Origin of the sequence: Rhodococcus baikonurensis (genome assembly GCF_040489275.1) — a bacterium.
Lineage (GTDB): Bacteria > Actinomycetota > Actinomycetes > Mycobacteriales > Mycobacteriaceae > Rhodococcus_F > Rhodococcus_F baikonurensis.
Map to the genome: position 1 here is coordinate 151,280 of NZ_JBEUOQ010000006.1, position 56,124 is coordinate 207,403.

General features: G+C 62.1%; 55 protein-coding genes (2 of these 55 only partly in view). 26 read left to right on the top strand and 29 right to left on the bottom strand.

Annotated elements, in window-relative coordinates; genetic code table 11:
• A protein-coding gene (locus ABWI03_RS16225) for a hypothetical protein (protein ID WP_095969306.1) crosses the window boundary here: on the bottom strand, positions 1 to 458 show its 5' portion. The gene continues 277 nt to the left of window position 1, outside the view; only the first 458 of its 735 coding nucleotides appear in the window; it begins with the start codon at positions 456 to 458; the stop codon falls past the left edge of the window.
• Between the two features lie 262 nt (positions 459 to 720).
• On the opposite strand from ABWI03_RS16225, the gene ABWI03_RS16230 reads away from it, so the two are divergent.
• The 5 genes from ABWI03_RS16230 to ABWI03_RS16250 all read left to right on the top strand — a co-directional run bounded on the left by ABWI03_RS16230 (position 721) and on the right by ABWI03_RS16250 (position 5,593).
• Positions 721 to 1,077 (top strand): YraN family protein, encoded by a 357-nt coding sequence (locus ABWI03_RS16230; protein WP_200317623.1) that lies wholly within the window; start codon positions 721 to 723, stop codon positions 1,075 to 1,077.
• Entirely contained in the window at positions 1,077 to 2,585 is a 1,509-nt protein-coding gene (locus tag ABWI03_RS16235; RefSeq protein WP_298780278.1) for a YifB family Mg chelatase-like AAA ATPase, read from the top strand. Before ABWI03_RS16230 ends, ABWI03_RS16235 begins: the two co-directional genes overlap by 1 nt.
• A complete protein-coding gene (dprA, locus tag ABWI03_RS16240; RefSeq protein ID WP_095970730.1) occupies positions 2,582 to 3,709 on the top strand; it encodes a DNA-processing protein DprA in 1,128 nt (375 codons plus the stop codon). Before ABWI03_RS16235 ends, dprA begins: the two co-directional genes overlap by 4 nt.
• A gap of 459 nt (positions 3,710 to 4,168) precedes the next feature.
• Entirely contained in the window at positions 4,169 to 4,528 is a 360-nt protein-coding gene (locus ABWI03_RS16245; protein WP_003942721.1) for a histone-like nucleoid-structuring protein Lsr2, read from the top strand.
• A 294-nt stretch (positions 4,529 to 4,822) separates the two neighbouring features.
• Positions 4,823 to 5,593 (top strand): siderophore-interacting protein, encoded by a 771-nt coding sequence (locus ABWI03_RS16250; RefSeq protein WP_235172001.1) that lies wholly within the window; start codon positions 4,823 to 4,825, stop codon positions 5,591 to 5,593.
• Here the strand turns inward: ABWI03_RS16250 and ABWI03_RS16255 are convergent.
• On the bottom strand, positions 5,590 to 6,762 hold the full coding sequence (locus tag ABWI03_RS16255) for a multidrug effflux MFS transporter (RefSeq protein ID WP_298780558.1): 1,173 nt from the start codon (positions 6,760 to 6,762) through the stop codon (positions 5,590 to 5,592). The two genes, ABWI03_RS16250 and ABWI03_RS16255, sit on opposite strands and share 4 nt — an antisense overlap.
• Positions 6,763 to 6,846: 84 nt before the next feature.
• On the opposite strand from ABWI03_RS16255, the gene ABWI03_RS16260 reads away from it, so the two are divergent.
• Positions 6,847 to 7,773: a tyrosine recombinase XerC gene (locus tag ABWI03_RS16260; RefSeq protein WP_298780262.1), complete on the top strand. Its 927-nt coding sequence runs from the start codon at positions 6,847 to 6,849 to the stop codon at positions 7,771 to 7,773.
• A gap of 123 nt (positions 7,774 to 7,896) precedes the next feature.
• On the top strand, positions 7,897 to 9,006 hold the full coding sequence (locus ABWI03_RS16265; RefSeq protein WP_124566298.1) for a MinD/ParA family ATP-binding protein: 1,110 nt from the start codon (positions 7,897 to 7,899) through the stop codon (positions 9,004 to 9,006).
• A gap of 12 nt (positions 9,007 to 9,018) precedes the next feature.
• On the opposite strand, the gene ABWI03_RS16270 is transcribed toward ABWI03_RS16265, so the two are convergent.
• Positions 9,019 to 9,519, bottom strand: a complete 501-nt coding sequence (locus ABWI03_RS16270) for a M23 family metallopeptidase (RefSeq protein ID WP_298780255.1) — start codon at positions 9,517 to 9,519, stop codon at positions 9,019 to 9,021.
• A gap of 307 nt (positions 9,520 to 9,826) precedes the next feature.
• Between ABWI03_RS16270 and rpsB the strand changes: the two genes are divergently transcribed.
• The 6 genes from rpsB (at position 9,827) to ABWI03_RS16300 (ending at position 14,855) form a co-directional block, all read left to right on the top strand.
• Positions 9,827 to 10,684 (top strand): 30S ribosomal protein S2, encoded by an 858-nt coding sequence (rpsB, locus tag ABWI03_RS16275; protein ID WP_003942709.1) that lies wholly within the window; start codon positions 9,827 to 9,829, stop codon positions 10,682 to 10,684.
• A 134-nt stretch (positions 10,685 to 10,818) separates the two neighbouring features.
• A complete protein-coding gene (gene tsf, locus ABWI03_RS16280; RefSeq protein WP_007734877.1) occupies positions 10,819 to 11,646 on the top strand; it encodes a translation elongation factor Ts in 828 nt (275 codons plus the stop codon).
• Between the two features lie 199 nt (positions 11,647 to 11,845).
• A complete protein-coding gene (pyrH, locus tag ABWI03_RS16285; protein WP_019747988.1) occupies positions 11,846 to 12,574 on the top strand; it encodes a UMP kinase in 729 nt (242 codons plus the stop codon).
• Between the two features lie 43 nt (positions 12,575 to 12,617).
• Positions 12,618 to 13,175 (top strand): ribosome recycling factor, encoded by a 558-nt coding sequence (gene frr / locus ABWI03_RS16290; RefSeq protein ID WP_003942777.1) that lies wholly within the window; start codon positions 12,618 to 12,620, stop codon positions 13,173 to 13,175.
• Positions 13,176 to 13,223: 48 nt separating this feature from the next.
• Positions 13,224 to 14,120 (top strand): phosphatidate cytidylyltransferase, encoded by an 897-nt coding sequence (locus tag ABWI03_RS16295; RefSeq protein WP_095970724.1) that lies wholly within the window; start codon positions 13,224 to 13,226, stop codon positions 14,118 to 14,120.
• A gap of 6 nt (positions 14,121 to 14,126) precedes the next feature.
• Positions 14,127 to 14,855, top strand: coding sequence for a class I SAM-dependent methyltransferase (locus ABWI03_RS16300; RefSeq protein WP_298780240.1), 729 nt, complete (start codon positions 14,127 to 14,129; stop codon positions 14,853 to 14,855).
• A gap of 80 nt (positions 14,856 to 14,935) precedes the next feature.
• Here ABWI03_RS16300 and ABWI03_RS16305 read toward each other — a convergent pair whose 3' ends face one another.
• Complete coding sequence (locus ABWI03_RS16305) at positions 14,936 to 15,778, bottom strand: HpcH/HpaI aldolase/citrate lyase family protein (protein ID WP_235172005.1); 843 nt, start codon at positions 15,776 to 15,778, stop codon at positions 14,936 to 14,938.
• Between the two features lie 95 nt (positions 15,779 to 15,873).
• Complete coding sequence (locus ABWI03_RS16310) at positions 15,874 to 16,284, bottom strand: LapA family protein (RefSeq protein WP_172436569.1); 411 nt, start codon at positions 16,282 to 16,284, stop codon at positions 15,874 to 15,876.
• 102 nt (positions 16,285 to 16,386) lie between these two features.
• Between ABWI03_RS16310 and rlmN the strand changes: the two genes are divergently transcribed.
• A complete protein-coding gene (gene rlmN, locus ABWI03_RS16315) occupies positions 16,387 to 17,496 on the top strand; it encodes a dual-specificity RNA methyltransferase RlmN (protein ID WP_298780235.1) in 1,110 nt (369 codons plus the stop codon).
• A 78-nt stretch (positions 17,497 to 17,574) separates the two neighbouring features.
• Here the strand turns inward: rlmN and ABWI03_RS16320 are convergent, their stop codons facing one another.
• Positions 17,575 to 17,844 (bottom strand): DUF2631 domain-containing protein, encoded by a 270-nt coding sequence (locus ABWI03_RS16320; protein WP_003942762.1) that lies wholly within the window; start codon positions 17,842 to 17,844, stop codon positions 17,575 to 17,577.
• 120 nt (positions 17,845 to 17,964) lie between these two features.
• Here ABWI03_RS16320 and dxr point away from each other — a divergent pair, with 120 nt between their 5' ends.
• From dxr to ABWI03_RS16345, 5 genes are all read left to right on the top strand, one after another.
• The gene (gene dxr, locus ABWI03_RS16325) at positions 17,965 to 19,122 is read left to right on the top strand and encodes a 1-deoxy-D-xylulose-5-phosphate reductoisomerase (RefSeq protein ID WP_124566295.1); all 1,158 of its coding nucleotides are present in this window, start codon (positions 17,965 to 17,967) and stop codon (positions 19,120 to 19,122) included.
• Positions 19,123 to 19,129: 7 nt separating this feature from the next.
• Positions 19,130 to 20,341 carry a M50 family metallopeptidase gene (locus ABWI03_RS16330; RefSeq protein WP_200315288.1) on the top strand — a complete coding sequence of 404 codons (1,212 nt, stop codon included), beginning with the start codon at positions 19,130 to 19,132 and terminating at the stop codon, positions 20,339 to 20,341.
• Between the two features lie 87 nt (positions 20,342 to 20,428).
• Positions 20,429 to 21,586, top strand: a complete 1,158-nt coding sequence (gene ispG, locus ABWI03_RS16335; protein ID WP_095970762.1) for a flavodoxin-dependent (E)-4-hydroxy-3-methylbut-2-enyl-diphosphate synthase — start codon at positions 20,429 to 20,431, stop codon at positions 21,584 to 21,586.
• Between the two features lie 111 nt (positions 21,587 to 21,697).
• Positions 21,698 to 22,534 (top strand): GNAT family N-acetyltransferase, encoded by an 837-nt coding sequence (locus ABWI03_RS16340; protein WP_095970716.1) that lies wholly within the window; start codon positions 21,698 to 21,700, stop codon positions 22,532 to 22,534.
• A 69-nt stretch (positions 22,535 to 22,603) separates the two neighbouring features.
• The gene (locus tag ABWI03_RS16345; protein WP_200315286.1) at positions 22,604 to 24,418 is read left to right on the top strand and encodes a penicillin-binding transpeptidase domain-containing protein; all 1,815 of its coding nucleotides are present in this window, start codon (positions 22,604 to 22,606) and stop codon (positions 24,416 to 24,418) included.
• A 4-nt stretch (positions 24,419 to 24,422) separates the two neighbouring features.
• Here ABWI03_RS16345 and ABWI03_RS16350 read toward each other — a convergent pair whose 3' ends face one another.
• Positions 24,423 to 25,232, bottom strand: coding sequence for a LuxR C-terminal-related transcriptional regulator (locus tag ABWI03_RS16350; protein WP_298780551.1), 810 nt, complete (start codon positions 25,230 to 25,232; stop codon positions 24,423 to 24,425).
• A gap of 178 nt (positions 25,233 to 25,410) precedes the next feature.
• Here ABWI03_RS16350 and ABWI03_RS16355 point away from each other — a divergent pair, with 178 nt between their 5' ends.
• Positions 25,411 to 27,033, top strand: coding sequence for an AMP-binding protein (locus ABWI03_RS16355; RefSeq protein WP_298780229.1), 1,623 nt, complete (start codon positions 25,411 to 25,413; stop codon positions 27,031 to 27,033).
• Positions 27,034 to 27,090: 57 nt separating this feature from the next.
• Here the strand turns inward: ABWI03_RS16355 and ABWI03_RS16360 are convergent, their stop codons facing one another.
• From ABWI03_RS16360 to ABWI03_RS16385, 6 genes are read right to left on the bottom strand one after another with little or no spacing between them, the layout of a single operon-like run.
• On the bottom strand, positions 27,091 to 27,876 hold the full coding sequence (locus ABWI03_RS16360; RefSeq protein WP_298780226.1) for an ABC transporter permease: 786 nt from the start codon (positions 27,874 to 27,876) through the stop codon (positions 27,091 to 27,093).
• Positions 27,851 to 28,753, bottom strand: a complete 903-nt coding sequence (locus ABWI03_RS16365; RefSeq protein WP_298780223.1) for a 2-aminoethylphosphonate ABC transporter permease subunit — start codon at positions 28,751 to 28,753, stop codon at positions 27,851 to 27,853. Before ABWI03_RS16365 ends, ABWI03_RS16360 begins: the two co-directional genes overlap by 26 nt.
• Complete coding sequence (locus tag ABWI03_RS16370; RefSeq protein ID WP_298780220.1) at positions 28,750 to 29,925, bottom strand: ABC transporter ATP-binding protein; 1,176 nt, start codon at positions 29,923 to 29,925, stop codon at positions 28,750 to 28,752. Before ABWI03_RS16370 ends, ABWI03_RS16365 begins: the two co-directional genes overlap by 4 nt.
• 2 nt (positions 29,926 to 29,927) lie before the next feature.
• A complete protein-coding gene (locus ABWI03_RS16375; RefSeq protein ID WP_298780217.1) occupies positions 29,928 to 30,977 on the bottom strand; it encodes a 2-aminoethylphosphonate ABC transporter substrate-binding protein in 1,050 nt (349 codons plus the stop codon).
• 25 nt (positions 30,978 to 31,002) lie between these two features.
• A complete protein-coding gene (locus ABWI03_RS16380; RefSeq protein ID WP_298780214.1) occupies positions 31,003 to 31,680 on the bottom strand; it encodes a phosphonatase-like hydrolase in 678 nt (225 codons plus the stop codon).
• A gap of 25 nt (positions 31,681 to 31,705) precedes the next feature.
• On the bottom strand, positions 31,706 to 32,833 hold the full coding sequence (locus ABWI03_RS16385) for a TIGR03364 family FAD-dependent oxidoreductase (RefSeq protein WP_298780211.1): 1,128 nt from the start codon (positions 32,831 to 32,833) through the stop codon (positions 31,706 to 31,708).
• 96 nt (positions 32,834 to 32,929) lie between these two features.
• Between ABWI03_RS16385 and ABWI03_RS16390 the strand changes: the two genes are divergently transcribed.
• Positions 32,930 to 33,673 (top strand): GntR family transcriptional regulator, encoded by a 744-nt coding sequence (locus ABWI03_RS16390; RefSeq protein ID WP_298780206.1) that lies wholly within the window; start codon positions 32,930 to 32,932, stop codon positions 33,671 to 33,673.
• Between the two features lie 5 nt (positions 33,674 to 33,678).
• Positions 33,679 to 34,275 carry a class I SAM-dependent methyltransferase gene (locus tag ABWI03_RS16395; RefSeq protein WP_134771729.1) on the top strand — a complete coding sequence of 199 codons (597 nt, stop codon included), beginning with the start codon at positions 33,679 to 33,681 and terminating at the stop codon, positions 34,273 to 34,275.
• A gap of 20 nt (positions 34,276 to 34,295) precedes the next feature.
• Here the strand turns inward: ABWI03_RS16395 and ABWI03_RS16400 are convergent, their stop codons facing one another.
• The 7 genes from ABWI03_RS16400 to ABWI03_RS16430 all read right to left on the bottom strand — a co-directional run bounded on the left by ABWI03_RS16400 (position 34,296) and on the right by ABWI03_RS16430 (position 42,695).
• Positions 34,296 to 35,423 carry an FAD-dependent oxidoreductase gene (locus ABWI03_RS16400; protein ID WP_298780194.1) on the bottom strand — a complete coding sequence of 376 codons (1,128 nt, stop codon included), beginning with the start codon at positions 35,421 to 35,423 and terminating at the stop codon, positions 34,296 to 34,298.
• 9 nt (positions 35,424 to 35,432) lie between these two features.
• Positions 35,433 to 36,119, bottom strand: coding sequence for a TetR/AcrR family transcriptional regulator C-terminal domain-containing protein (locus tag ABWI03_RS16405; protein ID WP_298780191.1), 687 nt, complete (start codon positions 36,117 to 36,119; stop codon positions 35,433 to 35,435).
• Positions 36,120 to 36,424: 305 nt separating this feature from the next.
• The gene (locus ABWI03_RS16410; protein ID WP_298780188.1) at positions 36,425 to 37,585 is read right to left on the bottom strand and encodes a serine hydrolase domain-containing protein; all 1,161 of its coding nucleotides are present in this window, start codon (positions 37,583 to 37,585) and stop codon (positions 36,425 to 36,427) included.
• A 127-nt stretch (positions 37,586 to 37,712) separates the two neighbouring features.
• Entirely contained in the window at positions 37,713 to 38,603 is an 891-nt protein-coding gene (locus ABWI03_RS16415) for a hypothetical protein (RefSeq protein ID WP_298780185.1), read from the bottom strand.
• Between the two features lie 126 nt (positions 38,604 to 38,729).
• The gene (locus ABWI03_RS16420; protein WP_283376251.1) at positions 38,730 to 40,088 is read right to left on the bottom strand and encodes an L-serine ammonia-lyase; all 1,359 of its coding nucleotides are present in this window, start codon (positions 40,086 to 40,088) and stop codon (positions 38,730 to 38,732) included.
• Positions 40,085 to 41,299, bottom strand: coding sequence for an amidohydrolase (locus tag ABWI03_RS16425; RefSeq protein ID WP_235172020.1), 1,215 nt, complete (start codon positions 41,297 to 41,299; stop codon positions 40,085 to 40,087). The genes ABWI03_RS16420 and ABWI03_RS16425 overlap by 4 nt, the downstream gene beginning before the upstream one ends.
• A gap of 52 nt (positions 41,300 to 41,351) precedes the next feature.
• Positions 41,352 to 42,695 carry a DUF3100 domain-containing protein gene (locus ABWI03_RS16430; protein WP_095970700.1) on the bottom strand — a complete coding sequence of 448 codons (1,344 nt, stop codon included), beginning with the start codon at positions 42,693 to 42,695 and terminating at the stop codon, positions 41,352 to 41,354.
• A 135-nt stretch (positions 42,696 to 42,830) separates the two neighbouring features.
• Between ABWI03_RS16430 and ABWI03_RS16435 the strand changes: the two genes are divergently transcribed.
• Entirely contained in the window at positions 42,831 to 43,829 is a 999-nt protein-coding gene (locus ABWI03_RS16435) for an Lrp/AsnC family transcriptional regulator (protein WP_234036773.1), read from the top strand.
• A gap of 36 nt (positions 43,830 to 43,865) precedes the next feature.
• Here ABWI03_RS16435 and ABWI03_RS16440 read toward each other — a convergent pair whose 3' ends face one another.
• Genes ABWI03_RS16440 through ppk2 form a run of 4 tightly spaced genes read right to left on the bottom strand, consistent with a single transcriptional unit; the run spans position 43,866 to position 50,127 of the window.
• On the bottom strand, positions 43,866 to 44,831 hold the full coding sequence (locus tag ABWI03_RS16440) for an endonuclease/exonuclease/phosphatase family protein (protein ID WP_298780176.1): 966 nt from the start codon (positions 44,829 to 44,831) through the stop codon (positions 43,866 to 43,868).
• Between the two features lie 47 nt (positions 44,832 to 44,878).
• On the bottom strand, positions 44,879 to 46,573 hold the full coding sequence (locus ABWI03_RS16445) for a SulP family inorganic anion transporter (RefSeq protein ID WP_298780173.1): 1,695 nt from the start codon (positions 46,571 to 46,573) through the stop codon (positions 44,879 to 44,881).
• On the bottom strand, positions 46,570 to 49,332 hold the full coding sequence (locus ABWI03_RS16450) for a cation-translocating P-type ATPase (RefSeq protein ID WP_298780170.1): 2,763 nt from the start codon (positions 49,330 to 49,332) through the stop codon (positions 46,570 to 46,572). Before ABWI03_RS16450 ends, ABWI03_RS16445 begins: the two co-directional genes overlap by 4 nt.
• 27 nt (positions 49,333 to 49,359) lie before the next feature.
• Positions 49,360 to 50,127, bottom strand: a complete 768-nt coding sequence (gene ppk2 / locus ABWI03_RS16455; RefSeq protein WP_378374194.1) for a polyphosphate kinase 2 — start codon at positions 50,125 to 50,127, stop codon at positions 49,360 to 49,362.
• Between the two features lie 218 nt (positions 50,128 to 50,345).
• Here ppk2 and ABWI03_RS16460 point away from each other — a divergent pair, with 218 nt between their 5' ends.
• The gene (locus tag ABWI03_RS16460) at positions 50,346 to 50,597 is read left to right on the top strand and encodes a three-helix bundle dimerization domain-containing protein (protein ID WP_124566276.1); all 252 of its coding nucleotides are present in this window, start codon (positions 50,346 to 50,348) and stop codon (positions 50,595 to 50,597) included.
• Positions 50,598 to 50,729: 132 nt separating this feature from the next.
• Positions 50,730 to 51,107, top strand: a complete 378-nt coding sequence (locus ABWI03_RS16465) for an SHOCT domain-containing protein (protein ID WP_095970695.1) — start codon at positions 50,730 to 50,732, stop codon at positions 51,105 to 51,107.
• On the opposite strand, the gene ABWI03_RS16470 is transcribed toward ABWI03_RS16465, so the two are convergent.
• Positions 51,085 to 52,530, bottom strand: coding sequence for a hypothetical protein (locus tag ABWI03_RS16470; RefSeq protein WP_298780162.1), 1,446 nt, complete (start codon positions 52,528 to 52,530; stop codon positions 51,085 to 51,087). The genes ABWI03_RS16465 and ABWI03_RS16470 overlap by 23 nt on opposite strands.
• Before the next feature lie 78 nt (positions 52,531 to 52,608).
• Positions 52,609 to 53,007 carry a DUF7144 family membrane protein gene (locus tag ABWI03_RS16475; protein ID WP_124566273.1) on the bottom strand — a complete coding sequence of 133 codons (399 nt, stop codon included), beginning with the start codon at positions 53,005 to 53,007 and terminating at the stop codon, positions 52,609 to 52,611.
• Positions 53,008 to 53,169: 162 nt separating this feature from the next.
• Between ABWI03_RS16475 and ABWI03_RS16480 the strand changes: the two genes are divergently transcribed.
• Entirely contained in the window at positions 53,170 to 53,745 is a 576-nt protein-coding gene (locus ABWI03_RS16480; protein ID WP_298780158.1) for a GNAT family N-acetyltransferase, read from the top strand.
• A gap of 17 nt (positions 53,746 to 53,762) precedes the next feature.
• Here ABWI03_RS16480 and ABWI03_RS16485 read toward each other — a convergent pair whose 3' ends face one another.
• From ABWI03_RS16485 to ABWI03_RS16495, 3 genes are all read right to left on the bottom strand, one after another.
• Positions 53,763 to 54,839: an ABC transporter substrate-binding protein gene (locus ABWI03_RS16485; RefSeq protein WP_235172027.1), complete on the bottom strand. Its 1,077-nt coding sequence runs from the start codon at positions 54,837 to 54,839 to the stop codon at positions 53,763 to 53,765.
• 142 nt (positions 54,840 to 54,981) lie between these two features.
• Positions 54,982 to 55,818, bottom strand: coding sequence for a helix-turn-helix transcriptional regulator (locus tag ABWI03_RS16490; RefSeq protein ID WP_095970691.1), 837 nt, complete (start codon positions 55,816 to 55,818; stop codon positions 54,982 to 54,984).
• A gap of 54 nt (positions 55,819 to 55,872) precedes the next feature.
• A protein-coding gene (locus ABWI03_RS16495; protein ID WP_095970690.1) for a DMT family transporter crosses the window boundary here: on the bottom strand, positions 55,873 to 56,124 show its 3' portion. 75 nt of this gene lie beyond the right edge of the window; 252 of the gene's 327 nt are visible here — the last part of the coding sequence; its start codon lies off the right edge, out of view; it ends in the stop codon at positions 55,873 to 55,875.

Sequence of the window (56,124 nt, forward strand, 5' to 3'; positions counted from 1 at the left end):
ACTCTGTAGGTAGTCTCCAGAGCGATGACGCCGCCGCCCGCCGTGGTCCATCCGCCGCCCTTGGCGATTACGGAGTCATTGCCGACGACGACGGTCTTGGTGACGTCGTCCCACTTCTGGTCGCCGATAAGCCATTTGACGTTCAGGCGAGCCTTCACCAGCTGGAATCCTGCCGGGTGGAAATCGCGGATCTCGTTGACGAGTGCTCCCGAACCGGAAACCTTGGTGATGTAGGTGACTGTCTGACCCGCTGCGACCTTGCCGTCGCCGACAACCTGCTTGCTGACGGTGTAGGGCGTCCAGACGGAGCCGGGCCAATCGTCGGTCACCGACTGGTTGAGCGCGCAGGCCGGTGCTGCTTGCGCCACCGAGGCTCCAAGTCCAACGGTGACGCCGGCGGCGAGGAGAACGAGGGAAGTGGTGGTGGCTACTGCGTGGCGAAGTGAGCGGCGGGCCATGTAGAACTCCATTCAGCGGGGTGCGTGACGGTTTGAGCAAAACTGTAACTAGTTCTACTGGACTTTCGTCCAATTTGTGGGGAATTTCAGAAAATTGTCGGATTGTGCGCCGTCGTTGATGTATCACGCTGCCGAATTGCACAGGTTCTGAGTTGTCCACAGGTCGGTTGTGGGTGGCTTGGTTTTGTGGTGGTGGGTCGAGGGTGGTGGGTGGGACGCGTTTCGTATGGGCGGGCGCGGGGTGTGAGTGGTGGGGGCTGTGATGGCGAGGAATATGGCGTTGGGTGCTCGGGGCGAGGATGTGGCTGTCGAGTTCCTGATCGATGCGGGTTTGGAGATTGTCGAGCGTAATTGGCGTTGTCGGTACGGCGAGTTGGATGTGATTGCGACATCCGGTGATCGAATTGTGTTCGTGGAGGTAAAGACTCGCTCTGGTGTCGGGTACGGGAGTCCGGCGGAGTCGGTGACGTTCGCGAAGCAGCGTCGGATTCGGGTGTTGGCGATGCAGTGGCTCACGGATTCGGGTCGGTCGTGGTCGAGGGTGCGTTTCGATGTGGTGGCGGTGCTGATCGGCCGCGGCGGCGAGTTTTCGGTCGAGCATTTTGTGGATGCGTTCTGATGGCGTTGGGGCGGGCGCATTCTGTTGCGGTCAGTGGCGTGGACGGCCAGATCGTGGAGATCGAGGCGGATATCGGGCGCGGGTTGCCAGCGGTGCATTTGGTGGGGCTGCCTGATACGGCGTTGCACGAGTCGCGTGATCGGATTCGGGCGGCGGTGACCAATTCCGGTGAGGAGTGGCCGGACAGCAAGGTGATTTTGGCGTTGTCGCCGGCGACGTTGCCGAAGGTGGGCAGTGTTTACGATTTGGCTTTGTCGTTGTCGGTTCTCGATGCGGCGAAGAAGTTGCCGCGGAAGTTGTTGCGGGAGACTGTGTTTTTGGGGGAGTTGGCGCTCGACGGTCGTTTGCGGACGGTGCGTGGTGTGTTGCCTGCGGTGCTTGCGGCGAAGCGGGCGGGGTGGGGGACTGTGGTGGTTCCGCATCGGGCGTTGGCTGAGGCGGGCCTGGTCAAGGGGATCGAGGTGCTGGGTGCCGACGATTTGTCTGCGGTGATCGGGTGGTTGCGTGGGGAGTTGGCGTTGGCTGTTCCTGATGTTTTCGAGCGTGCGGATTCGGTGGTGGTGCGGGATTTGAGTGAGGTTGTCGGGCAGACGGATGCGCGGTGGGCGATCGAGGTTGCGGCGGCGGGTGCGCATCATCTGATGTTGACGGGTCCGCCGGGGATCGGGAAAACGATGTTGGCGCAGCGGCTTCCGGGGATTCTTCCGCCGTTGACGGAGGGGGAGTCGTTGGAGGTGACGGCGATTCATTCGGTGGCGGGGGTGTTGCCGGAGGATCGGCCGTTGATCGACATGCCGCCTTTCATTGCGCCGCATCACAGTTCGTCGGTCAGCTCACTGGTGGGTGGTGGTAGTGGGATGGCTCGTCCTGGTGCGGTCAGCCGGGCCCATCGTGGCGTGCTGTTCCTCGACGAATGTGCCGAGATCGGGGTGAAAGTGCTCGAAGCGCTACGTACGCCGCTCGAAGACGGGGAGGTGCGAATCGCCCGGCGGGACGGAGTTGCGCGGTACCCGGCGCGGTTCCAGCTGATCCTGGCCGCCAATCCCTGCCCGTGCGCGCCGCCGAGAGACGCGGATTGTGTTTGTGCACCCGCGGCGCGTCGCCGGTACCTGGGGAAATTGTCCGGCCCGCTCTTGGACCGAGTCGACATCAGGGTCCGGATGCAAGCCGTTGCGACCGGAGCGCTGATCGACGAAGTGGGGGAAAGCACCGGCGATGTTCGTGCGCGCGTGGCGGCAGCTCGAGACACTGCAGCCCAGCGGTGGAGCGAGTACGGGTGGCGGACCAACGCGGAAGTGCCAGGGCCTGCGTTGAGGCAGAAGTTCAGACTCTCGCGTGCGGCGTTGGCGCCGGTGGAACGGGCGCTGCGTAAAGGGGTGATAACCGCTCGTGGGGCTGACCGAGCGTTGCGGGTTGCCTGGAGTGTCGCCGATCTGGCAGGTGAGGCGATGCCAGGGCCCGACCAAGTTGTCACCGCACTCGACTTCCGAGACAAGGGATTCCAATGACTGCACACGATCCACGACTACTCGCTTGGGCATATCTGTCCCGCGTCGTGCAGGGGCCCAGCGCGTATATGTCCATGTTGATCGACGAGCTCGGGGTCGAAGAAACTGCGAGGGCGGTTCGCAAGGGCGATCTGCCGCCCTCGATCGAGGAGAAGACGCGAGCCCGCGCTCACATCGACACCGCCCAGCGAGATCTCGACCTGATGGAGGCAATGGGTGGCAGGCTCGTAACTCCGAACTGCACCGATTGGCCTGCGTGGCGGATGCTTTCCTTCGACGGACTCGATGCCTCCGGGGGCGAGACGGCACCATTTGTGTTGTGGATGTTGGGGTCTGGGGATTTGGTTGATCTCACCGAGAGATCGGTTGGGATTGTCGGCACGCGGGCATCGACTGCATACGGCGAACATGTGACGGCAGAGATTGCCGGTGACCTCGCCGTCGACGGATGGACCGTGATTTCCGGGGCGGCCTTCGGTATCGACGGGGCCGCGCACCGCGCTGCATTGGGCGTAGGCGGAACCACTCTGGCCGTCTTGGCCTGTGGGGTGGATCGAGCGTATCCGTCCGGGCATGCGCGACTACTCAAACAGATAGCGAATTCGGGTGCGGTGATAAGTGAATATCCACCCGGCACGACACCTGCAAAGTTCCGATTTCTGGCACGGAATCGACTGGTAGCTGCGTTGTCGGACGGAGTCGTGGTTGTCGAGGCGGGTTGGCGCAGTGGGGCACGCAATACCGCCAATTGGGCTCGGAAATTGGGGCGCCCGGTAATGGCGGTGCCGGGACCGGTGACATCGGCATCGTCGACCGGATGTCACCGGATGATTCGCGAAGGTGAAGCGCAACTCGTTTCCAATGCCGTGGATGTAGTCGAAGCGTCAGGTCCATTTGGTGTCGGGGATTCCGCGGAGGATGCTGCGGCGACGCGTGACATCGACTCATTGCGCGGCAATTCTCGGTTGGTATACGAAGCTCTGCCGGGAACAGGGTCTCGTAGTACCCGTGAGTTGTCCGAGGAATCGGGCTTGCTCATAGCTCAGGTTCGTGCAACTCTTCCTCTGCTCGAACTCGAGGGATTTGCAAGTTCTGATTCGAGTGGTTGGTTTCGGACGCGGTAGTTCGTGAACCTCTCTGCGCTGTCCGACCATGCGTGGCGATGCTCACTAATCGTTTCCGAAGGCAGCGAATCTTCAATACCGTCAGTGCATCGGTAATTGCACGTCAGGGCTATATTTCGTGAATTTGCTCGACTGTGTGCAATGTAATTCTCGACCCCGCTTTGCCGACCCGACCTGCAGGTTCGACAAGTCTCAGGAAAGCCTCAGGTCTATGTGCATAGAAGTCCGATTAGTCTGGATCACGATGACGGCGGGTATTGATCGACACCCGGTACCCGAAGTGTGAATGTACAAAATTTCGGGACCATGTTCGTTCGAGGCAATGCCGCTAACCTGCTGCTAATTCGGACCATTGAGTCTGTTCGGAAATCACGGAGACTTACGAACTTCTTTTGTTCATCAACGCTCTATCTGTGTATTGTGAAGGAGAATTGAATCGATCATTGAAAGAGGAGTGCAATGGCTGAGAAGCTGATTCGGCAACTCATCGACGACCTTGACGGTAAGCCGATTGACGATGGATTCGGTGATCGAATTGAGTTCTCTTACCAGGGAACGGATTACGTGATCGATCTGCGCGCCACCAATGCGGAGAAGTTCGACGCTGCGGTGAAGCCGTTCGTCGAGGCGGCCGCGAAGGTGAGCGGGAAGCGCGGTAAGAAGGCTCAGGCTGCATCTCCGCAGGCCACATCGGGTTCAGGCCGCTCCAAGGAGACGCTCCAGGCCATCCGTGACTGGGCGGGTAAGAACGGTTACGAAGTTGCTCCGCGTGGACGTATCAAAGCGGAAATCATCGACGCTTTCGACGCTGCACACTAGATTGAATTAAATACACCTCTGGCTCCCGGCGAACTTCGCCGGGAGCCAGAGGTGTATTTTACTGTTGCTTTGCCGAGTTCTCGGACAGCTTTGTCCGACAGGTCGTCTATGTGAAGCTGATCAGAGAATTCGCGTATGTGGCACCGTATTTACCCAGCAGATTGGTCGGTTTCTTTCGTTGCGTACAAGGGCCGACAGAGCGCTGCGTGGAGTCGTCGGCGAGGTATTTCGCCCTCGTGCTGCAATTGTCGTGTACATTAGTTAGGTAACACTAACTTTCGGAAGGATCTTTCTGTGGCCAAGCCGACAACTGCATTGACGGTTCTGCGGACCGAACAATTGACCCCCCATATGGTACGAGTGTTTCTCGGGGGACCAGGCTTCGAGTCGTTCACTCCCAGCGAATACAGCGATTCCTATGTAAAGATCGAATTCGGCACTCCTGATCAGCCCGTCCTGCGTACCTACACGATCCGTTCCTACGATCTTGCTACCAAAGAGATAGCGATCGATTTCGTCGTCCATGGTGACGTCGGAGTTGCAGGTCCTTGGGCGGCTTCAGTTCAGCCGGGCACTGAGATTACCCTGCGTGGACCGGGCGGCGCATTTTCACCGTCACCGTCCGCTGATTGGTATCTGTTCGTCGGTGACGAGACCGCAATACCTGCCATTTCTGCGTCGATAGCAAGTTTGGCGCCGGATGCGGTCGGCTACGCCGTCGTCGAAGTCGGTGGACCGGAAGACGAGATTGCACTCGATGCTCCAGAGGGCATTGCCGTGACCTGGCTGCATCGCGGAGCGTCGTCCGACGCGGTGGGTGAAGAGTCGGCAGGTGACAACGCGCCAGTTGTTGCCGCGGTCAAGGCGCTCGAGTGGCTGCCAGGCGAACCTCACGTATTCATTCACGGCGAGGCGCAAGCCGTCATGCATAACCTTCGGCCATACATTCGCAAGGAACGAAATGTCCCGGCGTCGGCCGCTTCTATCTCCGGATACTGGCGTCGTGGTCGCACCGAAGAAGGCTTCCGAGTGTGGAAGTCCGAATTCGCCGCGGCCGAAAGCTAAGCTGCTGCGGCCTTGCCGCGAGTAAGCAACATGAGCGCAACGGCCGCGAGAACTCCGAAGGTGGGAATTGCGATTGCCATCGGAACTGCCGTGTCTTCTCCCGCAATTCCCACCAACGGCGAAACCAGCGCGGCCAAGCCGAACTGGCCCGCTCCCATCAGTGCTGAGCCGGTTCCGGCCGCGTTGGTGACCTCTCCTTGGGCGAGAGCGGTCGCATTGCCCATGATGAACCCGATGCTCGAAATGGCGACGAACAGCGGGCCCAAGATCAACCAGGGATTCATGGAGCTGAAAACCACACTGGTGCAGAACAATACGGCACCGCCGGCGAGGAGTAGGCACACCCCGAATCGCAGTAATGTGCGAGCGCCGACTCGGCCGAGAAGGCGAGTGGTGATCATCGCTGCCGTGACCATTCCGGTGGCGTTCACTGCGAACACTATCGAGAACTGTGACGGAGTGAGCCCCAGGACGTTCTGAACGACGAACGGTGATGCGGAGATATACGCGAACAGGGCGCCGAATCCGAAGACGAATGCGAGTGCATAACCGAGGTAGTGCCGATTTCGGACGACATATCGCAGATTCGAGATCAGTGCCTTCAACCCACCGCCGTGGCGTCGCTCGGGTGGAAGTGTCTCGGGAACAAGCAACACGACGCCAGCCACCATCACAGCACCTGCGACGGCCAGCACCCAGAAGATTCCGCGCCATCCGACGGGGCCGAGAATTGCACCGCCGATCAGTGGGGCGACCACGGGAGCGATACCGCCGATGATCATCATGATGCTGAAAAGCTTCGCCGCGTCATCGCCACGTGCTCGATCGGCAATACAAGCGCGGGCAAGGACTATGGCAGCGCCTCCACTCAATCCCCGGACGAGTCGCGCACCGATGAGAAACTCGATGTTCGGTGCCATTGCGCATGCCGCGCCGCTCAGTGCCGTGATGATCGTCGCGGCCAGTAGTATCCGTCGCCTGCCCAGTCCGTCGGAGATCGGCCCGATGATCAGCTGCCCGATTCCGAGGCCCGCCATGAAGGTGGTAAGTGTCAGCTGAACGCTGGCCGCAGTAGTGTCGAGTGCATCCGCCATCAAGGGTAGGCCGGGCAGGTACATGTCGATGGACAGTGGAGCGATTGCGGAAATCAGTGCCAGTACACACAACATCTTCAGAGGAATTGCTCGATTCACCGATCAACCCTATCGGCGAGGCAGCTTGCAGTTTCAATCGCGGCGGGCGAGCGTGTGTTCATGACTGACGCATTGCCGGCGAGCTTGAGTGTTCACCTCGATGCCTATGCCGAGCACCTCCGACTGAGTCGGGGTCGGTCGGAACACACGATCCGCGCCTACGTCGGCGACGCACGGGCATTGCTGACCCATTTCGCCGCGGGTTCGGAGAAGGTAGATCTCGACGGCCTCGACCTTGGGGTCATGCGCTCGTGGTTGGCCGCCCAGAATGCCGTCGGAACGGCCCGCACGACGGTCGCTCGTCGGGCGTCGTCGGCGCGCGGTTTCACAGCGTGGCTCGCGCAGACCGGACGCATTCCCGTCGATCCGGGTACACGTCTGGCGGCTCCACCTGCTCGTCGTACACTGCCGACGGTGCTGCGTCAGAGTCAAGCCCTCGACGCCATGGATGCGGCGGAAAGCGGTGCGCAGCAACAAGAGCCGCTCGCCTTGCGGGATAGGCTCATCGTGGAATTGTTGTACTCCGCCGGAATTCGTGTCGGTGAGTTGTGTGGACTGGACTTAGAGTCGGTCGACGCCGATCGACGATTGCTTCGTGTTCTCGGCAAGGGCAACAAGGAGCGATCGGTGCCCTACGGACTGCCCGCAGAATCGGCTCTGAACGGGTGGCTGGAGCACGGGCGACCCGCACTGAGTTCGGATCGGTCCGGGCGAGCATTGCTCCTCGGAGTTCGAGGCGGGAGGCTCGATCAGCGTCAGGCGCGTTCGGTCGTCCACGAAACGATGGCTGCAATTCCAGGAGCTCCCGACATGGGTCCGCACGGGCTTCGGCACTCGGCTGCGACACATTTGCTGGAGGGTGGTGCTGATCTTCGTGTGGTCCAAGAACTCCTCGGGCATGCGAGTCTGGCGACCACTCAGCTGTACACGCATGTGTCGGTCGAACGGCTTCGATCCGTCCACGATCAGGCCCATCCACGCGCCTAGATCGTCAAGCGACGCGAGTTCTCGGCCGGTATTTGGTAGCGTCGCAGGTCGGAAGAGTGAACAATCGGCAAAGTTCGATCGTCGTGTCGAGACACTCGATTACATGCGATATCCGGGGGATTCGTGAACCGCCAAGATGTGAAGCACCCGCCGAACAGTGGCCAACCGGCCTGGCTGTCCGAAGCGCCGCAACCGGCTCCACTGCCGGTGCCGACGCCGGAGCCTGCGGTGCGACCGCAAGAGGCCTGGACGGCGCCACCGCCGCCGTCCAGTCAGCAGCAGGTGACAAACCAGGATCTGGTTGCCGAGGCTTTACTGAAACGCCCCAAACGGACACCCCGGGGTGGCTGGCGGCGAGGATTGCATCGTGCGACCGGTGGTGTGGTCAATCTGGGGGAATCGACCAACGAACAGCGCAACCGCGCCCTGGCCGCCCGCATCGAACAGCCGATACGCAACGACTACCGAATTGCTTTGCTCTCGCTCAAGGGGGGCGTGGGCAAGACAACGGTCACGGTGGGGCTCGGTGCAACGTTTGCGTCGCTTCGCGGCGACTGTGTCGTGGCGGTCGACGCCAATCCCGATTTCGGAACTTTGGCGCAACGTGTTCCGCTGCAGACCAATTCGACAGTGCGCGATCTGATTGCCGCGCGGCCGGACATCAAGAGTTATTCGGACGTGCGAGTGCACACATCACAGTCGCCGAGTCGTCTCGAGGTCCTGGCGAGTGAGCAGGATCCGGCGATTTCGGAAGCATTCAGCGAGGCGGACTATCGCCAGGTCATCGACATCTTGCAGGTCTACTACAACATCATTCTCACCGATTGCGGTACCGGGATCATGCACTCGGCGATGAACGGCGTTCTCGATCTTGCCAATTCGTTGGTGCTCGTCAGTTCGCCGGCAATCGACGGGGCCCGAAGTGCGGCGGCGACGCTCGATTGGCTTCAGTTGCATGGTTACGGTCACCTGGTCGAACGGACCGTCGTCGTCATCAGTGCCGCCCGTCCAGGGTCGAGCGTGATCGACATGGACGCGTTGGTGGACTATTTCATGCGTCGATGCCGCGCCGTCGAGGTCATTCCATTCGACGAGCATCTCGCGGAGGGGTCGGTGATGGACCTCGAGTTGATGCGACCGGCCACCAGGCGAGCATTCATGGAATTGGCAGCGATGGTGGCCGACGACTTCGCGGACGCTGTGGGTCGGCACGCCGTTTCCGAATGGCACTGATTCTGCGACTGATCAGCCATCTCTCAGTGGCTTGAGCCTGAGCGGTTGCCTCCGAACAAGACCGAGGGGATCGAGGTACTCGCGGCCTCGTCGCACGCCCCAATGCAAACATGCTGCGACGACACACCCTTCGTGGCCGGATTCCAGGGTGCCGATCACGGCCCCGGCCGCGACACGTTCACCGGCGTGAACGTCGGTCACCACGGGTTCGTAGGTCGTGCGTAGGCCGCCGGAATGATCTATCGAGACCGTGGGCTTGCCCGCGACGACTCCGGCGAACGCCACGATGCCCTCGCCGGCAGCGAGGACGGGTTGGCCGGCACTGCCGCCGAGATCGACGCCGCGATGACCCGGCAGCCAGTTCTCGGCCGGTTTGTCGAATACGCGTTCCACGTGCGGCCGGGGAGCGAGCGGCCAGTCGAAACGCGCGTCTGCCGACGCCGTGCCGGCGGCGGCACAGCAGGAGATCATGGCAACGACCACGCCGCGCCAGGCTCCGCTCAACATCGTCATTCCTTGATCTTCCGTGGAGTCGTTCGCGCTTCAACGCAGATCAGGCGGGTAATCCACAAGAGAACCGCCGATCCACAACCGCCGGTTCGGTCTGTTGCTTCCGGGGTGGTTATGGCATCGGGGGACGAGGACGTACACTTGTCGAGCGGTCTGTGCTCGCACAGTCCGACTTCGCGCGCCCGCGCACGTTTTCCGGCCTCGGCTGGTCCTGATTCTCACGAAACAGGTCCGACGGCCGTGCGGGTGCCAGGGCAGGGATCACCCGATCGCCTGCATCAACCGGATTGAAAGTTTGAGGTACACAGCCATGGCTGTCGTAACCATGAAGCAGATGCTCGATAGTGGAACCCACTTCGGACATCAGACCCGTCGCTGGAACCCGAAGATGAAGCGATTCATCTTGACCGACCGCAACGGCATCTACATCATCGACCTCCAGCAGACGCTGACGTACATCGACAAGGCGTACGAGTTCGTCAAGGAGACCGTTGCCCACGGCGGCACCGTTCTCTTCGTCGGCACCAAGAAGCAGGCGCAGGAGTCCATCGCTTCCGAAGCGACTCGCGTCGGAATGCCCTACGTCAACCAGCGTTGGCTCGGCGGCATGCTCACCAACTTCACCACCGTTCACAAGCGTCTGCTTCGCCTCAAGGAGCTCGAGGCAATGGAGCAGACCGGTGGATTCGAAGGTCGCACCAAGAAGGAAATCCTCATGCTCACGCGTGAGATGACCAAGCTGGATCGCACCCTCGGTGGTATCCGCGACATGGCCAAGGTTCCTTCCGCGGTGTGGATCGTCGACACCAACAAGGAGCACCTGGCAGTTGCCGAGGCTCGCAAGCTGAACATCCCGGTCATCGCGATCCTGGACACCAACTGCGATCCCGACCTCGTCGACTACCCGATCCCGGGCAACGACGACGCCATCCGTTCCGCAGCACTGCTGACCAAGGTTGTCGCTTCCGCGGTTGCCGAGGGCGTGCAGGCACGTGCAGGACTGAGCGCCGACAAGGACGCGAAGCCCGAAGCCGGCGCAGGCGAGCCCCTCGCCGAGTGGGAGCAGGAACTGCTCTCGCAGGCAGCTCCCGCCGCAGAGGCTGAGGCAGCTCCGGCTGCAGAGGCTGAAGCAGCCCCCGCCGCAGAGGCACCGGCCACCGAGGCCTGATTCGTTGAAACCGGCCCTGACCAAGAGTTCATTTGGTCAGGGCCGTTTCACCGTTAGGCCCGAGCACCACCGTCAGGCCGTGCTTCACCGTTAGTCCTAGGTCCGAAACAGACACATGAGGAGGCTCGCTAATCATGGCGAACTACACCGCCGCTGACGTCAAGCGGCTCCGTGAGCTCACCGGCTCCGGAATGATGGCATGTAAGAACGCACTCGCAGATGCAGACGGCGATTTCGACAAGGCCGTCGAGCAGCTGCGCATCAAGGGCGCGAAGGATGTCGGAAAGCGCGCAGAGCGCACCACCGCTGAGGGTCTCGTCGTCGCCAAGGACGGCGTCATGATCGAGATCAACTGCGAGACCGACTTCGTCGCCAAGAACGACGAGTTCATCAAGCTGGCCGACGAGATCGTGACCGTCGCTGCTGCTGGTAAGCCTGCTGACCTCGACGCTCTCAAGGCGCTCGAGCTCGACGGCAAGACCATCGACACCGTCATTGCGGAGCAGTCCGCGAAGATCGGTGAGAAGCTCGAACTGAGCCGCGTCGCTTCCTTCGACGGCCCCGTTGCCGTGTACCTGCACAAGCGCAGCTCCGACTTGCCGCCCGCTGTCGGCGTTCTCGTCGAGTACACCGGTGAAGGCGATGCTGCTGCTGAGGCCGCGCGCGGCGCTGCAATGCAGGTCGCAGCGCTCAAGGCGAAGTACGTCACGCGTGACGAGGTTCCCGAGGAGATCGTCGCTTCCGAGCGTCACATCGCCGAAGAGACCGCCCGCGCAGAAGGCAAGCCCGAGCAGGCGCTGCCGAAGATCATCGAAGGCCGCGTCAACGGTTACTTCAAGGACGTCGTTCTGACCGAGCAGTCTTCGGTCACGGACTCCAAGAAGACCGTCAAGGCGATCCTCGACGAGGCAGGCGTGACCATCAAGCGCTTCGTGCGTTTCGAGGTCGGCGCCTCCGCTTAATTCGGAGCCCGCACACATGGACCCCGCCTGAAGAGCATTTGCTCTACCGGCGGGGTCTACGTGTACCTGGGGCCTCCGATGAGGCAGGATGAGAGTGCCTCGGGACGAGTCCCGGGGGCTTTCCTATGTCGCGGTGTCCGATTCGCGGCAGAAGAAGAATGAAGGACCTACAAGGTCTTGTATCGAACTGAGGAGAACAATGTCCGAACCAGCCAACGAACGTCCAGGATTCAAGCGGGTCCTGCTCAAACTCGGCGGCGAAATGTTCGGAGGCGGCAAAGTCGGTCTCGATCCCGACGTGGTCACCAAGGTGGCTGAGCAGATCGCAGAGGTCGTTCGATCAGGCGTGCAGGTTGCAGTGGTCATCGGCGGCGGAAACTTCTTCCGCGGAGCGGAACTGCAGCAGCGTGGCCTCGATCGCGCCCGCTCCGACTACATGGGCATGCTCGGCACCGTCATGAACTGCCTCGCTCTGCAGGATTTCCTGGAGAAGGCCGGCGTCGATTCCCGAGTGCAGACGGCCATCACCATGGGACAGGTCGCCGAGCCGTACCTTCCCCTTCGCGCACGTAGGCACCTCGAGAAGGGTCGCGTAGTCATCTTCGGTGCCGGGATGGGTATGCCCTACTTCTCGACTGACACCACTGCTGCGCAGCGCGCACTGGAGATCGGTGCCGAGGTGGTGCTGATGGCCAAGGCAGTCGACGGCGTCTACTCGGCCGACCCGCGTATCGACCCGGACGCGACGATGTACGAACAGATCACGCACCGCGAGGTCATCGAGCGTGAGCTCAAGGTCGCGGACGCGACGGCATTCAGCCTGTGCATGGACAACTCGATGCCGATGATGGTGTTCAACCTCCTCACCGAAGGAAACATCGCTCGCGCGGTGTCCGGTGAGAAGATCGGCACCCTGATCAAGTCGTGAGTGACACCCAAAAAATGATGCAGAACAACATGGAGGAACAGCCGTGATCGATGAAGCGCTCTTCGAGGCAGAAGAGAAGATGGAAAAGGCTGTCACGGTAGCCAAGGACGATCTCGGCTCGGTTCGCACCGGACGCGCGAACCCCGGTATGTTCTCGCGCATCGTGATCGACTACTACGGTTCGATCACGCCGATCACGCAGCTCGCGAGCATCAATGTTCCCGAGGCCCGCATGGTCATCGTCAAGCCGTACGAGGCTTCGCAGCTCAACGCGATCGAGACGGCGATCCGCAACTCGGATCTCGGTGTGAATCCGTCCAACGACGGCAGCATCATCCGCATCTCGGTTCCGCAGCTCACTGAAGAGCGTCGTCGTGAACTGGTGAAGCAGGCCAAGTCCAAGGGCGAGGATTCGAAGGTCACGCTGCGTAACATCCGCCGTAAGGCGATGGACGAGCTCGGCCGGATCCAGAAGGACGGTGAAGCCGGCGAGGACGAGGTCGGTCGCGCAGAGAAAGAACTCGACAAGACCACGGCGAAGTACGTGCACACGGTCGAGGAACTCGTCAAGCACAAGGAAGCAGAGTTGATGGAGGTATAGCCTCCTCGTTTGCAGTGTTTGTCGTCGGGAGTAGATCAGGGAGTTTGGGTGCACGCACAAGAGGGAACCGCCGGTGGTCCCGTCACGGACGGGCCTACGGGCGGCGCTGAGGGCGCGCAACCGCCGAAGTCGAAGGCGGGCAGGAACCTACCTGCCGCCATCGGCGTCGGAGCCGGTCTCGGCGCCCTGGTCATCGGCACTTTGATCTTCCTGCCCCCGGGGTGGATCGCCGTCGTCGCGGTTGCGATGTTCATCGCGACGTGGGAGGTCACCACGCGACTCCGAGAAGCCGACATCGAGGTGCCGCGAATTCCGCTGCTCGTCGGCGGACAAGCCACGATCTGGCTCGGCTGGCCGTGGGGACCTGTCGGGGTGCTCAGCGGATTCACCGCGACCGTCCTGGTGTGCATGGTGTGGCGGTTGTTCGACCACGGGCTCAAGGCAACCCCGAAGAACTTCCTGAGAGACACCTCCATCACGGTGTTCGTTCTGGCATGGATCCCGCTGTTGGCGTCCTTCGGTGCGTTGATGGTGCTCGAAGACGACGGCCCGGGTCGCGTCTTCGTCCTGATGATCGGTGTCGTGTGCTCCGACATCGGTGGTTACGCGGCCGGCGTCCTGTTCGGAAAGCATCCGATGGTTCCGGCGGTCAGCCCGAAGAAGTCATGGGAAGGATTCGTCGGGTCCCTCATTTTCTGTGTCATCGGCAGCTTGTTGTCGGTGACGTTGATCCTCGACGCGAACTCGATGATCGGCGTCCTGCTCGGTGTCGTCCTGGTGGTAGTCGCGACGGTCGGCGACCTGATCGAATCGCAGATCAAGCGTGAACTCGGCATCAAGGACATGGGAACCCTGCTTCCCGGACACGGCGGAATCATGGATCGCCTGGATTCACTCCTGCCGTCGGCATTTGTGACTTGGCTGATTCTGTACGCACTCGTCTGATTTCTCGTGCGTGATTTCTTCTCCGGCCGGTCCAAGCCGATCCCCAGTCCGAACATCTGGCATTGGCCGGACGTCTACGAGGTCGAGAACCGCGCGCAGGACGTCGACGGGTCCATCTGGGCCGCGATGCGAGCCCGGATCGACTGGTCCGGACGTGACGTCGTCGACGTCGGCTGTGGGGCAGGGTTTCATCTACCGGAGTTCGCTAGTACCGCGCGTCGTGTCGTCGGAGTGGAGCCGCACGCACCGCTGGTGAAGGCCGCGCGGGAACGAACCCGCGATTCGGCGTCGATCGACATAGTCCATGGCTCGGCAGAGTCCACAGGTCTGGTCGATGCTTCAGTCGACCTCGTCCACGCCCGAACGGCGTATTTCTTCGGCAAAGGCTGCGGTCCGGGAATTCGCGAGGCCATGCGCATCTTGAGGCCTGGGGGAGCCCTGCTCATCGTGGACCTCGATGTGAGCGCCGGTCCGTACGGAGAGTGGATGAGGGCGGATCTGCCCAAATACGATCCCGCGGCAGTCGAAGCCTTCTTCGACGCTCAGGGATTCTCGCTCACCCGTGTCGAGGCCCGTTGGGAGTTCGAGAATCGAGACGATTTGCGGCGAGTACTCGGTATCGAATTCACCGAGAAGACCGCCGAGCGTGCATTCGCACAAGTGACGGGTCTGGCCTTTTCGGTGGGGTACCGGATCCACGTCCGATACAAACCACGCTCACTCGAACTTGCGTGAAGCAAGGCTTGAAAAGACGAACGTCAGGCGCTCCGACTTGAGCGCCTGACGTTTTCTGGACCGATTCAGTTCGAAAAAAATCAGTGATCGGTGGGGATGTGGAACAGGGTGGCGAGCTTGTGGATCTTCTTCGCCTTGGCGAGCTTGGGCAGGTCACTGCCATCGCGTACGCGTGAGCCGTCTTCGCCGAGATCGTCGATGACGTTCTGAGCCCAGATGGCGTCGGCAACGGACGGGCTCAGGCCCGCGTTGACGGGGGCGGTCTGTGCGGTGGTCATGCAGAGCTTGCCTGCCATCCCGAGTGACAACGTGATCGCACAGTCTCGGGCGAGCAGATCCAGATCGGGTCCGAGTGTGGGGCCGTCGATCGGCGGAGCGATGCGTGCCGCGCGGCTGGCGATGGTGAGCCGCGAACGCGGGTACGACATCGAGGTGGGCGAGTCGTCCATCCCGGTGTCGCGCCGGAAATCGCCACTGCCGAATGCCAGACGGAAGATTCCGTCGGTGCGTGCGATCTCGGGGGCAGCTTCGAGTCCCACAGCGGATTCGACGAGGGCAAGAATCTTGGTGCCCTCGGGTAGTCGCTCGGCAGTGGCGTCGGCCTGCTGTCCGCTTTCGGTCTTTGCGAGCATGACACCCTCGAGTCCGGGGAGGCCCGCGAGTGCGGCGAGATCCTCTTCCCAGAACGGTGTCGTGGCGTCGTTGATCCGAACCCAGGCGTGATTGTGCTCGCCCAGAAATGCGGCGACATCGCGGCGGGCGGCCGGTTTGTTGGGTGCGGTGACGGCATCCTCGAGGTCGAGAATGACGGCGTCGGCCGCACTCGCGAGGGCGGCGTCGAAGGTGTCCGGTTTGGACGCGGGGACGAGGAGCCAGGATCTTGCCTGCTGCGGGGCAATTCGCGAGGTCACAGGTCTCTCCATGTGAGTAGTCACATCAGGGCCTTTCCGGTGATTTCCACGACATCAATGATGCCTGGTGGCCCATCGATCGACCCAATTGCGTAACTAGATTTCAGTCACATTTGCCGCTTCGCTGCGCGCCGGATCTGAATGATGCGAACGCCGCCGGCCAATGCCATGATCAGCGCGCCTGCGATAGCGGAAAGCAGGATCGTGATTCCGAGCGGAAAGTCGATCTGCCAGGCCAGGATCTTGACGGAGACGCTCTCGAGATTCTGCAGGATGAACACCAGCAGCAAGATCAGCACGATTGCGCCTATGACCAGGCCAACCCAGGTTGTCGCAGCTCTGGTTCGGTCGGTGACCGCCGTTCCGGTCGGCGTAGGTTCCGGCGCCGGCGTCGGTTCTGGATCGTGTTTTTCGACGGCCTTGTCCTCGCCCACCTTCGGAAGTTCCGGGTCGGGACCGAAACCGTCGGCGGGGCCGTACACGGGGGAGTTCGACGGATCCTCTGGTGTGGTTGACATGACATGATCATCACGCAACCTGCGCGAAGTTGCACGGGTAATCCGGCCACAATCGGGTGGCAGTGGGGTAGCACCCCAAAACAATGGGACAATGGTGTAACTATGGCTGCCTCTCTTCCCCTCGTTTTCACTGCACCCAAGCGCGGAATGCCTCCACGGCACCTCGCCGATCTCGATTCCGCCGAGCGCAAAGAAGCGGTGAAAGAGCTCGGCCTACCGGCTTTCCGGGCCGATCAGCTGGCGCGTCAGTACTACGCGCGGCTCGAAGCCGATCCGGAGAAGATGACCGATCTCCCCGCATCGGTGCGCGAGAAGGTGGGGGAGTCGCTCTTCCCGACTCTGTTGACGCCGATCAAGCATCTCGCGTGCGATTCGGGCGACACTCGCAAAACCCTGTGGAAGGCGCATGACGGAACGCTGCTCGAAAGCGTCCTGATGCGGTATCCCGATCGAGCGACACTCTGCATCTCGAGTCAGGCAGGCTGTGGAATGGCCTGCCCGTTCTGTGCGACGGGTCAGGGCGGCCTCGACCGCAACCTCTCGACTGCCGAGATCGTGGATCAGGTACGCGAGGCAGCGGCCGCCATGCGCGACGGTGAAGTTGCCGGCGGTCCTGGCCGCTTGTCGAACGTCGTGTTCATGGGCATGGGTGAGCCCTTGGCGAACTACAAGCGCGTAGTGGCAGCGGTACGACGCATCACGTCACCTGCACCGGACGGACTGGGCCTGTCTCAGCGGTCCGTGACCGTCTCGACCGTCGGGCTTGCCCCGGCGATCCGCAAGCTCGCTGACGAAGGCCTGAGCGTCACGTTGGCGGTGTCGCTGCACACGCCGGACGACGAACTGCGCGACACCCTTGTCCCGGTCAACAATCGCTGGTCAGTGTCGGAGGTACTTCAGGCTGCCCGGTACTACGCGGACAAGACCGGTCGCCGTGTCTCCATCGAGTACGCGATGATCAAGAACGTCAACGATCAGCCGTGGCGCGCGGACATGCTGGGCAAGAAGCTGAAGAAGGCGCTCGGCGGTTTGGTGCACGTCAACTTGATTCCGCTCAACCCGACTCCGGGCAGCGAGTGGGACGCGAGCCCCAAGGACGTCGAGCGTGAGTTCGTGCGTCGGGTCATCGCTCAGGGAGTCTCGTGCACGGTGCGCGATACGCGCGGTCAGGAAATCGCCGCAGCCTGTGGTCAGTTGGCCACGGAGAACTGAAACGCTCCAGGCCTGAAACACGTAAAGAGAAGGCCTCCACGAACTTTCGTTCGTGGAGGCCTTCTCTATGTCAGGTCTCTAGCGCGGGCGGCGACGAATGACGATGTCGCGGACCAGAATGAAGATCATCAATCCGGCGGTGCCGATGAGCCACAGATCCTCGACCTTGCCGTGATGGTTTCCGATCATCATCAGAAGCAGGAATATTGCGAAGAACCATCCGAGGAAACGGAAAAACTTGAGTCCTTCACCACTCCACCCCCATGCGGCAGAGGGAACCTCGGCCTCATCGACGTGCGAGACCACGACGGGGGCGCTGGACTTGACGTCCAACTGGGTATCGGCCACGGTCGATCCTCCTGCTCATTCGGTTGCACTACTGCCCAATATGGTGACATACGACTGCCTGTCGTACGTAGTTGGGCGTCGATAAGGTTGTTCTCAGGTGTTATCAGGAACAATGGGCGAGTGCAGGAAACCACACGTACCCGCGTCCTCCTCCTCGGCAGTACCGGTTCGATCGGTACCCAAGCGCTGGAGGTCATCGCCGCCAACCCCGATCGTTTCGAAGTAGTGGGACTCGCGGCGGGTGGCAACAATGTCGAGTTGTTGGCCGAACAGATTCGCGCAACAGGCGTCACCGACGTCGCCGTTGCCGATCCTGCGGCGGCATCGGCGCTGGAATCGGTCACCGCCCGTTCGGGACCGAGCGCCGTGACGGAACTGGTTCGGGACAGTGGTGCCGACGTTGTCCTCAATGCGCTCGTCGGTTCGTTGGGACTCGAGCCGACGCTGGCTGCTTTGAACTCGGGGGCGCGTCTGGCGCTGGCGAACAAGGAATCGCTTGTGGCGGGCGGAGCGCTGGTGACCAAGGCTGCCGCGCCCGGTCAGATCGTGCCGGTCGACTCCGAGCATTCCGCGCTGGCTCAGTGCCTGCGTGGCGGATCGGCCGGCGAGGTGGCTCGCTTGGTCCTCACCGCTTCGGGTGGGCCATTCCGCGGCTGGAGTGCCGAGGATCTCGAAAGTGTGAACCCGGCACAGGCAAAAGCGCACCCCACCTGGTCGATGGGACCCATGAACACTCTCAACTCGGCAACTCTGGTCAACAAGGGCCTCGAGTTGATCGAGACGAACTTGCTGTTCGGGATCGACTACGACCGGATCGACGTCACCGTCCATCCTCAGTCGATCGTGCATTCCATGGTGACCTTCTTCGACGGATCGACGCTGGCACAGGCAAGCCCGCCGGACATGAAGCTGCCGATCGCGCTCGCTCTCGGCTGGCCGGACCGTATCGAAGGCGCGGCGTCGGCATGCGACTTCACCACCGCCTCCACCTGGGAATTCGAGCCGCTCGATTCGTCTGTGTTCCCCGCCGTCGATCTGGCGCGAAGCGCGGGCAAATCCGGAGGTTGCTTCACCGCGATCTACAACGCGGCCAACGAAGTGGCAGCCCAGGCATTCCTCGACGGTGTCATTTCCTTCCCGGCAATCGTCCGCACGGTGGCCGCTGTTCTCGACGATGCAGGTCAATGGTCCGCGGAACCGGTTACCGTGGACGACGTTCTGGCCGCAGACGGCTGGGCACGCACACGAGCGCGTCAGCTCGTGAAGCAGGAGGGCTAGAGCTTTCATGGTTTTTGCACTGGGCGTAGTGCTGTTTGCCCTCGGCATCGGCGTGTCCATCGCCCTGCACGAAGCCGGCCACATGTGGACGGCCAAGGCTTTGGGAATGAAGGTTCGCCGCTACTACATCGGCTTCGGACCGAAGATCTTCTCGTTCCGTCGAGGTGAGACCGAGTACGGACTCAAGGCGCTGCCGCTCGGTGGATTCTGCGACATCGCCGGCATGACGGCCCTCGACGAGATGACGCCCGAAGAAGAGCCGCACGCGATGTACAAGAAGGCGGCGTGGAAGCGCGTCGTCGTCATGTCCGGTGGTATCGCGATGAACTTCATTCTCGGGTTCCTCCTGATCTACGCATTGCTCCTCGGTTGGGGTCGAACTGAGCCCGCTCAGCCAGTGGTCCAAGAGGTCACGTGTGTAGCCCCCGATCAGCTGGGCCAGGACGGCAACTTCGAGCTGACAGAGTGCTCGGGTGGAGGCCCCGCAGGAGATGCGGGCCTGAAATCGGGGGATCGGATCACCGCAGTCGATGGAAAGTCGACGAGCACCTTCCCCGAGGTGGCAGCTGCTATTCGAGGTGTGGATGGCCCGATCGTGTTGTCGGTTGATCGCGACGGAGAGGCGTTGTCGATCACGGTCGTCCCCGAACGAGTCCAGCGATATGTGAACTCGGCCAGTGGCGTTCCCGTGAAGCAGGAAGTATCCGCTGTCGGAATCGGTGGTCCGGGCTCGGCGTTGGTCGAGTACAACGCGTTCACGGCTGTGCCGGCAGCCTTCGACTACACCGGACAGATCATGGTCGACTCGGTGAAGGCGCTGGCTGACATTCCGTCGAAGGTGGGGGCTCTGTGGGAGTCGGTCACCGGCGGCGAGCGGGCTCAGGACACACCGATCAGCGTGGTCGGTGCCAGCGTGATCGGCGGCGAGGCCGCTGATCGAGCCGAGTGGCCGATGTTCGTCGGATTGCTCGCGTCGATCAACTTCTTCCTCGGTGTTTTCAACATCCTGCCGCTGTTGCCGCTCGACGGCGGGCACATCGCGGTCGTCTTCTACGAGAAGATCCGCGATTGGTTCCGCGCACGCCGCGGCCTGATTCCGGGCGGCCCGGTCGACTACACGAGACTCCTTCCGATTACTTACGTATTCATCGTGATCGGTGGCGCGTTCATGTTGCTGACACTCACGGCTGACATCGTCAATCCGATCAAGATCTTCTGACCGTGTGAGAAGGGCGACGGTTGCCGCGCGGTAGTGCGGCGATCGCCCGGCTAAACTTGCAGTGAAGCTATGAAAGAAGGCACAGACGTGACCATCCCTATCGGACTGGGAATGCCCTCGGCACCCGCAGCGATTCTTGCTCCTCGACGCAAGACACGGCAGCTGCAGGTCGGCACGGTAGGTGTGGGCAGCGATTTCCCCATCTCGGTGCAGTCCATGTGCACCACGAAGACGCATGACGTCAACGCAACGCTCCAGCAGATCGCCGAACTGACCGCGTCCGGTTGCGACATCGTCCGTGTCGCCTGCCCGCGTCAGGAAGACGCGGACGCGTTGTCGATCATTGCCAAGAAGAGCCAGATCCCGGTTATCGCGGATATCCACTTCCAGCCGCGCTACATTTTCGCGGCAATCGAGGCGGGATGCGCTGCGGTGCGCGTCAATCCGGGCAACATCAAGGAATTCGACGGCCGCGTCAAAGAGGTAGCCAAGGCTGCCGGTGACGCGGGCATTCCGATCCGCATCGGCGTCAATGCGGGATCGCTCGATCCTCGGTTGATGGAGAAGTACGGCAAGGCGACGCCCGAAGCGTTGGTCGAGTCCGCGCTGTGGGAAGCCGGGCTGTTCGAAGAGCATGGCTTCGGTGACATCAAAATCTCGGTCAAGCACAACGATCCGGTGATCATGGTCGAGGCTTACCGCCAACTCGCTGCCAAGTGCGATTACCCGCTGCACCTCGGCGTCACCGAGGCGGGCCCTGCGTTTCAGGGCACGATCAAGTCCGCGGTCGCCTTCGGTGCGCTGCTCGCGGAGGGTATCGGCGACACCATCCGCGTATCGCTCTCTGCCCCGCCGGCCGAGGAAATCAAGGTCGGCAACCAGATTCTGCAGTCGCTGAACCTGCGTCCGCGCAAGCTCGAGATCGTGTCGTGCCCCTCGTGTGGCCGTGCACAGGTCGACGTCTACACACTGGCCGACGAGGTCTCTGCCGGCCTCGAGGGTATGGAGATTCCGCTTCGCGTGGCAGTCATGGGCTGCGTCGTGAACGGGCCGGGTGAAGCGCGTGAGGCGGACCTCGGAGTGGCGTCCGGCAACGGCAAGGGCCAGATCTTCGTCAAGGGCAAGGTCATCAAGACGGTGCCCGAGGCTCAGATCGTCGAGACGCTGATCGAAGAGGCGATGAAAATTGCCGAAAGCATGGAGGGTGACGCTTCGGAGGGTGCACCGGTCGTCACCGTGAGTTGAGTGATTGCCGGATGAATCTTCCCCGTCGGTGTCAGGTTCGTGGCAATCTGAGTGCATCATGATCGGGTAGTGATATTCGTGGACGCGCAGTCGAGTCGAGGGGGTTGACGGATGCTCAAACTCCTCGGAGCCAAGCAGGTCGGAAGTCGAGATCTCGAGGACGTCCGGGCGGTACTCGACGCCGATCCGGTGGCGGCCTGCATGATTGCCGCGCGTGTCGAAGAATGCGGCGTCGATCCGCGAATGATTCACGGCGAGCTGTGGAGTCGAGGCGGGCCGTTGTCTTCCCTGTGCTTTGCCGGGGCGAATTTGGTTCCGCTTCGGGGCGAGCCGGATGACATTCGGGCATTCGCTGACCGTGCCTGCCGGATTCCGCGTATGTGCTCGTCGGTAGTCGGACGCGCCGAGTTGGCGTTGCCGCTATGGGAGATGCTCGAGCTCGATTGGGGAACTGCGCGGGAGGTCCGCCCCGAACAACCTTTGCTCGCGGTATCCGAGCCGTTGGCGTGTCCGTCCGATCCGCTGGTCCGGCAGGTTCGTTCGGACGAACTCGAGATCTATCTTCCTGCCGCGATCGCAATGTTCATCGAAGAGGTCGGCGTCGATCCACGTGCCAACGACGGTGGGCGCGGGTACCGACATCGTGTCGCAAGTCTGATCGCCGCCGGGCGAGCGTGGGCGCATATCGATGACGGTCAGGTCGTGTTCAAGGCCGAGGTCGGTTCGATGTCTGCGCGCTGTGGCCAGATTCAGGGTGTGTGGGTCAATCCCGAGTTTCGGGGACAAGGCTTCGGCGTGACCGGTACAGCGGCTGTAGCGGAGTCGATCATGGCGACCGGTCGCATTGCGAGCCTGTACGTCAACAGCTTCAATACGATTGCGCGGTCGACCTATTCGCGCGTGGGGTTCCGGCAGGTCGCGACCTTTTCGACGGTGCTGCTCGACTGAGCGTCCAAGTTGCAGGCAATGGTCGCGCCTACGCTGGGTGGAGCATTTGTCGCCCTACTATGGGGCTCGATGAACACTCGGCATTTCTCTCGTAGTCGCTCGGCCCAACTGTTGGCCTCCTGCACCGTGATTTTCATGGCGGTGGGGATCAGTTCGTGTACTCCGAAACCCGCCGGTCCCGAGCCCGTCGCGCAGCAGTTCCTGAGTGCGTTCGGTGACAGGGACATCGACGAGGCAGCGAAACTGACGGACCGGCCTGATTCCGCGGGTCCTGTATTGAGTGACACCTGGGATGCGCTCCAGGCGGAGTCGATGACTGCCGAGACCACCTCGGTGAAGATGAACGGTGATACCGCGACGGTCGGCTACACCTACGAGTGGCACCTTCCGAAAGACCGCGTCTGGACGTACGACGGCGAGCTTCAGATGGGACGCAAGGACGGCGACTGGTCCGTCCGGTGGAGTTCGACGGACGTTCATCCGCGTCTCGGTGACAAGCAGACGATGTCGTTGCGGGCAACCGCAGCGCCGCGAGCGCGGGTCAACGAGCATTCGGGGACCGATGTTCTGGTGCCGGGAATCGTCTACCGAGTGAAGTTCGATCGCTCCAAGAGCAACGACATCATCGGTTCCGCAAACAGTCTCGCAAGTGTTCTCGGTCGGTTCGATTCGTCGCTGACGGGTCAGTCGATCGCCGAATCCTCGACGGCCGTCAAGGGCGACTATCTGGTGACCCGGCTGCGCAGTGACGACTACGACCAGGTTTCGGCACAACTGGGAGCCATCTCGGGAGTATCTGTCTCGGACGAATCGGATCTCGTCTCGACGGACCCGGAGTTCGCGCCTGACCTACTCGGGCAGATCAAGAAGACGATCATCGACGAGGTTGACGGTAAAGCCGGCTGGAGTGTCGTCACGGTCAACCAGAACGGCGTCGACACCGACGTGCTGACCGAGACTGCGCCGCAACCTGTTCCGTCGTTCAGTATCAGTCTGGACCGTAACATCCAGATCGCTGCGCAGCGCGCGGTGAACGTGAACAAGGACCAGGCGATGATGGTGGTCATCGAACCGTCGAGTGGGGCCATTCTGGCCGTTGCACAGAACAAGGCGGCGGACCGTGACGGACCGGTCGCGACGATGGGTCAGTACCCACCGGGTTCGACGTTCAAGATCATCACGGCGGGTGCGGCGATTTCGACCGGTCAGGCAACCCCCGACACGATGGTGCCGTGCCCGGGCCGGATCGAGATCGGTGAGCGCAGCGTCCCCAACTACAACGAGTTCTCGCTCGGCACAGTGCCGATGGCAACGGCCTTCGCGCGTTCGTGCAATACGTCCTTCGCCAAGCTGGCCAGCGAGATGCAACCGGACACGTTGACCACTGCCGCAGCGCAGTTCGGTATCGGCCAGGACTACAACGTGGTGGGATTGCCGATCGATTCGGGTTCGGTGCCGCCGGCGTCGGATCTGGTCCAGCGGACGGAAGACGGGTTCGGTCAAGGCAAGGTCGTGGTCAGTCCGTTCGGAATGGCGATGGCAGCCGCGACGGTCGCGAACGGGTCGACTCCGGTGCCGCAACTGATTTCGGGGCGCGAAACCACCATCGACGGCGAGCGCCCGGCGATCACGCCGGCCATGGTCGACGGTCTGCGCGGAATGATGCGACTCGTGGTCACCAGCGGTACTGCCGAACGCGTCGAAGATCAGGGTGAGGTGTACGGCAAGACCGGTGAAGCCGAGGTCGAAGGGGGATCGCATGCGTGGTTCGTCGGCTATCGAGGCAACCTTGCCTTCGCGACTCTGGTTGTGCGGGGCGGAAGTTCGGACAACGCCGTCGCAGTCACCCGCGACATGCTCACCGCCTTGCCGGAAGGCTACTGACTCGTCAGGGGAGCAGTCCCAACCTGCGGGCGGTCACCACAGCTTCGTGGCGTGAGCTCGCGTCCAGCTTGCCCATCGCGCTACGCAGGTAGCTCTTCACGGTTTCCGGGCGGAGGGAAAGCCTTTGGCCGGCTTCGATGTTGGTGCAGCCGAGTGCGACTTGCGAGAGAACATCCACTTCACGTGGGGTGAGCGTGACGTCGGATTCGGCGTCGACGGTAGGCCGCAGCAGGTTGGCCAACCGCTGGGAGAGTCCGCGGAGTTTGGTCTGTAAGTCGGTGTCTGTGACGGTCTGGGCGACACTGCGTAGTTCGGCGTGGACTCCGCGGATCTCTTCCGAAGACATACCGTCGGCGGTGGTCGCGGCGGCGGCCTGCAGTAGTTGCAGGCGACGGTCGACTTCGTCGCGGATGGCGAACTCCATCCCGAGGCGCCGGGATGCGCTGACCATGACGTCTGCTGTGCGGTCACCCAACGGAGCGGAATCACGGATCGCGGCGTAGAGGACAGCGCGCGATTTGCCGGACACCATGACCGGAACGGCGATGATCGAATGCAGGCCCTCGCTGAGAACAGGCCGGTCGAAGTGATGAGTGATGGACTGCGAATTGCCGTAATCGTTGACGGTGATCGGTGAACCCTGGGCGACGACGCGTCCGCCCATGCCCGAGCGCGGCGGGATGGCCAAGCCCTTGAGGTTGTTGGTGCGGGTGCCGACGAATTCGCTCAGGTGCAGGGTTCCGTCCTGGACCTCGCCTCCGAACAGCACGGGAACAACGCCCTGAGCTGCAATTGTTCGGAGTTCACCTCGCATAGCGTCCCCGTCGCGGGGACGCAGAAGTGACGAAGCATGTCGGTTCACGCAGGTACCCCTTTCTGGGGGTAGTGAAGTTCTCTTGTGAGCTAGATCATAGGGGGTGAACAGTACGTATGACGAGCCGCCAACGTAACCGGTCGGGCCAACCATACGACGATCGATAAGGAGCAAGTTGATGAGCACCGATCCCACCGCACGGGTGCGCGAGCTGCTGGACCAGTACGACACCCCGCATGCCAGCGCCGCAGAATTGCTCTGCGATCGGCATCCCGCGGATGGCGTTGCATTCACCATCGTCGAGGCAGACCTTAGCTCGGTGGACCTCACTTACGGTCATCTACGTGAGCAGTCCGCGCGTTTCGCGGCAGCTCTGGCCGACCTCGGAGTCGAGCCGGGTGACAACGTCGCGACGTTGATGGGCAAGTCTGCGGACCTCGTGGTCGCGCTCCTCGGAATCTGGCGCCGCGGCGCGGTCCACGTGCCGTTGTTCACGGCGTTCGCCTCGCCGGCCATCGCCTTCCGTTTGACGGCCAGCGGCGCGAAGGTGGTCATTTCCGACGCCAATCAGCTCGAGAAGCTCGCGCCGGGTGAGGACATTCCCGCCGACGCAGCGTGGCAGGTCGTCGTCGCGGGCGGTGCGGCCGGTGACGAGTTGGACTTCGACGCACTTGTCGCAGCTCAGGATGCCGAAGACCCGAAGGGCGCTGCTCAGGCAGTCGGAGGCAACGCACCGATGGTGCAGTTGTTCACCAGTGGCACCACGGGAACACCCAAGGGCGTTCCCGTTCCGGTGCGCGCGCTCGCGTCGTTCCACGCCTACCAGGAGTTCGGCCTCGACGTCCGCGACGACGACGTGTTCTGGAACGCCGCAGACCCGGGCTGGGCGTACGGGCTGTACTACGCGTTGCTCGGCCCGCTTGCCGCCGGCACGCGAAGCATTCTGCTGCACGCCGGCTTCTCCGCGCCTCTGACGTGGCAGATCATCGAGAAGTTCGGTGTCACCAATTTTGCCGCCGCTCCGACCGTGTACCGCAGTCTGCGCGCCGACAAGGCGCCCGTTCCGGAAGGCATCTCGCTGCGCCGTGCGTCCTCGGCCGGTGAGCCCCTGACCCCGGATGTTGTTGCGTGGTCCAAGAACTCGTTGGGCGTCGAAGTCCGTGATCACTACGGCCAGACCGAGCACGGCATGTTCATCGTCAACGCCTGGGCCGACGGTCTCCGCGAAGACGTACGCCCGGGATCGATGGGTCGTCCGTTGCCGGGTTGGTCTGCCGCTGTGCTGGAAGACAATTCGGATGACATCGCGCCGGCTCGCACTCAGGGACGCGTTGCGATCGATACGCACAACAGCCCGTTGATGTGGTTTACCGGGTATGTCGATGCGCCCGAGAAGACGAAGCAGCGATTCAGCGAAGACGGTCGCTGGTACATCACCGGTGACGCCGGAATGACGGACGAGGACGGATTCTTCTTCTTCTCCTCGCGCGACGACGACGTCATCATCATGGCGGGCTACCGCATCGGCCCCTTCGACGTCGAGAGCGTGCTGGTCATGCACGAACACGTCATCGAGGCCGCCGTCGTGGGTATGCCCGACGAGTTGCGCGGCGAGGTCCTCGAGGCGTTCGTCGTTCTCCGCGAAGGCGTCGACGGCGACGACGAACTCGAGAAGGAACTGCAAACCCTGGTGAAGAAGAAGTTCGCCGCGCACGCGTACCCGCGCACCGTGCATTTTGTTCCGAACCTGCCCAAGACCCCGAGCGGCAAGGTTCAGCGGTACATCTTGCGGAAGGGATAAACCCCCTGCTGTGCGCCTTTATTAACCGCGGGCGGTTAATAAAGGCGCACAGCAAGGTCAGCGCCGCCGGATTCTGCCGACCACCATGAGGGCGACCAGGGTGACTGCAAGCAGCAGTGTCGTATTTGCTGCCGCGAGAAATACCTGGCCGCGGTCGGTGAGTCCGAAGATGCTGACCGGCAGAGTCTTCCAGGTCGCCGGATAGACCATTACGGTAGCGCCCAGCTCGCCCATCGACAGTGCGATGGAAAGCCCGGCGGCCGCACCCAACGCTGGGAGCAGCAGCGGTAGCGTCACCCCCGTCAGGACCCGCACGGGCCCGGCGCCGAGTGATTCGGCAGCTTGACGGTAGGCGGGATCGAGCCGTTCGAGCGCGGCCGATACGGAACTGAAGGCGAAGGCAAGCACCAAAACCGTGTGAGCGAGAATCACGATCCACTTGGTGCCGCCGAGCAGCAGCGGGCGCTCGTTGAAGGTGATCAGCAGCCCCAATCCGATCGCCACCGAGGGAACTGCAATCGGCAGGTGGAACACGGCGTCGGTGATGCGCCGCAGCCACATCGGCGCCTCACGAGCAGCCAGCGCGGCCCAGGTTCCGACGATCAGAGCTAGCGCGCCCGAGATGAACGCAGTCTGCAAGCTGACGGTCAGGCTGGCGAAGTTCTCGTCGGACAGCGCCGTGGAGAAGTTCTTTCCACCGAGATTCGACGGAAGTGGCCCCGTCCACGATCCGGCCAAGGCAGCCGCGACGACGGTGGCGATCGGCGCGACGAAGACAACCGCGACGACGAGGGCGAAGAATCCGAGTACTAGAGCCCTAGAGCTTCGGGTCCACAGCAGCACGGCTGCCTCCCATCAATCTGTTGAACGTGAATCGGTAGAGGCAGTACAAGCCGAGCGAGAGTGCGACTTGAACCGTCGCGATCACTGCCGCTCCCGGCAAGTCGAAGGTGACGATGCCACGGGTGTAGATGAGGACCGGAAGGGTTACGACGTCTTTTGCTCCGGTGAAGAGCACGATGCCGAATTCGTTGAGCGTCATCAGAAGGACGAGTGAACCACCGGCCAGCAGGGCGGGCCACGCTTCCGGCATCACCACCTGTCGCAGAACTCGGACAGGAGACGCGCCGAGACTGGCTGCAACGTCGAGCTGTTCACGCGGAATCTGGGTGAACGCGGCCAGTAGCGGTCGGACGACAAACGGCGTGAAGAAGGTGATCTCGGCCGCGATGACTCCGAACGGCGTGTTGAGGAAATTGAACGGACCGCTCGCGTCGCCGGTGATGCGGATGATCAACGCGTTGACGGCGCCGGCCGTGCCGTAGAGAAAGGTGAACGCCAGCGTGATCAGGAACGACGGCAGGGCGAGCACTGTGTCGATCAATCGGCCAACCACCTTGGATCCGGCAAACGGAACGAAGGCAAGCACCAAGGCGAGGAAGGTGCCCAGCACCAGGCAGCCCAGCGTCGACGCCACGGCGATTTGGATGGTCCGCCAGAGTGCGGTTCGGAACAGTTCCGAACCGAGTACGGAGGACCACGTGGACAACCCGGTGCCGCTCTCGGTGCTCAGCGATTCCGTGAGGACACGCGCGGTGGGATAGACGGCAAACACGAGGACGAGAAGCAGTGGCGGTAGCGCCCACCCGATCCGGCGCCACGGGATCGGGTATTTGTGCTGGGGCACAGCGGTTTCGGGGCGTTCCAAGGTGGTCGTCATGGGTGGCGATCCGCGGGAACCAGAACGCTGCCGTCCGTGGGCAAGACGACGCCCACTTCTGTGTCGACCGGTCGCTCGTCGTGCCCTGGAACATCTGCGTCGACGCGGACGTCGTCGAGACCCTGGACAGCCAGTGTCAGACGCGTCGTGGAACCGCGCCAGACGCTCGAGACGATATGTGCCGGGAATGATCCTCGCGCGCCGACGTCGGTTACGCCCACCGCGTGTGGACGAACACACAGGTAGGCGTCCATGTCGGACTCCCATTCGATGTGCCCGATCTCGGGCTGCGGGGCGTGAGCAGTGAACGGCGTGCCACCGATCGAGACCAGTGCGGAGGTGCCGATGACGCGTGTGACGGTGCAGGGCAGCAGGTTGGCACCCCCGAGGAAGGCCGCGGTGAAGCTGGACGGTGGACGCTTCCACAAGGCCTCAGCGGTGTCGATGTCCGCGAGTCTGGCGTTGCGCATCACTGCGATTCGGTCTGCGAGCGCCAGGGCTTCACTCTGATCGTGCGTCACGTAGAGCATGGCGGTGTCAGGTAGTGCTGCGCGCAGTCTCGCCAGTTCGCCGAGCATGCTCTCGCGAAGTTGAGCATCCAGGGCGGCCAACGGTTCGTCGAGGAGGAGTACTCCTGGGCGAATCGCCAATGCTCGGGCAATGGCGATTCGCTGCTGTTGACCGCCGGAAAGTTCACGGGGAAGGCGCTTTCCGTACGCCGACATCCCGACCATGTCGAGGGCTTCGGCTACGCGAGGGCCGATCTCCGACCGCGGCACGCGATGGGCTCGGAGTCCGAAGGCTACGTTCTCGGAAACTCGCATGTGCGGGAAGAGGGCGTACGACTGAACGACGACGCCGATACCGCGCTGTGCGGGAGGCAGATTGGTGATGTCTCGGGTGCCGAGCTTGACGGAACCGGACGTGGGGCGAACAAATCCCGCGAGGGCCTTCAGCGCGGTCGACTTCCCGGATCCACTGGGCCCCAGCAGTGCCACAGTTTCACCCGGTGCCACTCGCAGATTGAAATCGACGAGGGCATGGGTTGCGGTCTTTCCACGGCCGTAGGCGACGTTCACGCGATCGAAAGTGATTGCCGGAGCAGAATGTTCGATCGCTCCGTGAACACCGACGGTCTCGGGGAGCGTCCGCCCCAGTCTGGTTCTTGCCATGATCAGCTCCCGGTGGCTTTCTGGTAAGCGGCGATGTCGGCGTCGAGCGAGCTGAGGACGTCGTTCCAGTTCGGGGTCCAGACGTCGACGCCCTGCAGAACTCCGGAAGGCGTGTTCGTGTCGGTCGATTCACCGGCACTGCTTCGGACGTCCTCACGGACCGATACGCCGAGTGCATCGGTGGCGACGGTCTTCTGGGATTCTTCGGAGAGCAGGAACTCCATCAACTTCTTGGCTTGTTCGCTGCTCGGTGCGCTCTTGGCGAGGCCCATCACGTAGGGCAGTGCAATGGTGGTGCGAGTGCCGTCGGCTCCCGCGGGGAAGAAGATGTCGAACTTCGATCCGTCGTCGGCGATGGACGCGAGGTTCATCTGGACGTCACCGTTGGCGACCAGGAGTTCTCCGTTGCTGACCTTGGGCTGGAGTTTTCCGGTGGAGGACGAGGGTCCGACGTTGTTGGCCTGGAGCTTTCCGAGGTAGTCGAGGGCGCCTTCCTTGCCCATCAGATGCTGGAGCAGCAACAACACCGCGGTACCGTCGCCGGCCTGCCCGGGCGTGGAGTACTGCAACTTGCCCTTGAACTGATCGGTGAGCAGGTCGTCCCAAGATTGTGGAGCGGGTGATGCAGTCGGATTGGCGATGAACGAGAGGTAATTCTCGACGACGGGTACGTACTTGCCGGCGTCGTCCTTCTCGTCGGCAGGAACGGCGGAGGTGTCGATTCCGCTGGGCTCGAGCAGACCTTGGGCGTCGGCCTTCTGGATGAACGGCGGCAGCGTGATGATCACGTCTGCCTGTGGGTTGGACTGCTCCTTCTCGACGCGGGAGACAACCTCGCCGGATCCAGCTTCGACCAGGTTGACGGCGATACCGGTCTGCGCGGTGAAGGCGTCGAATCTTCCCTTGTACCAACCGGACAGGCCGTCGGCGCTGTAGACGGTGACGGTCTCGGTATCTGATCCGGCGGCAGTGCCGGTGCCACCGCAGGCGGTGGTGAACGAAAGGACGGACACGGCGAGAGCGGCCGCAGCGATGCTCGGGCGTAGACGCATGACGATTCCTTTTTCGGAGGTGAGATCAGGAGTGGGTGAGGAGTTCGGCGAACTCCGTCACGGACGGGACGATGTGGGTGGCACCGGCTTCGCGAAGTTGCCGTTCGTCGTGAGCGCCGCTCAGAGTGCCGGCAACGATCGATGCGCCGGAGCGAATGCCGCTGAGCACGTCGTTGGACGTGTCGCCGAGTACGGCGATCTGGTGGACGTCGTCGATCGAAAGTTTGAGCAGGGCAGTCAGAACCAGGTCCGGGTACGGTCGACCGCGACCGGCCTCGGCGGGGGAGAGGGTGAGATCGGCGAGGGATTCCCAGCCGAGCGCGACGAGGAGTTTGTCCTGCGTCGATCGGCTGAACCCGGTGGTCAAGGCAACTTTGATGCCGGCCTCGCGCAGTGTGGTGATCGCCTTCTCCGCGCCGGGGATCGGCTCGGCCAGGCCCTGGTCGATGAGGGAATCGTAAGTGGTTTCGAAGGCGGCGTTCGCGGCTTGGGCACGGGATTCGTCCCCGAAGATCGCCCGGAACACGACGATCTTCGACTGGCCCATCGTGTCGAGGACGTATCGGCGAGCGGCGTCGGCTTCGGTGCCTTGGGCCGGCAGTCCGCCGGCTTCGGCAGCGGCGGCGAACGCGCGAAGCACCAGTCCGTCGTCGGCGACGGTGGTGCCGGCCATGTCGAGAACGGCAAGGGTGATGGGAGACATGAGAAGTCTTTCTTGTCGGAAGGATTCAGAGACCGAGCTGGTCGGCGGTGTGTTCCGCCAGTGCCGGGCCGAGCGTCATGCCGCGGCCACCGGGACCGGCAACCACCCAGACGTTGTCGGCGGCTTGTGCGCGGTGAACAAGTTGTGAGGGGTCGAGGCACTGGCTGTAGACGCCCGCCCATCGCTTGACGATGGGCGGAAGATCTCGTCCCAGAAGTGTTTCCACGACTCCGGACAGATGGCGATAGGGCGCCTCGTCGACGTCGAAGTCGAAGGGCTCCTCGTATTCGTGGGTGTCGCCGATGGTCAGGCCGCCGTGCAAGCGCTGCACGCACAGGAGCTGCATGCGGTGCTCCTCGGCAGTCGGTTCCTGCGGCTGCACCGTGCGAAGGTGATCGAGGGCAGATCCGGCGAAACCGGGGTAGTAGCGGAAGCTGTCACCGTCCGCGATTGCGGTGGTGAGCTTTTCGCCGAGTGGGGCTGTCTGCATCATCTGCAGGCGCACACGTCGCAACGGGAGATCGCCGGCGAGATCGCGGGCCAATCCGCCGAGTGTTGCTCCGGGGCAGACGATCACGAGATCGGCGTCGAAGGTGCGACCGTGATCGTCACGGATGTGTACGCCGGAGGTGTTCGTCGTGATCTCGCGGGCTTCCGTTCCGGCGTGGAAGGTGTAACGGCCGGTGGATTCGAGGTAAGAACGGATGGCGGGGAGCGCTTGCCGTGACTCGACAGCGGCGTCCAGGGTGCAGTGCAGTCCGCCGAGATACTTGCCCCGGAGCGCGGGGTTGACGACGCGAACGGCGTCGGGATCGAGAAGTGCGAACCCTCGGTTGTCGGCGTCCGGCCGAGCGAATGCTTCCTGCGCGACCGCGACCTCCTCCTCGGTGCGCATGAGGGTGATGGAGCCGGCCGGGCGGTATCCGACGCCGGGGACACGGGCGGCTAGGTTCGCCCACAGCTCGCGCGAACGCAGCGCGGCTTCCAGTTCGTTGGGAGCTCGCCCGGATACCCAGACCAATCCGAAGTTCCGTACCGTTGCACCGCGGGCTTCGGGCTCGCGTTCGAGATGGATGACATCGTGTCCCCGGCGGATTGCCTCGTCGGCGTGCGCCGTTCCGAGGATTCCTCCGCCCACAATCAAAATTCGCATGTAGAGATAGTGACGTTTGGTCTAGACCAATAGGGGGAATAGAGACGAACTCCAGGTTAACAATTGGTATAGACCGAATTCTTGTACGCTTGCGCCATGAATCAGCAGACGTCCACCGGGCCGGGGACCTCGAGCGTCGTGATCGAACCGGAGCTGAAGTACTACCGGGTGCGCACCGAGATCGAGACCATTCTCAGTGGGCTCGAGGAGGGCGACGCAGTCCCGTCCGAGCGGGAATTGGCGGCACGGTTCACTGTCGCTCGCGAGACGGTCCGTCAAGCGCTTCGTGATCTGCTTGTCGAAGGACGGATCGAGCGGCGGGGGCGGGGCACTGTCGTCGCGAGTCCGAAGTTGGTTCAGCCTCTCTCGATTCGTTCGTATACCGAAGGCGCGCTGAGTGCTGGGCGAGTGCCCAGTCGTAAGGTTGTGACGTTCGAACGAATGTCAGCCGACGACGGTCTCGCCACGGAGTTGGGTATCGAGTTGGGCGACAGCGTCGTTCATCTCGAGCGTGTCCTCTTCGCCGACGGTGAGAAGATCGGACTCGAGTCAACCTTCCTGCCGGACAGCAGGTTCGGTGAGATGCTCGACGCTTTCGACGCGACGACATCGCTCTACGCGGCCATTCGCTCGATCGGCGTGATCTTCGCCTCCGCAACCGAACGGATCGAGACGGTACTTGCCTCACCGCGGGAGGCAACCCTCGTCGAGTCCACCACCTCGATGCCGATGCTTCTACTGCACCGCACGTCTGTCGACCCGGATGGTGTGCCGATCGAGCGGGTTCGCTCGCTTTACCGCGGCGACCGCATTGCCTTCTTGACGACGTTGCGGGAGTGATTGCGGTGGGCGATGCAGGCGACATCACGCTCGCGAGTTACGAAGCCGGTGCGAATCTGTATGCGGCGAGACCGTATGTCATGGGGGAGGCGATGGCCTGGTACCTCGCCCGGATCGCCAAGCTGGTGGACGGAGGGACGATTCTGGAACTCGGCAGTGGCCCCGGCCGTGATGCCGAGTACCTCGAATCTTTCGGAGTCTCGGTGACGCGTACTGACGGCGCACTCGCCTTCGTGGAAATGATGAGGGCAGAGGGCTTTACAGCTGAAGTCCTCGACATTCGAACTGGGCAGTTCAATGGAACGTACGATGCCGTGGTGGCAAATGCGGTTCTGCTTCATTTGCGACGCGACGAGTTCGAATTCGTCGCGAGAAAGTCGCGAGGTGTAGTCGGGACAGAGGGAATATTCGCATTCACGGTCAAGAAGGGCGACGGAACCAGTTGGAGCAAAGCGAAACTGGGTTTGCCGCGCCACTTCACATTTTGGCAGGAGGGCCAACTTCGTCAGGTGCTCGGCACATGCGGGTGGGAAACTTTGTCAATCGACAGCGTGGTCGGTCCCACTGCCGATTGGTTGCATGTCATTGCAAGGGCGAACTGACAATCAGGCAGCGGTTCCGGTCACGCGTGTGAGTTGAACATGTCCAGGAGCCCCTGGGGTGCGTTCTCGCCGAAGCACATGTCCAGACCGTCAGCCGACTGTTGTGCCGATGCGGCGCTGCGTGGGAAGAGTCGTTCCTCGTAGGCAGCAAGTCCTTCCTCCGTGCCGCTATGTGACGCGATCGCCTCGCCGAGTTCGGCGCCGTCGAGCATTGCCAGGTTTGCGCCTTCTCCGGCAAACGGCGACATGACGTGCGCTGCGTCCCCGAGCAATGTGACGCCTGGAGTACGGCTCCAACTGTGCCCGATGGGAAGGGCATGGATGGGGCGAGGAGTCAGCGTGCTGTCCGCTTCGACGATCAGTGAACGCAGCGACTCGTCCCAGTCCGAGAAGTGTTCCAGCAGAATCTTCTTCGCGATGTGATCGTCGGAGAAGTCGACACTCGCCGCCCAGTTCTCGGGAACTCGCAGGGCGGCATAGACGTGCAGACTGTTGTCGGTCTCACGGTGGGCAAGGAAGCCTTTGTCGGCGCTGAGCGCGAACATCATTCCGCCACCGATTGTTTCGGCGGCATTCGCGTGTTGGTTGTCGGCGTCGTGAAGGTCGAACTCAACGAAAGATATCCCGGTATAGGCAGGAGTGGCGTTCGAAGCCAGAGGGCGAATTTTCGACCACGCGCCGTCGGCGCCGACCAGGAGATCGGAGGTGAAGTGGGTGCCATCGGCGAGGTGGACCTCGTGTCGACCGTCCGGCAACGGATGTGCACTGCGGGCCTTGGCTCCCCAGTGGATTGTTTCTTGTGGAAGTGAGCTGAGCAGTAGGTCACGCAGCTGACCTCGGTCGATTTCCGGGCGGTCACCGTCTCCGGTGTCCTGCTCGCTCAGGTGCACGACGGCATTTCGATCGAGGACGCGTGTCTCTTCACCGCCTTGATGAACGAGGGCGCGGAACTCGTCGTACAGGCCGGCGGCACGAAGCGCGATCTGGCCCGAGTCATCGTGGATGTCGAGCATGCCGCCTTGGGTCCGCGCTGTTGGTCCGGATTCGAGATCGAATACCGCCGAATCGATTCCGTGGAGATGGAGGACTCGGGCGAGGGTGAGGCCGCCGAGGCCGGCACCGATGATTGCGATGGGATAGTGATTCATGGTGGATTCCTAAGAAGTGAGTGGGGTGTTCTCGATGCCCGTGATGAGCGTGCGAAATCCCCAGGACAGACGTGCGGTGGGTTCACCGGCGAGTAGTGCTGTTGCATGGCCTGAGACGAGGGGGTGCGTCTGCGGGTTTGCGTTCCGGATTGCGTCGGTCAACGCGCTCCATTGGGCATCCGAGTCGGCGGAATTGTTCGGCGCCGAGTGTTCGGCAGCTGTGGACGTCGCATACTGCAGCAGCAAGTCCACGCCCCACGCTGCTTGACCCGAAGGGACTTCGCCTTCGTCGAGTAATGCCAGCAGGCGCTCGAGCAGGCGTACGTAGTGAACTCCGCTGGGCCGGGAAACGAGTGCCGACTGGGCGAGACCGGGATGATCGAACAGTATGGCCGTGTAGGACGTCAAGACCTGTTCGAGGCGGGTTTGCCAAGTGCCGGAAGAATTTTCGGCGAGATCCACGGCTCCGAGTAGTTCGTCGAGAACCGCGGCATGCAGCTCGACAGTATTGCGCACGTACACGTACAGCGACGCCGGGCCGGTGTCGAGTTCGAGGGCGAGTCGACGCATCGTCAACTTCTGCAACCCCTCCGACCGCAAGATTTGCACCGCGGTACCGACGATGCCCTCGCGTGTCAGAGCGGGTTTGGCCGGACGATTGCGACGGCTCGACGGACCTGTTGGCTGAGTGGGCATGACTCCACCGTACACGAACATGTTCGTAACGAACATGTTCGTTGGGTCACGCACTGAACATCCAGCGCTATACAGAGCTGTATCGAGCGTGGCGGGCTACATGCCCGTGCCGCCGGAAAGCATCGCGATCGTCAGTAGGATGCCGCCGACGATCCCCGCGAGCGGGCTGTCGCTGTTGAGTAGCCAGTCGTTCAAGGATCCCATGAGCGCCTCTTTCGGGTTTCGATCTGTCGACGGTCGAGCTTATCGACAGATCGAGCCCGATATATCACTTTCGTCCGAATTGTGGATCGGACCTGAGGTGATCAGCCGTAGACGTTGTCGGGGCTGATCAACTTGGTGATCGGCACCATCAACGCGCTGGTCAGATCAGTCTCGCCGTCGATGTCGGTGTTGATGAAGACGACCAGGGTGGTGTCCTTCTCGGGCAAGTAGACCGAGACTGTCTTGTAGCCGGGCAGGCTTCCGTTGTGACCGATCCAGCCACCGCTGTTGAACAATCCGAGTCCGTAGCCGGAGCTGTCGTCCCCTTCGCTCAAGTTCACGGTTTGCAGGCGCTGCTTCTGAGTGTCGTCGGTGAGGAGATCGCCCTTGGCCAGCGCCGGAACCCAGATGCGCATGTCGTCCAACGACGAGATCATTGCACCCGCGGCGCCGCCCCACGACGGATTCCAATCCGTCGCCGCGGTCACGGATTCGTCGAGCGTTTGGTTGGTGTACCCCTGCGCGTGTGGTGTCGGGAACGCGTTGGTCATGGGAAAGCTGGTGTGCTCCATCCCGAGTGGTGTCGCGATCTTGGTGTCGATGACGTCCGACAGTCTTGAGCCGGAGACCTTTTCGATCACCATTCCCAGCAGAACAGTGTTGGTGTTCGAGTAGTCGACGGTGGTCCCTGGTCGAAGTTGGAGTGGGAGGTCCTTGACGTATCCGACGAGTTCCTCTGGTGTGTAAGCTCGGCGAGGATCCGAAAGATATTCCATCACAAACTGTTCAGATGTCGTGTAGTCCACGAGGCCGCTGCGCATCCCTGCCAGGTGACGCAAGCTGATCGCATCACCTTCCATGACGCCGTCGACGTAGTGGGAAATCGGATCATCGAGACCGATCTTTCCCTCGTCGACCAATTGCAGCAGGGCGGTCACGGTAAATGTCTTGGTGACGCTACCGATTCGGTGGTAGAAGTCGGTTTCCATCGGTGCTTTCGTTGCAGTATCGGCGACGCCCGCAACCTTCACATAGTTGCCGTCGGGTCCCCAAATGCCCACCATCGCACCGGGAATCCCGGTCGAATTCACCGCCGCGTCGATGATCGAGTCGAGCTGGCCGGTGATGGCAGAGTCCATGACCTTGTCAGAGGTGGATGTGGGATTGTCTGCGGATTTTTCCGTGCTGCAGCTGATTACAGCTCCGGCAACCATGGCGCTGCACAGGCCGACAAGCATGATGCGTCTTGCTCCGGTTTTCATGAGTCGAACTCTGCCTGTCCGAGGGCGCTCACACATCGACCCCGGGTACGGCAGACGCAGTCCCCAGGTACCTCCTCAACTGGTACCGAGGGACTACGGAACCCTGGCCTCAACCCCTTGACAGGGGTCAGAGCCCGCCGTCGAAGAACGCCGCCAGCGCCGGTGCCGGGTCTGCCGCGGTGCCCATATTTGCCACGCAGACAACGATCAATCCCAGCGTGAACAGTGCAGTGAGAATGCCTATCGACCCCGACACGAATCTCGTCCGTCGCTCGGATCGTGCCGTTCTCGCGAAGCGTGCCCACACGACCACGGCCACGGCCAGTGATATTGCTGCCGCGATCAGCGCGATCACCGCCATGGCCAAGTGATACCGCGCGAAGTCGCTGATCATCAGTTCGAGGGCCGGACTTTGCTGATTTCCGGTGCCCGTCGACTGAGCGAGCTGTTGTCGGACCTGCCCGACAGTGTCGCCAAGTGCCCCATCCGTCTGGGCCACGGGCAACATCGAGATCAGCGAAGAGAAGGGCGCAACGACACCTTGGACGTTTGCCATTACGAGTACCGACGAGAACAGTGCGAGGAGTGTGACCAGTCCACCGGCCGAGACGAATGCGAGTTTCTTTCCAGCCGTCAGAGGGCCGGCGTTCACGAACGACATCCAGAGCGCGCGGCCGAGTGAGAGCAGGACGGTCAACAGGATTACCGCAATCACTGCCTTGGCGATGTGGTACCGCTGCCAGTAGTCGACAGCGGACTGCAAACCGGGCGTGAAGCTCTCAACGCCCGAGTTCCAATACTCGACGAAATTTGCTCGGACCGTCTCGACGAGCGCCCCCTGGTTTGCATAGCCCTCGCCGGGACGTGTTGTCAGCATGGCCGGGGCGAGAACGAAGGCTGCGGAGAAGACGGCGGCGGCAGCGATCAGCGCGGCGATCTTGCGGCCGGAAGACAGTATCGGCCGAGATGGCCCCGACGCGGTATGCAGCGGGATTCCTCCAGCGTGATGCGCGGTCATCTGGTCACCGTCCACAAAGTCATGTCACCGAGTGTAGAAATCCGCGCTACGGACTTCATCGTTCGAGAGGATGATATTTCCGGCGGTGGCGTCCGCCCGCGGACGCCGCCGGCGTCGACATCCCCCTCAGCACTCGACGACATTGACGGCGAGCCCGCCTTCACTGGTTTCCTTGTAGCGCACGGACATGTCGTTTCCGGTTTGTCGCATGGTCTCGATGACGGTATCGAGGCTCACCACATGCGTCCCGTCACCCAGGTATGCGAGCTGCGCTGCGGTGACTGCAGTCGAGGCGGCGACGGCATTTCGCTCGATGCAGGGGATTTGGACCAGGCCACCAACCGGATCGCAGGTCAGCCCCAGATGGTGTTCCATGGCAATCTCAGCTGCATTCTCGATTTGTCGTGGCGATCCACCCATGACTGCGCACAGACCTGCCGCCGCCATCGCACAAGCGGCTCCGACCTCGCCTTGACACCCGGCTTCCGCACCCGAGATCGAGGCATTCGCTTTGATGATCGACCCGATTGCGGCCGCGGTGAGTAGAAACGTTCGAACGTCATGCGCGCCGGCGCCCGTCGCACGTATGTGGTGGTAGAGCACCGCCGGCACGATGCCTGCCGCACCGTTCGTCGGAGCCGTTACCACGCGGCCACCTGCTGCATTTTCTTCGTTGACCGCCATGGCGTAGACCGTCAGCCACTCGCGTGAGGATGGTGCGCAGTTACGTTGTTCCAGTTGAATGTTCGCAGACCGCGCGCGTCGGCGAACTCCGAGACGCCCGGGCAATACACCTTCGGTCTGGGTGCCGCGCTCGATGCAGGCGCGCATCGCGGACCAGATCGCGTCGATGCCGGTGAATGCCCGATCCTGGCCGTGTATCGCGATTTCGTCGGACAAGGCCAGTTCGGCGATAGTTCCGGAGCCGCATTCCGCCAGTAGCTCTTTCGCGGTTCGGTAGCGTGAGTTGATCGAATGCGCGTTTGCTTGCGTCTCCGTTCCGGCGCGCAGTACGAATCCGCCACCGATCGACAGATATGTACGTGTACAGACGATTTCGCGACCGCTGAAGGCGGTCAGGGTCATCGAGTTGGGGTGGCCGTGACGGCGAACCAGCGGCTCGAACACCATGTCCTCGTGCTCGAACACTACGTGTTCGAGCGAGCCACCGACGAGCGTCATCGATCCGCCGTCCGACAGCTCGGCCCATCGGCCGTGAACGTCGGTCGGCTCGCACGTTTCAGGCTCCAACCCACGAAGTCCCGCGATCACCGCGTCGGGAGTGCAGTGACCTATACCGGTGGCGGCGAGAGAGCCGTGCAGGTTGCAGCGAATCCGGTCGACCGACGCGGTCAAGTCGGCAGCGGCGAGCTCGCCGCCGAAAGCGTGCGCAGCGCGCATCGGACCGACCGTGTGTGAACTGGAGGGTCCGATGCCGATGGAGAAGAATTCGAGAGCGGAAACATAGACTCCGGTGGTGCTCATTCGGCGCTCGTGACGGTGGTCGCTCCTGACTCGCGCTGGGCCGCAAGCGTCAAGAGGGTGGAGCGCGAGTCCCCGCTAGCGGCTCGGATCACAGTGCGCGCCATTGCGATTGCCCCATGCAGAACGGCTTCGTCACCCGCCGCGGAGCGGGCATCAGCGGCAAACTCGATAGTGTGAGGAACTCCGGTGACGCCGCGCAACGCGATCATCGGGTGGATCGAGGGCACCGCCTTCGACACGTTGCCCATGTCAGTCGAGCCGCCGGTCAGGGGAGTTCGGGCGGCCGCGGTGCGGCCCAGGCTCGCGATCTCCTCGTCCCAGATGGTCGCCAGCACGCGATGTTGTACCAGCTCCTCGTACCGAGGTTCGGCGCGTTCGGTCGACCAGGAGCAGTCGCTGGCCACAGCAGCGCCCTCGAAGCATGCGAGCATGCGACGCTTGGCGTCCAACAGCACGTCGAGTTCTGCGGCCCGAACTTCCGCGCGAACCAATGTCGAGGCCGGAATGATGTTTGTCGCTTCGCCGCCGTGCTCGATGTAGGCGTTCAGTCTGACGTCGGACGGAAGTTGTTGACGGAGAAGTCCGATGGCAACCAAGGCGATCGTGGCGGCGTCACCTGCGTTGATTCCCTTGTGTGGCGCAGCGGCCGCGTGCGCGGCTCGTCCGGAGTAGGTCACGTCGAACCGATCGACTGCCTGCGTTCCGGTGACGGTGCAACTGACGTCTTCACCTGCAGCGCCGTGGACCATGATCGACATCGCCGCGCCCTCCCATGCGCCGCGTTCGAGGAGTAGGACTTTCCCGCCGCCGTGTTCCTCGGCCGGCGTACCGAGGAGGACGACGGTCAGGCCGTGCTCTTCCGCGACCTCACCGAGTGCGACGGCTGCTCCGAGTCCGGCGGCGGCGATGACGTTGTGCCCACACGCATGACCGATGTCGGGGAGGGCGTCGTATTCGGCGCAGACGACGACGCGGAAGGGGCCGGAGCCTCGCACCGCTTCGAATGCCGTCTCGAGGCCGTAGGCGGCGCGAGTAACCGTGAAGCCCGCTTCCTGCGCGGCGTCAGCCAAGAGCGCCGACGCACGATGCTCTTCGAATGCCAACTCTGGGTGAGCATGGATCGTGTGGCTGACGTCGATGAGGCGAGATGACCACTTCTCGATCGTGCTCGAAACCGAGTCCGTGGGGGTGAGGGTGTCAGCGATGGACATGGGTATTGCTTCCTTTCAAGATCTTTTGTTTCCAGCGTCTTTCGGTGCAGTCCTAATGCCAGAGGCCGAGCGCGAACTCCGCGACGACCACGGAAAGCAGGTACGAGGCGAGGATCGCGACGATTCCGACCGGGACGATCTTCCAGCCGATCGTCTTGAGCAAGGGAAGGTCCTTGCCGAGGCTGAGACCTGCGACAGTCAGGGTGAGGGTGCAGATCGAGAGAAAGTCGACAGTCCCGACGGTGCTCGAGACGAAATCACCGATGGGGGACCACGGCGTGGTCGCCAAGGCGCCGACGGTGATGATGGCGATCATCGCCGCGATCTTGCCGCGGGTCAGGCGGGCCACGCCGACGCCCAGGAGCAACAATCCGGTGAGGATCAGGTATCCGACGATGATCGATCGAGTTACGCCACCCGCTGCGATCGAGGAGACGATGACCCCACCGACGAACAGAATCGGAACGATAGTGGTCAGCGGCACGGTGACGCTCGGCGCGACCGCTCGTGGGGCAGTGTCAGCTTTCCGTTCGGTGGTCGTCTTCGAGCGCTTGGTGAGTGCGCCGTAGATTCGATCAGCAAGGGGGAGTGCGACATACATGCCGACATACACGCCGAGGAGGCCGGTGATGATGTTGGATGTGGCCGCCACGGCGAGTACCTGGTCGGCCATCTCGGGGTGCGCCGAAACGACGCTCGCGGCAGCGGCAGCCATCATCGAGCCGGATCCGACCCCAGCACCCATCGCCAACGCGAGGGGGTCGAAGATGTTGAAGGACGTAGCCAGCGACGCAATCAGGCTGATCAGCACGGCACCGAACAGAGTGCCGAAAACGTACATCGACAGGACTCCGCGGTACTGGTCGGAATCGGGGCCGTAGCGTTCACTGACCATCGCGAAGGAGCCCTCGCGGTCGATGGAGAAGGTTGCTCCGACGGTCGCCGGTCCCATCCGAAGGAGTACCGCCAGTGGGAGTGCGAGAGCGATAGTGCCGAACAAGTGCCCCAGTTCCTGCAGTAGCAGGGCAGGGCCCGCCTCGAACAACAGTTGGATGTTCGGGCCGATGGTGAAAGACAGTCTTGCGCAGAGCAAGAGAACAGCCAGCCCCATGATTGCCGAGGCTGCGGCCTGAAGATCGAGGCCGAGAGGTTTCCACTTCTGGCTCGAGACGACACCGCCGGCAATCAGTCCCCACACCATGGGCAGGATCGTGATGGCGGCAGCGCCGACGGGAATCACTGCGGGGCCGATCAGTTGGGCGCCTGCCGCAAGCCCGAGGAGCAGAATCACCACGATCCACAGGCGTGGCGACCTCATGGCGAAAACGACCTTGTGCGTCGCGGTCTGATCGCTGACCGGAGAATCGTCATGCGAGACAGGGAATGCTTCGGTCATGTCGGTGTCTTTCTCGAGGGGGCGAACGAACGCAAGATGTAGCGTTCTCGAGGCTCAGGATTTGGTGGACTATTGATGAGATGAAGTTAGGATTGATGCGTTTCGATCCTGTTTCGGTGCAGCATTCTTGTGAAAGTGAGGTCTTCGGTGCAGGATCAGATGCTCAAGGACGACGATCTTCGGCTGTTGAACGCACTGCAGATCAGGCCGCGAGCGTCGTGGTCCGAGCTTTCACGCGCGATCGGTTCCGACCCGGTCACCCTGACCAGGCGTTGGGAGCGTCTGCACTCGCAAGGGATAGCGTGGATCGCTGCCTACCGAGGCGGTCCCATCGTGTCGGCGACTGCGCTCCTCGAGATCGAATGCGCACCGGCGCAGACCCTTGGTGTCGCCGAACAGATCGCGCACGATCCCGAGGTCCTGACAGTCGATCTCACAACCGGCAATCGGGATCTGCTTGTCACGCTCACGTGCACCGACCTCGATCAATTGTCCAGATACGTCCTGGAGCGAACACGATCGCTGCCGATGATCACCGCGATGCGAACACAGATCGTGTCCTCGGCGAACTCCGATGCCCGAAACTGGCGTCTACGTGCTCTCGACGCGGACGAGATCGCCGCGCTCGAGGCGACTCCGCCGGCGAAGATTCGTGGTGTACGCGCCAGCGAAGAGGAACAGTCGCAGCTGTTCGACATCCTTTCCCGCGAACCACGAATTACCGTCTCGGCACTCGCTGCAGCCCTCGGAGTCACGCCGGCACGCGCCGGAGCGTTACTTTCTCACGAGCTGTCGACAGGGCGTCTGGTCGTCCGCACGGAGATAGCTCGGCCCTACTCCGGCTGGCCGGTCTACGCGTGGTACTTCTTACGTCTCGACGGGCGAAAGGAGGCAATTGCTCAGCGCCTTTCCCACCTGCGCGAGGCGAGGCTTGTTGCTTCTACCATCGGCAGCTACGACATCGCGTTGGCGGTGTGGCTGCGCTCGATCGACGACGTGCAGCGTTTGGAAGGTTATCTCGCCGAGCAGTTTCCGGGCGTATCCGTGGTGGACCGGTCGATCGTCCTGCGTACGCCGCATCATCTACATCGAACAATCGATGTGTCGGGTCGAAGCATGCCGAAGCACGGGTGATCCGTAACGCGTTCGCGCGGATCGGGTGCTTTCCGACTACTGGGGGATCGCCACGTCGACGATCAAGCCGTAGTGATCGGAACCTTCGATCTCGATGCGCTCGAGAGACTTCGCCTGTGCACCCCGCAGAAGTACATGGTCGATGCCGACGATCGCGGGAAATTTTTTGTCCGCCGGGTAGGTGCGAACGATGCCGACTCCCAATTGGTCTGCGGTATCGGAGTAGCCGACGTCGAGAAGGTCACGGAATTGCTTGTGCGTGAAGGTCGTGTTGAAATCGCCACTGACGACGACGGTTCCCTCCGCGGCAGCGGCGTCGAGCGCGTTTCGCAAAGTGCTCAGCTCGGCAGTCCACACGTCGGGCGGGGTCACGTACGCCGGTCCGGGGTGAACCGCCAGAAGGGTGAACGGGGTTGAGAATCCCACTTCGGCAACAAGATTGGTAGGTCCGAATCCGGTCAGTTCCCGAGTTTCCGTCAGCGGATAACGACTGTAAATACCTGCGCCACCCCCGCCGGCCTCGTCCGGTACCAAGTAGTGATGCGGCAGCAGTTGCTCGAGCCCTTGATCTCTCAGAGAGCCTTCGAGTGATGTGGTCAGTTCCTGAACCGTCAGGACATCGACTGCCTTCTCACGCACCGTCGCAGTCAAACTGACGGGGTCTGCCTGCCCGAAGAGAAGGTTCGCTTGCATTACACGCAGAGACGGCCCGTCGATTTCGGAACTGTTTGCTACATACAATGGACTGATCACCGACGCGCCCACCGCTATCAGTACCACCGAAATCGCCAGCAGGATCCAGCGGCGAAAAACCAGGCATATCAGGGACGCTGCGAGTGTGACTGCAAGCAGCATCGGGACAAAGGAGGCCACGGCGATCAACGGGTTGATCGGCTTGGTGGAGTACGACGAGATCAGCGCAATGACACCGACGGCAATCCCACCCACCCCGGCGACCTGAGCGATACGGCGAGCCGGAGCATTGTCCGTCGTGAATCCCATACCAAACGGTACCTAATGCAGCTTAGGCTCCCGATTGCCTGGCGTTGTCAGTCGCCGGTTCGGGTGCGGAATGCGTTCACGGCCGCTTCGATGGTCGGGTAGAAGTGCGTCGAATCGAACCTGTCGCCGACCCCGAATCGGATGAGTCGATCCTTGATCGGACCTTTCATCTCCGCGAATGCCAATCGAATTCCTTTGCCCTCCAAAAATGTATCCAGATCGACGAGTTCGTCGACGGCGGTCGTGTCGAGCCCGGTGATCGGCTCGGCGGCAATGACCACCCATTCGACCGGGTCGGGTGCCTTGGCGACGACGGAGCGAACGTACTCGTCGAAGATCTCGCCGTTCGCGAAAAACAGTGGCGCGTCAAACCTCACCAACACCAGGCCGGGGATGCGATGCCCATCTGGATGTCGTTCGACGTCGTGGAATCCGGCGGGTTCGCCGGTCTCGACGAGTTCGGTTCGATGTGGCTGCCATACCTGCGCGATGACCGCTGCGAAGGACAGTCCGATCGCAACAAGGATGCCTTGAAGCACCCCGACGAGGGCGACGCCGAGGAACGCCGCGACGGCGAGGCCGAATTCCACGGTGCTCATGCGCCACATGCGGACCATGCCGCCCACGTCGATCAGTGCACACGCGGCGACGATGACGACGGCGGCCAGTGTTGCATCGGGCAGATATGCCGTGAGTCCGGGAGCGACGAGGACGAACACCAGGACCGCAAGCGCTCCGACAACGCCGGCCAATTGTGTATGTGCCCCACTCTGTTCGGCTACCGGCGTCCGTGATCCGCTCGCAGAGATCGGGAATCCGCCGTAAAGTCCGCCGGCCACGTTCGCGACACCGATCGCCTTCATTTCGGTACTGCCGTTCACGTCCTCGCCGTGTCGGGCGGCGAAGGTGCGCGAGAGAACACCGGTGTCGGCGAAGGCAATCAGCGCGATACCGGCCGCCGGTCCGATCAGGTGCCCGACGTCCTGCCAGGTGACTCCGCCGACAGAGGGGAGGGGGAGCCCTTCCGGCAGCGCGCCGACCATTCCGATGTCATCGCTGAGACCGGCGGCGGCGGACAAGACTATTGCCGCGACGACGGCGATCAGCACACCGGGTATAACAGGTACCCAGAGCCGGAAGACCACAATGACAATGAGTGAACCCACGCCGATGACGGCAGCGAGGGGATCGACATCTCCACCGGCCAGAGCCTTTCCGATCTCACCGATTTCACCGAGGAGGCCGGACGCGTCGACGGAGAAACCGAGCAGCTTGGGAAGCTGACCGATTACGACGACGAGCGCGATGGCGTTGAGGTAGCCGAGACGGATCGGTTTCGAGAGGAGTTCGGTCACGAAACCCAGACGCAGGAATCCGCCGATCACCAGGATGAGCCCGACAAGAACGGCCAGAACTCCGGCTAGTGCAAGCGCGTTCTCCGAATCGCCGACCACCGCCAGCGGTATGACTGCGGCGGCGATGAGCGGTGCCAGCGACGAATCAGGTCCGAGTACAAGAATCTTCGACGGTCCGACTACCGCGTACGCGAGCAACGGCACGATGGTTGCGTACAGACCGGCGTACGCGGGCAATCCAGCGGCCTCGGCGTAGCCCATCCCCGCCGGGATCAGCAGGGCCGTCAAGACGAGCCCGGCCGTGACGTCTGCGCGGAGCCATTCACGGCGATATCCGCGTGCAGTCGCGATCCCGGGTAGCCGACCTAGACTCTCCGTCCACATCATCGTGTGATTGTCCCTCCCTCAGCGGAGTGACGGGCGCGCGATGGGGCAACCGCAGTGGTCGCAGGAAGGGGCGCAGGTGGCCGTGCGATGCGGTGGCGTCGGATCGCCTTTTCCAACTCGACGACAACCGGGATGATCAGTGACCAGCCTAGGCAGACGAGCCACTGGGCGCCTGTCAGTGAAGTTGTCATGAGGAGGTCCTGGAGAACACTCGCCTCGACGGCAAATACGGTCACGACCGTGGGGATGGTCAAGATCTTGACGGCACCGAGAACCGGCGGAACAAGTCCGGACTCGGGATCACGCCGCATGGTCAACCCAGCGAATATCGAACCGAGAGAGAGCACTACGAATGCGGTGGTCATGGGGACATTCGCCTCAGTAGTGCTCATTTGGCCGGGCGCAAGAAGCATCGCCGCGAGTGTCACGGCAAATTGCAAGACGCCGTACGCGAGCCATTGAGCGACTGCGCTTCGATGGGCGATCGGCATCTTGGGATCGCGTGGAGGCTTGTTCATCAGATCCGGTGGCGGTGGGTCGAGCATGATCACGGCGACGGGGAACAGTGTGATGAAGAAGTGCTGGAACAACACCATCAGTGGCGTCAGTGCCACACCCTCGTTGATGTTGAAGATGCTCGCGGCGAGGAAGAGGAGAACCAACGAAAAGAGTTTCGACATCTGGTAGCGGATATACGACACGATCTTCCCGTAGATGTTGCGGCCCAGGGTGATCGCGGTGATGAGGGTTCCGAAGTTGTCGTCGGTGAGCACCATCTTGCCCGCCTGTTTGGTCACCTCGCTGCCCGAGCCCATGGCGACGCCGATATCGGCCTTCTTCAACGCGGCGGCGTCGTTGACCGCATCTCCGGTCATCGCGACCACGGCGCCACCGCTCTGCATGACATCGACCAAGCGAAGTTTGTCCTGCGGAGTGACTCGGCCGAACACGTGCAGGTTCGGCAATGCGGCCGAGAGTTCGTCAGCGGTCATCGCTTGCAATTCGGCTCCGCCGACCGCACCCGAGCCGAGTCCGAGTTCGGCACCGATCGCGGCGGCGGTGATGGCATGGTCGCCGGTGATCATGCGGACCTCGATGCCGGCCCGGTGTGCGGTTCGCACCGAATCGATCGCCTCCGGACGCAGCGGGTCGATGATGCCTGCCATGCCGACAAACGTCAGGTCCTCGACAAAGGACATGGGGTCCGCCACGACAGCGTCTTCCCGTCCGTCGAGACGTCTGACAGCGAATGCCAGCACCCGAAGACCCTTCTCGGACATCGACTGATTTGCGGCCGTGAGTTCGTCTCGGACTTCCTCGATCGGTACCTGCCGGCGGCCGGGGAGGAAGGCCGAAGAACAACGAGCGAGGACGACATCGGGTCCGCCCTTGACCAATTCGACGAACTGACTCTCGCCGTCGACTTCGAGATGGTGGTACGTGGCCATGAACTTGTACGCGGAATCGAACGGAACCGTCGCCACCCGCGGGTAGGTCCGCCTGGTGAGCGGGGCGTCGGCGCCGATCTTTGCCGCGAGCACCACGAGTGCGGCCTCGGTCGGGTCGCCGACAACTACTCCGGAATCGGAAACCGTTGCATCACTGTCGAGACACAGTCCGTATGCGAGAAGGGTGAAGTCGGGCGGCGTCTCGCCGGCAACCTGCGTTATCCTTCCCGCTTTGGCATAGCCCTCGCCGTCGACCGTGTACCAACGGCTGTGGACGTACAGCGATCGGACGGTCATCTGGTTCATGGTCAGCGTGCCGGTCTTGTCCGAGTTGATTGCACTGGTTGCGCCGAGGGTTTCGACGTCGGTCAGGTTCTTCACGACTGCCTTGGCGTCGGCCAGTTGACGTGCACCGTAGGCCAGCATCGCCTGGACGAAAGTTGGTAGGCCGGTCGGAATCGCGGACACCCCCATTGCGATACCAAGGAGCAGAAGCGTTGTCAGGTCCTGCCCACGAATGAGGCCGATGACGACGATGACGATCACTGCCGTCCACGCGATGATGCCGAGAAGTTTGGTGAGAGAGTCCAATTCACGTTGCAGTGGCGACTTGCCAGGGGCGACCGCCGACAACATCGAGGCGATCTGGCCGATCTGCGTCTGCATCCCGGTCTCGGTGACCACCATGGTCGCCGTGCCGCGGGTGACCGAGGTGTTCTGGAACACCAGATTGCTGCGGTCTCCGAGTGGAATATCCTCGTTCTCCAGCGTTTTCGGGTCTTTCGGGATGGGCGTGCTTTCCCCGGTCAATGCGGCTTCTTGTGTCTCCAGAGTGGTCGAGGCGAGCAACCGTCCATCGGCAGCAATGATGTCTCCTGCCTCGACTTGGATGATGTCACCCGGCACCAGTTCGGTGGCGTCGAGCTGTATCAGGTTTCCGTCACGAATGACCCGTGCTTGGGGTGTCTGCATCTTGGCGAGCGCGTCGACGCTGGCCCGTGCCTTCAACTCCTGTCGAGTTCCGAGGACGATGTTGAGCACGACGAGGACCGCCACCACGATCGCTGTCGGCACTTCACCGATGGCGATGCTGACCGCGGCCACGGCGACGAGCATCAAGTTCATCGGATCTTTCAGCTGCAACACAGCGATCGACCACGTCGACGGCGGTGGCGTCGATGTGATTTCGTTCGACCCGTAGCGTCGTCGCCGTTGGTCGGCCTCATCCGACTGCAGTCCGCGTTCCTGGTCCGACTGCAGTGCGGACACGACTGATTCGCCACTTTGCGCATGCCATGGCGTGGGGCTCATGACCGCACGTCCTTTCCTTGGCGATCGTCAATACCGGGTCGGAATCCAGTGAAGTGGTTGGTTGGGCGTCTGGTAGCCGTGGGCCTTCTGCCGTTTCGGCAGGGTGATGTCCGTGGATTGCACGGGCTCGTAGGGGATCTGACTCAGAATGTGGCTGATGATGTTGAGTCGTCCGCGTTTCTTGTCATTGTTGTTTGCGACATACCATGGCGCCCAGCCGGTGTCGGTGAAGCGAAACATCTCGTCGCGGGCACGCGAGTAGTCGTACCAATGACTGAACGACTTCAGATCGAGATTCGACAGCTTCCAGATCTTTCGAGGATCGTCGATCCGGCTCTGCAGACGTACGAGCTGCTGTTCTTCGCTGACCTCGAGCCAGTACTTGAGCAGAATGACTCCCGATTCCACGATCGCGCGTTCGACGGTCGGAATGAGCTGGAGAAATTGACGTGCCTGGTCGTCGGTGCAAAAGCCCATCACCCGTTCGACTCCGGCGCGGTTGTACCAACTCCGGTCGAAGATGACGATTTCACCGGCCGCCGGCAGATGTGGGACGTAGCGCTGGATGTACATCTGCGAGTGCTCTCGCTCGGTCGGGGCTGGTAGGGCAACCACCCGGAACACTCGGGGACTCACGCGTTCGGTGATGGCTTTGATGACCCCGCCCTTCCCGGCGGTATCTCGGCCTTCGAACACGATGCAGACTTTGGCGCCAGACGATTTGACCCACTCCTGCAGAGCCACGAGCTCGCCGTGCATCGGCTTGAGTTCGTGGCGGTATACCTTGTTCTTCATCGGTTTTTCTGCGACGAGTGCCGCGTCGTCGTGAAGAATCCGAGCGTTCTTTCCCACTTCCACTCCTAGGCGACGTGAGCGTGCGGGAATCGTCCGCTCGTGTGTGTATGCCCCATATTCGGTCAACCTATTCTCTCCGTGATCGAGAACCGAATCGTGTTGTTTTCGAACCCTTTCCGAGTCTTGACGCGCTCGGCTGGACGGACGACCATTAATGAATGACTGGCGACGAAGAGTTGCTTCACGTCGAGCGGGTGATCACTCGCCTGATTTCCCGGTATCCGAATGTTCCTCCACCGGAGATCGAAAACAGAGTGCGAACAATTCATCAGCGGTTCGTGGGCTGTCGGATCCGTGACTTCGTGCCTCTCCTTGTCGAAAAGGCTGCCAGACAAGAGATCTCGAATCGGAGAATCGTGATCTCGATTATGGACGAGCGTTCGGCGAACCTGGACTCACTCGAGCTGTAGCCGGAACGGATGTCGTCGGCGCATACTGAAATGACCTTGGACCAGGGAGTTCTGGCCGAATGCAGAAGTTCAGGCGCGGAAGGTCAGCCTCCCGAACTCCTGATGTGTAAACCGAGTGCAGGGAGCGTTGACGTGGAAGGTTTCTGGGAATTCTTCTGGTTCATCTTCGTCTGTTTCGCCTTTGTGGCCTACTTGAGCGTGTTGTTCTCGATCATCACCGATTTGTTCCGTGACCACGAGACTTCGGGCTGGGCCAAGGCGCTGTGGATGATATTTCTCTTCGTCATTCCATTCCTGTCCGCGATGATCTACGTGGTCGTCAAGAACGACGGAATGACGCGGCGGTCGATGGAGGCCGCTCAGCAGCACATACACGCGCAGAGTGATTACATTCGAAACGTCGCCGGGAAGTCGCCGACTCAGCAGATCGCCGACGCCAGAGAGCTTCTCGACTCAGGCGCGATCAACGAAGAGGAATTTCAGGCCATCAAGGCAAAGGCGCTGGCGTAGTTTTCGTATCTTCTGCCCCAGGCCCGGCGTCGTCGGTTCCGGCGTCGTCGGGCCGGGCATCCTCCGCGGCGGCGCGTGCAGGACGAACAAGTATTTCGAGAACTACGAGTGCGAGCAGCGCAATGATGACAATCCAACCCACGACCAATCCTGTGGGGTAGCGCCAGAAGAGCAGCAACAGTGCGGCGATGCCGATGATGGCGCAGCGCAGCGGAACACGAAGCTGATCGGCCCACCGCTCCACCTGATTCGGCGTACGCCCTCTGGAGGAATGCCGGACGAAGTCCAATGCCTGCCCATAGCCTCGGCGAACGGCGATTGCCGACGACGACCCACCGACCAGGTAGGCGCCGAGCCCCACCACCACGCCGAGGACTGCAACCGCGCGAAGACTCGTGCGCAGTGGCACCAGAACTGTGTCGATGACGGCAGTCGCGGCGTCTGGCGAGAGAATATCGGTAGGGACACTGTCGAGGTAGATTGCACGCCCGATGAGAATTCCGATCGCGAGAACAAGCATTCCCAACGCAATCGACAGACCGACCAGTGACAGCGCGCGGAGCCTGCGACCCGTTGGAGCAACGGCGACAGCGGCTGCTGCGCAAGCGATTCCCAGCCATGGCAGCACTGCTGAGACCTTGTCGAGTGCCGAGACGGCTCGCTGTGCCTTCACGAGTTCGGGGGACTGGAAGAGAACAAATTCCTTGTCCACGGAGGGGATTTTGTCTGCGAAGGCGAAGCCGCGGTCGATCAAGACTGTTTTGACCTTGTTGATGATCGTGCTCAGCGAAATGCTGACGGTTCCGCTCTGATCGACTTCGACGGAGTCGGGTCCGTAGTTGCCGGTCATGACCGCGACGAGAGAGTTGTGCGCAGACCTGTTCGCCTGAATCCACAAGTCTTCGAACTGTTGTGACCGCACGAGTGAGCCCACCGTGTCGTGGACAAAACTCTTCGCCTGACCGGCGATCACCGGGGCCAACCCCACGAGAGCTTGGTCCAGGCGAGGTGCGTTGGCTGCAAGGTTCGACACGTCGGTCAGTGCGGTGAGCGCGTCGGTGGTGAGCCCCTCGACATCGACACGATCGAATATCTCGTCGGTGATCTGATTCGTGATCTCGGCCTGCACGGCGGGATTCTCGCCCAGTGGCGCAACAGTGCTGACGTAGCGGTCCGTGTCCAGGATCTGACTTCGGGTGAAGCGCGTGGTCACGGACAAGACTGCGAGTAGCGCGACCAACACGAGCAGAATTACCACGGCGGTCCACCGGAGGCCGTGTCGAGGTGGCCGGGGGACCTGTTCGAGGGGCGTTTCACGGGCGCTGGGAGTGTGCTCGCGAAGCGATGCAACCTCTTGGCGCAGCCTGGCCAGTTCGGCACGCTCGTCCTCGTGGAGTGGGTCGTCGCTCGTGCCGTTTGCCATCATGTTCCTCTCAGGAGGGAAACTGCTGCCGCACAGACGAAAACGTCGAACTTGATAGGTGGATCCGAAACTGTCGCCTCAGATCACGTCGGGATTCCATGTCGCGACAGCCCAGATGACGAACACGTCGAGCGCGATGATGATGATCGACCACCACGGAGAGTGGGGTAGCCAGAGGAAGTTCGCGAGGATCGACAGAGAACAGATGACTATTGCTCCGACCCGTGCCCACGTCGCGCCGGTGAAGAGCATGATTCCGACCGCGGTGACGAGCACACCGAGTACGAGGTGGATCCATCCCCACGACGTGAGGTCGAATTGATAGGTGTATTCGGGGCCGACGACTGTCACGTCGTCCTCGGATATCGCCGAGATGCCTTGCAGAATTTCGAGCACGCCGACGGTGACGAGGAGAACCGCTCCGCCGAGCGCGCTTCCTTTTGCCACACCCTGCTTGACCAGTGAATCCTCGGACATGACCGCCCCTAGATTTCAAGTGCGAAATTGCCTGGCGTAACTCCGTATTGCGACTATTTACGGTGGTGAAGTATCCCGCCACGGGGCAAATCAAACATTGAGCGCTGCTCGTCCTCGCGATATTCACTCGCCTACGAATTCGAAAGAACCTACCGTGGCGGCATGGATATGGGGGACGTGGGCAGGTCGACGGCGACTGCACCTGAGGTGATCCGGACGGACCGACTGGTACTTCGCACCTATCGGCCGGGTGATCACCGGGATCTACTCGTCTTCCACGGGCGCAGCGACGTATGCCGGTACCTGTTCAACGAGCCTTGGGATCTCGCGGCGGCCCGAGAGGCCGTGCAGACCAGGATTTCTCGCCGTGACCTCGCGGCCGGTGCCCTGGCGCTTGTTGTCGAATACGACGGTCAGGTTGTGGGAAGCGTGAGTGCGTGGCTTGTCGACGAGCCCGAGCGCACCGCCGAACTCGGGTGGGCATTCTCGCCCGAGTTCGGCGGCCGCGGATTCGCGACGGAAGCGGTGACGGCTCTGCTCGATTATGTATTCGCGACTCCCCGATTGCACCGCGTGATCGCGCAGATGGATTCGAGAAACGAATCTTCGGCACGACTCGCGCAGCGTATCGGTATGCGGCGAGAGGGACATTTTCGGCAGAACGCGTGGATCAAGAACGAATGGACCGACACTCTGGTTTTCGCGACACTGCGCAGTGAGTGGCCTTCAGGTGCGTGATCGGACCGCGTGGGCTGCTACTTGGCGACCAGTTCGGTCAACTGTGGAACGAGCTCGTCGGTTGCCCACGGGACACTCAGAACGCTGACGTACATGGTCGCCGCTGTCAGGCGATTGTCGGTGATCCACAAGTCCTTTCCGTTGGCGATGACCGGCCACCGCGCGAACAGAGTGTTGGCCAACGTGCTGTCGACTTCCGACTGATCGCTTGCCCATCCGAGATACACGTCGGTGTTGATCGTGTCGAGTTTCTCCATGCTGATGCCGAACAGGAAAGAGTCGCCTGCAAAGTTCTTGGCGCCGTTCACCACGTCGGGAGCAACTGTGAGCCCAAGGTTTTCGACGAACTTGACGCGTGGATCGTCGGGGCCGTAGATGGCGGTTTCGGTTTCTCCCTCGCGGATGTAGGACCCGAAGGCAAAGGTGACCCCGTTGAATTCCGGATGGCTCGCCTTCGACTCCTGGACAGTTTCCTCCGCGGACTTGATCAGCGCAGCGGTCTGAGTGGGGCGACCGAGAGCCTTGCCGACATCGGTGGCCAGGTTCTGCCACGAACTCGGCTGGTACGGCTTGGTGTCGTAGGGGAGTGTCGGGGCGATCGAACTCAGGCGCTGGTAGTCCTGCTCGGAGAAACCGGAATACGGCGCAAGAATCAGATCGGGTGCGACATTGAGTATCTGTTCGAACAGGAGCTCCCCGCTGTCGGAGTAGTACGGCGCAGGCGTGGGCAGTGTCTGGCCCGACTTCTCGAGTTCCGCGCGGGTCCACGGCAGGAAGCCGTCGGCGTCGCCGGCCCACGAGTCCTTCTGCATCGCTACCGGGGTGACTCCCAGGGCGATGACGGTGTCTGCCGCTGCGGAATCGAGGGTGAGGACCCTGGTCGGTTCCTTGTCGATGACGGTTTCACCGAATGCGTGCTTGATCGTGACGGGAAACGCGCCGTCCTCGACGGCGGATGCCGACGAATTGTTTCCTTCGGTCTCGGTCGACGACTGTGTGCAGGCGGTCAGAGGCAGTGCGGCCGCCACCATCAGCGCAACGACTATTCGTCGCCTCCGCTGGGGACGAATTCTCTGACGGGCAGATCTGAACACGCGAAACTCCTCGGGATTGATCGGGGAAGTGCTTGCACGACTCAGTGCCTCGAGCACATGAGAGCAGGCTTACCTAAGTGAATGTAGGGCGCGTCCGTGTAGCGAAGGGGCCAGCAGATGTCGACAACAGGTCAGGCTTGCGTCAGTTGACGGCGGCGAGAGCATTGCCGGGGGTGTAGCCGACCGTCTTGCGGAAGGCGGCGATGAACGAACTCGACGTCCCGTACCCGACTCGACGACTGACTGCATTCACACTCATCCCGGTCCCGAGCATTCCCAAGGCCGTACTCATGCGAACCAGGGTGCGCCACTGCGCAAAGCTCAAGGCGAGTTCCGCGGCGAAGATCCGGGTGACCGTGCGTCGGCTGAGATTGAGAACGTGCGCCCACTGATCGAGTGATCGATCGTCCGCGGGATCAGACAGAACTTTGTCGACGAGTATCCGTAGCCGAGGATCGCGGGGGATCGGCACGTCGAAATGCGGGGCCGATGCGGGAGTGAGGAGATCGACGCAGACCTGCTGAGCCCGAAGGCGTTGTTCTGCAGGCATTCCGGTATGGGCGAGGTGGATCAGCAGAACTCGCGCCGCCTCGCTCAGCGTCACGATGCACGGTTCGTTCCAGGCGGGAGTCCACAACTCGGGGGTGAAGAGAGTGGCGCGGAATGCGACGTGGGGATTGGCCTGACCCTCGTGGAGGACCCCGCGAGGGATCCACAGGCCGACGCCGGGCGTGACGGTCCAGAGTTGATTGTCGATGATCATGTTGACGACGCCGCGGTCGGACCAGATGAGTTCGTGCTCGGCATGAGCGTGCTGTGGCCACTGCGTGATGTGGTCGGTCTCGACGATGTACGTCGTCAGTTGAAACGGCGCCGGGACGGCGCGCGCCATCGGGGTGTGGCGTTCGGGTTCCCGTAAGTGCGGACCGTCGTCCAGGTGTGGACCACCGTCGATTTCACGAAGGGCAGGGATCGGCACCGCGGACTACCTCCAAAGCAAAGTTAGGTAAACCTTACACCCTGTTTGCTGGGCTCAGTGGCCCGCACCGAGTTCGATGAGAAGCACGCCTGCCGCGATAAGGCCGATCCCCACGATCATGAGCTTGGTCAGCGGTTCGCGAAAGAGAATGCGGGATGCGATTGCCGTCAGCGCCACCCCACATGCAGTCCAGATGCCGTACGCAACGCCGATCGTCAGGCCCGCGTCGAGTGCGAGCGTGAGGAAAGCGAAAGCGGCGAGGTACCCCACGGCGACAACCGCGAGCCATCGCTTGTCGCTGCCGTC

Bases quoted from the DNA above. Each gene is read 5' to 3' on its own strand.
- pyrH (WP_019747988.1), top strand. From the start codon at position 11,846: ATGTCCGAACCAGCCAACGAACGTCCAGGATTCAAGCGGGTCCTGCTC.
- ppk2 (WP_378374194.1), bottom strand. From the start codon at position 50,127: ATGAAGAACAAGGTATACCGCCACGAACTCAAGCCGATGCACGGCGAG.
- ABWI03_RS16405 (WP_298780191.1), bottom strand. From the start codon at position 36,119: ATGCCCACTCAGCCAACAGGTCCGTCGAGCCGTCGCAATCGTCCGGCC.
- ABWI03_RS16365 (WP_298780223.1), bottom strand. From the start codon at position 28,753: ATGACGACCACCTTGGAACGCCCCGAAACCGCTGTGCCCCAGCACAAA.
- ABWI03_RS16425 (WP_235172020.1), bottom strand. From the start codon at position 41,299: ATGTCCATCGCTGACACCCTCACCCCCACGGACTCGGTTTCGAGCACG.
- ABWI03_RS16370 (WP_298780220.1), bottom strand. From the start codon at position 29,925: ATGGCAAGAACCAGACTGGGGCGGACGCTCCCCGAGACCGTCGGTGTT.
- ABWI03_RS16270 (WP_298780255.1), bottom strand. From the start codon at position 9,519: ATGACGATGTTGAGCGGAGCCTGGCGCGGCGTGGTCGTTGCCATGATC.
- rpsB (WP_003942709.1), top strand. From the start codon at position 9,827: ATGGCTGTCGTAACCATGAAGCAGATGCTCGATAGTGGAACCCACTTC.
- ABWI03_RS16415 (WP_298780185.1), bottom strand. From the start codon at position 38,603: ATGACCGCGCATCACGCTGGAGGAATCCCGCTGCATACCGCGTCGGGG.
- rlmN (WP_298780235.1), top strand. From the start codon at position 16,387: ATGGCTGCCTCTCTTCCCCTCGTTTTCACTGCACCCAAGCGCGGAATG.
- ABWI03_RS16255 (WP_298780558.1), bottom strand. From the start codon at position 6,762: ATGTTGTGTGTACTGGCACTGATTTCCGCAATCGCTCCACTGTCCATC.
- ABWI03_RS16310 (WP_172436569.1), bottom strand. From the start codon at position 16,284: ATGTCAACCACACCAGAGGATCCGTCGAACTCCCCCGTGTACGGCCCC.
- ABWI03_RS16355 (WP_298780229.1), top strand. From the start codon at position 25,411: ATGAGCACCGATCCCACCGCACGGGTGCGCGAGCTGCTGGACCAGTAC.
- ABWI03_RS16375 (WP_298780217.1), bottom strand. From the start codon at position 30,977: ATGCGTCTACGCCCGAGCATCGCTGCGGCCGCTCTCGCCGTGTCCGTC.
- ABWI03_RS16430 (WP_095970700.1), bottom strand. From the start codon at position 42,695: ATGACCGAAGCATTCCCTGTCTCGCATGACGATTCTCCGGTCAGCGAT.
- ABWI03_RS16410 (WP_298780188.1), bottom strand. From the start codon at position 37,585: ATGAAAACCGGAGCAAGACGCATCATGCTTGTCGGCCTGTGCAGCGCC.
- ABWI03_RS16475 (WP_124566273.1), bottom strand. From the start codon at position 53,007: ATGTCCGAGGATTCACTGGTCAAGCAGGGTGTGGCAAAAGGAAGCGCG.
- ABWI03_RS16230 (WP_200317623.1), top strand. From the start codon at position 721: ATGGCGAGGAATATGGCGTTGGGTGCTCGGGGCGAGGATGTGGCTGTC.
- ABWI03_RS16445 (WP_298780173.1), bottom strand. From the start codon at position 46,573: ATGATGTGGACGGAGAGTCTAGGTCGGCTACCCGGGATCGCGACTGCA.
- ABWI03_RS16385 (WP_298780211.1), bottom strand. From the start codon at position 32,833: ATGCGAATTTTGATTGTGGGCGGAGGAATCCTCGGAACGGCGCACGCC.
- ABWI03_RS16340 (WP_095970716.1), top strand. From the start codon at position 21,698: ATGCTCAAACTCCTCGGAGCCAAGCAGGTCGGAAGTCGAGATCTCGAG.
- ABWI03_RS16400 (WP_298780194.1), bottom strand. From the start codon at position 35,423: ATGAATCACTATCCCATCGCAATCATCGGTGCCGGCCTCGGCGGCCTC.
- ABWI03_RS16460 (WP_124566276.1), top strand. From the start codon at position 50,346: ATGACTGGCGACGAAGAGTTGCTTCACGTCGAGCGGGTGATCACTCGC.
- dprA (WP_095970730.1), top strand. From the start codon at position 2,582: ATGACTGCACACGATCCACGACTACTCGCTTGGGCATATCTGTCCCGC.
- ABWI03_RS16470 (WP_298780162.1), bottom strand. From the start codon at position 52,530: ATGGCAAACGGCACGAGCGACGACCCACTCCACGAGGACGAGCGTGCC.
- ABWI03_RS16305 (WP_235172005.1), bottom strand. From the start codon at position 15,778: ATGGAGAGACCTGTGACCTCGCGAATTGCCCCGCAGCAGGCAAGATCC.
- ABWI03_RS16480 (WP_298780158.1), top strand. From the start codon at position 53,170: ATGGATATGGGGGACGTGGGCAGGTCGACGGCGACTGCACCTGAGGTG.
- ABWI03_RS16450 (WP_298780170.1), bottom strand. From the start codon at position 49,332: ATGAGCCCCACGCCATGGCATGCGCAAAGTGGCGAATCAGTCGTGTCC.
- ABWI03_RS16345 (WP_200315286.1), top strand. From the start codon at position 22,604: ATGAACACTCGGCATTTCTCTCGTAGTCGCTCGGCCCAACTGTTGGCC.
- ABWI03_RS16260 (WP_298780262.1), top strand. From the start codon at position 6,847: ATGACTGACGCATTGCCGGCGAGCTTGAGTGTTCACCTCGATGCCTAT.
- ABWI03_RS16420 (WP_283376251.1), bottom strand. From the start codon at position 40,088: ATGAGCACCACCGGAGTCTATGTTTCCGCTCTCGAATTCTTCTCCATC.
- ABWI03_RS16440 (WP_298780176.1), bottom strand. From the start codon at position 44,831: ATGGGATTCACGACGGACAATGCTCCGGCTCGCCGTATCGCTCAGGTC.
- ABWI03_RS16350 (WP_298780551.1), bottom strand. From the start codon at position 25,232: ATGCGAGGTGAACTCCGAACAATTGCAGCTCAGGGCGTTGTTCCCGTG.
- ABWI03_RS16390 (WP_298780206.1), top strand. From the start codon at position 32,930: ATGAATCAGCAGACGTCCACCGGGCCGGGGACCTCGAGCGTCGTGATC.
- tsf (WP_007734877.1), top strand. From the start codon at position 10,819: ATGGCGAACTACACCGCCGCTGACGTCAAGCGGCTCCGTGAGCTCACC.
- ABWI03_RS16235 (WP_298780278.1), top strand. From the start codon at position 1,077: ATGGCGTTGGGGCGGGCGCATTCTGTTGCGGTCAGTGGCGTGGACGGC.
- ABWI03_RS16245 (WP_003942721.1), top strand. From the start codon at position 4,169: ATGGCTGAGAAGCTGATTCGGCAACTCATCGACGACCTTGACGGTAAG.
- ABWI03_RS16330 (WP_200315288.1), top strand. From the start codon at position 19,130: ATGGTTTTTGCACTGGGCGTAGTGCTGTTTGCCCTCGGCATCGGCGTG.
- ABWI03_RS16380 (WP_298780214.1), bottom strand. From the start codon at position 31,680: ATGTCTCCCATCACCCTTGCCGTTCTCGACATGGCCGGCACCACCGTC.